This window comes from Amycolatopsis sp. NPDC045836, from assembly GCF_056431745.1.
Genome location: NZ_JBWKKF010000028.1, coordinates 1 through 57,671, shown reverse-complemented (window position 1 = coordinate 57,671; position 57,671 = coordinate 1). Strand labels below are relative to the sequence as shown.

Here is a 57,671-nt window from a genome sequence, read left to right as displayed (position 1 = left end):
GCACGCGCAGCGCGGCCTTGCTCGCCGCGTAGGTCGCGGAGTTCGCGTCCGCGCCGTAGACCACTTCGGAATTCACCACCACGCAGGCGCAGAACCGGTCCGCCGGCTTGTCCGCCAGCAGGCGCTGGGTCAGCAGGTACGGCGCCAGCGCGTTGACCCGGAACACCTGCTCCAGTTCCTCCGGCGTGCGGGAGGCCGGCTCGTGGTGCGGGTAGGTGACGGCGCAGTGCACCACCAGGTCGGGCGTGCCGCCGACCCGGTCCGCCAGCTCCGGGAGCGTGTCCCACCGGGAAAGGTCCGCCCGGACGTAGTCGAAGCCGGGTCCGCCGCCGGGACCGCGGCCGGCACCGGTCACCGTCCAGCCCCGGTCGGCCAGCCGGGTGGCCAGGTACCGGCCCAGCCCGTTGCTCGCCCCGGTCACCAGCGCGCGCCGGTCGCTCATCGGTCCTCCTTGCGGCTGATCAGCAGGCCGTGCGCGGTACCGGCGAACGCGGACAGCAACCGAGGACTGCGACCCACCGCGCCGGCGTAGCCGACGATGCCGCGGACCTCGTCGGCATCCCCGGTGTCCGAAGTGGACTCCGCCTCGCCGGTGAAGTCGCCCGCGGCGAACGCGTCGTCGGCGATCAGCAGGCCGCCGGGCACCAGCAACGGGAAGACGTGCCGGAGGTACGCGGGGTAGGACCTCTTGTCGGCGTCCACGAAAACCAGGCCGAAGCTCTCCGGCGCCAGCTCGGGCAGGAGGTCCAGCGCGTCACCGACCACCACCTCGATCCGGTCCTCGACCCCGGCGGCGGCGAAGTTCTCCTCGGCGAGCACGGCCGCCGCCGGGTCGAGTTCGAGCGTGGTGATCCGGCCGCCCGCCGGCAGCCCCCTGGCCAGGTGGATGGTCGAATAGCCGAACAACGTGCCGATCTCCAGCACCCGGCGCGGCCGGTGCACGGCGGTCAGCAACTGGAGCAACCGCCCGGCGTTGTCGTCGACCTGGATGGTGGGCATGCCCGCGTGCAGCGACCGGCGCAGCACCTCGTCGAGCACCTCATCACGTGGCCCGAGCACCGACCGGGCGTAACCCAGCGGGAAGCTGCTCATGCGAGTCTCGCAGCGTCGAAGAAGGTGAACACCGCCGCGGTGTCCGGCGGCTCGGACGGCGCGCCGAAGTCGAAGCACGCGGTGAACGCCTCGCGCAGTTCCGGGCGCGCGGCGATTTCGGTCAGTTCCAGCTCGCCGAACAGGAGGAACTTCGCGCAGCTGTCCGCCGAACCCCAGATGTAGCTGAAGTTCGCGCCCGGCTTGGCCACGTACATCGGCCAGGTGAAGTAGGCCGGGAAGGCACCGAATTCCACCAGCTCGGACACGCCGTGGCGGTCGTCCAGCCGCTCCCACGCCGCGCGCAGGCCGCCCTCGGCCGCGCGGTTGACCTCGAAGTCGAGCGCGGCCGACAACGCGCGCTCGAGGTAGGTGCGCCGGTATTCGATCCGCTTGACCCGCCCGCACCGCGCCACCGCGTCGGCGTCGTCCGGCGGCAGGGTCAGGTGGCGGGCGAACTCGGGGTGGTACACCCACTTCTCGAACCACATGCTCAGGCATTCGAGGCGTTCCGGCGGCAGGTACTCCAGTCCGGACTGGAAGGACAGGTTTCCCCGCACCAGCACGTGGTTGAGCGCGTGGCCGAACTCGTGGAACAGGCTGTGCACGTTCTGGAAGGTGATCCGGCTGGTGCGGTCGGGTCCGGACTGGAACCGGCAGGCCACGTACGCCACCGGCCGCTGCACCACCCCGTTCCAGTCAGTGCGGTTGCGGATGCCGTTGGTGTGGTTGGCCGCGTACTTGCCGCCCTTGCCCCACAGGTCGAACTTGATCTGCCCGAGCACTGTGCCGTGCTCGCCGTGCACGTCGTAGGACAGGATGCCGGGGTGTGGTTCGGGCACCCGGCGCAGGTCGAGGCCGAACACACCGCGGGTGACCAGCAGGATGAACTCCAGGCACTCGTCCAGCACGAACAGTGGGGTCGGCCGCCCGGCGAACACCCGCTGCACCGCGTGCCCGAAGTGGTCCATCGGATCGCCCGCCGAACTGCCGGTGACCGCGCGGATCTCCGCCGCCAGCTCCTCGTGCCCGGCCCGGGCCCGCCGCAGGTAGCGGTCGAGGAAGTCGCCGACCTCCGCCTCGCTGACCTGGCTGCGGGCCAGCGACCTGGCCAGCACGCTCGGCTGCCCGGTGGCCGCGCAGTCCGCCCGGCGGACCTCGGTCATCGAATCGAGAAGCGACACGAGGTCGCCGGTATGCCGGTCGCGCTGTGCTCGCCAGGCCCGGCCGAGCTTGTCGCGCGTCGCCTCGGCGGGTGCTCCGCTGATCAGCTTGTAGTAGACGGCCTGCGGATTGCCCGCCTCCGCGCCGGCGCCGATGCGCGCCAGCAGCTGCGCCTGGTCCGCGTCGATCCGCTCCAGCACGGTCTTCGCCCGCCCGAGCAGTTCCTCGATCTTCCGGTCGGCCGTGGGGTCGTGGACCGCGCTGCGGCGCAGTTGGTCGGCGTACTCGAGCCGGGCGCGCTCGACCTCGGGATCTTCGCAGCGCAACCCCTCCAGCAGGGTCAGTAGCCGCGCATCCAGCTCGTCGTCCTCGTGGAAGGCGGCGCGGCGCGGGGCGAGCCGCGCGTGATTCACCTCGTCGTCGATCGCTTCCAGGTAGAGGAAGACGTAGGCGACGTTGTTGTAGATCGCCATCACCTCGACCAGCGTCTGCTCGGTCAGCGCCGGCTCGGCGGCGATGACCCGCAACCGGGCCAGCATGGTGTCCAGCGACTCCTCGATCGAGGTGATGCTGTCGCGATCGGGCGCGATGCCCGGGTCCAGCGTTTGTTCCCTGCTCACCGGCGGGCCCCCTTGTCGGGTCGGAAGCGGAATTCGTAGACGTCACCGGCGTAGGAGGCGCAGTACAGCCTGCCGTCGAGGCCGGCCACCGGGGTGATGTCCATGGCGGGTTCGTGCTCGGGCAGGCCGAGCACCTGGCTGGTCTCCCAGCGGAGCCGTCCGCCGGCGGGGTCGAGGCAGACCACGTTGCCCCGGTCGGCGGTGGCGGTGAAGGCACCGCCGGGCAGCACGCTGAACGAGGTGTAGGACCGCGGCCCGGCCTGCCGGGCGGTCCAGGCCACCCGGCGCGCGCGGACGTCCACCCCCAGCGCGTCCCCGCGTTGCGTGCCCACCGCCAGCACCCCGCCGGACACCGCGGGGCTGGCGATCACCTTGTCCCCCAGGTCCACACCGGCGACCGGGGCGCCGGTGCGCTCGTCGAGGAACAGGCACCGGCCATCGACCGGGCAGACGGCGATCTCGCCGAGCTCGTGCAGCGCGACCGGGGAAGCCTTGATGCCCTGGCCGACCTCGGTGCGCCACAGCTCGGCACCGTCGGGCGCGAGGCAGAGCACGTGCTCGGCGCAGCACAGCACCGCGTTCCCGGCACCGGTGGCGACCGGGCTCGCGTACGGGTCCCGGTAGGAAGCCACACCGCCGTGGTCGGCGGCCCACGGGCGTGGGAGCTCGCGTTCGAACAACCGCGCCCCGGTGGCCAGGTCCAGGCCGACGCACCGGCCGTGGAAGGCGGCCACCACCAGCACGTCACCGCCGGGCAGCACCACCGGGGTCGCGCAGACCTGCGAGCCGATCTCGGCCGACCACACCAGCGCGCCGCGCAGGTCGAAGCAGACCACCAGGCCGGCCGTGCCCGCCACCACGATCCGGCCGCGGTCCGCGTCCACCAGCAGCGAGGCGTAGACCCCGCTGTTGAGCCGCCGGGTCCAGTAGACCTTGCCCAGGTCTTGGTCGTAGCACCGGACGAAGCCGTCGTCGGAGGCGACCACCACGCCGATCCCGCCGAGCACGGCCGGGCTGGCGCTCACCGATACCGGGACCGTGCCCAGTTCGGGGTTGTCGTAGGTCAGCTTGGTGTACCCGCACACGATGGGTTCGCTGTCCCAGTGCCAGGCACCCTCCGGTCCGCCGGGCAGGACCGACTTGACCGGATCGTGCCGGAACGCGGCGAGCTCAGCCAATGGGCACCCCGGTGGCCTGATTCCCGGCGGTGGTCCAGTGCGTGTGGTGCAGCGCCCGCCAGAAGAGCCAGACCTGCACCGCGGTGGCGACCACCCCGCCCAGCGCGATCGCCAGCGGCGCCGATTCCAGCACCAGCACACCGAAGACCGCCAGGGGGATCATGATCAGCCAGGTGGTCAGCGTGGACGAGACCGACAGCAGCCCACCGCGCTGGTGCACGGTCAGCATTTCGCCGTAGGCCGCCTCGAAGATGTAGAGCGGCACCGTGGCCATGAACGCGAACAGCATGGCCACGGCCAGCCCCTCGTCCACGGTGCCGTCGCTGAAGAAGCGGACCAGCGGCGAGGCGAAGAGCACCACCAGCACGGTGGAGACCAGCGTCGGCACCGCCGTGTAGAGCAGCATGGTCCGTGCCGTCCGCCGCAGCGCCGGCGGCGGAGTTTCCCGCCCCACCGCGTAGCTGTAGAAGACGAACGCACCGGTCACGCAGGACTGCGGCACCCGGCAGACGATGGTGTAGATCTTCGCCGCCAGCGCGTACGCCGCGAGCGCGTGCACGCCGAGCAACCCGACGAACATCATCGGCACGATGGAGCCCATGTAGTCGTTGAGGTGGCGCACCCCGATACCGGGGCCGACCTTGAGCATGGCGCGGAACTCCACTCCGACGTCGGCGGCGGCCGGACGGGTGAACCGGTCCTCGCGCTTGCGCGCCTGCCACAGGAACACGCCGAGGCTGCTCACCGCCATCAGCGCCTGTGCCCCCACGGTCGCGATGGCCACCGCGGACTCCGGCGAGGAGAAGCGGTCCGCCGGCGGCCCGTAGAGGAACAGCCAGTTCAGCCCGGCGTTCGCGCCGACGCCCAGCACCAGCACGACGAGCGAGACGTTCTTCAGCCCGCTGATCTTCAGCGCCTCGTTGACCGCGACGTAGGCGAGCAGCAAGGCCACGCTGTAGAGCCGCACGCTCGTGTAGTCGGTCACCAGCGGCACGAGCGCGGGGTCCTGCCCCGCCAGTTCGAAGAATGGGCGGGTGCCCAGCGCGAGCAGCACCGCCACCAGCTCGCACACCACCGCGGTGAGCAGCAGGGCGACGGCCAGCACGGGCAGCCGGCGCGCGGACTCGCCCTTGCCTTCGGCCATCGCCAGCTTGCTGCTGAAGACGTCCACGAAACCGCCGAAGAAGGCGAAGAGCCCCACGATGATCAGGTCGCCCTGGCCGACCGCCGCCACGTGCTCGACGCCCAGTGGCGCGATCATCAGCAGGTCCACCGCGCCGAAGCTGACGCTGACCGTGCTGATCAGGAAGATGATCGCGGCGAAGCCGGAGAAGTTGCGGAGGGTGAATTCGGTGTGGCGCATGGGTTTCAGTGACCGGCCTTACTGGGGTCGAGCTGTTCGAGCAGCCGCGCGAAGTGGGTACGCGCGCCGTGACCGGTCCGCTCGGCCAGGTCGTGGCCCGCGGTCAGCACGCCGGCGTTGTCCGGGACCAGGTGCGACAGGCTGGTGTAGTGCGCCAGCGCGGCCTCGGTGTTCCCGCACTTTTCGTGTGTCCGCGCGGCTTGCCGCAGGTGGTGACCGTGGTAGGGCGGCCCGGCCGCGACGGCCTGGTCGTACATCCCCGCCGCCTGCTCCGGCTTCCCGAAGCGCAGGTAGACCTCGGCGACCTCGCCGTAACTCGGTGACCAGGCCGGGTCCAGCTCGATCAGCGCCCGGCCGGACTCCTCGGCGCGGCCGAGGTCGGGGCTGACGTACATGAATTCCTTGAGCGAGGACTCGAAGTAAGTCTTGAGCAGGTGCTGTTCGAACGCGCGCGGCCGGCGGTCCAGTGTTTCCCTTGCGGCGTCACGGGCCTTGACCATGTATTCCCTGGTCCGGCCGGCGTCACCGCCCGCCGCGGGCACCATGGCCAGCGCGCGGTACCAGGAGGAGATCGGGGCGGGGTCCACCCCGCTCAACCGGGCCAGCCGGGTGCCGGTGGCCAGGTACCAGCGGAAGTCGGCTTCGGCGAGGTCCTCGCGCTTGAGGTACCAGACCACCGCCTGCGCGCAGGCGTCCAGCCCGCGTTCGGGCGGTACACCACCGGTCTCCATCGCCCGGCGCATCTCGCCGAAGGATCGGGCGATCCGCTCGCGGTCCTCGCAGCGATTGGCCACCACGAACGCGAGCATCGAGGTCTCGAAGCGCTCGAGCGGCCCAGCCGCCTTGGCGAAGGCCACCGCCAGCACCGCCGACGCGGCGTCGAACCGCGAGACGCTGATCAGCGCGGCAGCCAGGTTCACCGCCTGCACCACGGACAGGTCGGTGGCGTGCCCGGCGAGTTCCGCCAGGTGCGCCATGCTGCCCGTGGGCCGGTGGCTCAGGTCGGCCAGCGCCTGGTAGGGCACGTCCGCGTGCAGCGCCACTTCCACCAGCACGTTGGGCTCGAAGACCTGGGCGAACAGGTAACCGAAGCGGGCCGGGTCCCAGTCGCGGTATTGCTCGACACAGGCGCGGGAGAACAGGTCGGCCCGCCCGTCCGCTGGGGCGGTGAACTCGAGCCCGGTCATCGTCTGCTGGAAGGTGTTGCTGGACAAGGGGAACCTCCTGATCGGAACATCCACGACGGTCATCGGCGCACCGGCCCCGCCTGCCGCCGCGCCCAGCACAGCAGGTGCAGGAAGACCAGCGCGGCGCGTTGCGCGGCGAGGAGGGTGTCGCGGGCGCGGTCCGCGCGGGCGGCGGCGAACTCGACGACGTCGAAGCCGACCAGCCGGTTGCGCTCGAGCGCCAGGTCGATCAGCCGCAGCAGCCGTCCCGTGCTCAGGCCCACCTCGGCGGGGTAGCCGGTGGCGGGCATCTCCGCGCGGTCGAGCACGTCCACGTCCACCGTCAGGTACACGTCGGCGCCGTGGCCGACGGCCGCGCGGAACAGGTCCGCGTCTTCGATTTCGGGGGAACTGAGGCAGATCTGCGTGCCCACCGAGGCCAGGAACCCGGGCACCGCGGCGGCCGCCTCGGCCTCCACGGTGGCGTAGGGCGACACCCCGACCTGGAACAGCCTGCCTTCACCGATGCGGTCGGACACGTGCGACATCACGTTGGTGTGGAACACCGCGTCCCGCGCACCACCGGGGTTCGCCGGCGCGCCGTCCCAGATCTGCAGGTCGAGGTGGTGGTCGAACTGCACCACCGAGAACGGCCGGTCCGACCGGTCCGCCAGGGCGCGCACGGCGGGCAGGGTCACCGTGTGGTCACCGCCGATCAGCCCCGGCACCACGCCCGGTGGCAGCGCCGCGACCGTGCTTTCGACGGTGGCCATCGCCCCGGTCAGCTCCTGCGCGCCGAAGTCCAGGTCACCGAGGTCGACCACGCGGTCCAGCAGCAGGCGGTGCCGCAGGTCGAAGACCGCGGGCACCTCGGCGGCCCAGGTGTAGGCCTTGGACACGGTGCGCAGGAAGAACGGGGCGTTCTCCGCGCCCTCGTGCGGGCTGCCCAGCGAGTAGGCGGCACCGAGCACCGCCGCCGCCGTACCCGGCGGCACGGTGTGCGGCGTCGCCGCGGGCAACCCGCAGAAGGCGGGTGCCGCGTGCGCTTCGTGCGTCGCAGTCATGCGAAGGATTTCCTTGCGGTCCGGAGCGGTTCTGGACGGGGTGGCCGGCGCGGGCCGGCCACCCCTGCCGTCAGGCCTGTCGCGTCAGCGGCCCTGGGCGCCCAGGATCGCGTCCAGTTCGGCGTCGAACTCCAGCGGCGCGCTCAGGTTGCCCACCACCGTTTCGGTCTCCATGGCCTCGGCCTCGAAGAACAGCTCGACCGACCAGACCCGGAAGAACGCGGGCTTCTTGTCCAGAGACAGGTTCGCCATGAAATCACATTCCTTTCGTATTCGGGGAAGATTTCCGACGAACACCGGAAAGGTCCGTCGCGAAAGCGAGAGAAATAACCAGGATACCGCCGGAGATGCCACCCAGTTGACGGAGCTTCTCCAGCCTCGCCGCGCCGAGCGGCCGGTGTCAATTTCTTCAACCAGGCGTGAAACCCCGCTGACGCAGCACTTCCCTGTGCCAAGTTGGGTTTGTCCGCCCCGCGCGGACGAGCACTGTCCCCATTCGCGGAAAGGCATGAATACCATAGCTGGACAGCACAGGTTTTCGGTGAACATCGGCATACTGGCGCACATCGACGCGGGCAAGACCAGCCTCACCGAGCGGTTGCTCTACGACAGCGGCGCCATCGGCAGCTTGGGCAGCGTAGACGCCGGGAACACGCAGACCGATTCCACCGAAATCGAACGGAGGCGCGGCATCACCATTCGCACCGCGGTCGCCGCCTTCACCGCGGGTGAACGGCAGGTCAACCTGGTCGACACCCCGGGCCACTCCGAATTCGTCGCCGAGGTCGAGCGAGCCCTGCTCGTGCTCGACGGCGCGGTGCTGGTGCTTTCGGCGGTGGAAGGGGTCCAGGCGCAGACCCGCGTGCTGATGAAGACGTTGCGCGCGATGCGCCTGCCCACCCTCGTCTTCGTCAACAAGGTCGACCGCGCCGGCGCCCGTGGTGCCGCACTCCTCGACGAGATCCGCGAACGGCTCGCCACGCGGATCGTGCCGATGAACACCGCGAACGGCCTCGGCACCGCGGATGCACGCGTCCGCAGCACCTGGCGGGAGAACGCCGCGGAGGTGGCTGAACTCCTCGCCGACTCCGACGACGCCCTGCTGGCCAGGTTGGTGGCGGGCGAGGAGGTACCGGAAGACGAGGTGCTGCGCTCGCTTGCCGGGCAGGTCGCCACCGGCGCGATCTGCCCGGTGTTCTTCGGCTCGGCCAGAACCGGTGCGGGCGTGCCGGAATTGGTGGAGGGCGTGCGGCGGCTGCTCCCGGCCGCGACCGGGCGCCCCGACGGTGAACCCCGTGGCACGGTCTTCGCCCTCGAACGCGGCCGGGCCGGGGAAAAGCTCGCCTATGTCCGGCTGTTCGACGGTGAACTCCGGGCCAGGGACCGCGTCAGCTGTCACCGGCGCGAGCCAGATGGCTCCACCACCGGTTATTCAGCGCAGCTCAGCGGGGTGGAAGTGGTGGGTGACCGCGATCGGTTCACCGCGGGCGGCATCGCCCGCGTCCGCGGGCTGTCCGCCTGCCGGGTCGGTGACCGCATCGGCGCGCCGGACGAAAAGGGCGCCGAGGCCGCCCGGTTCGCCCGCCCCAGCCTGGAAACGCTGGTCGGTCCCCGCGAACCGGCCGAGGCTCCCCGGCTGCATTCGGCGCTGGTCACCCTCGCCGAGCACGATCCGCTGATCAGCACCAGGCCCGCCGGCGGCGGGCAGACCTCGGTCCTGCTCTACGGCGAAATCCAGAAGGAGATACTGGCCGAGACGCTCCTCCGCGATTTCGGTGTCGACGCGGTCTTCACCCCGACCCGGACGGTGTACCTGGAACGACCGGCCGGCCGCGGCTCGGCCGTGGTGCAGCTCGGCCGCTCGCCGTTCGTGGCCGGTGTCGGCCTGAGGGTCGAACCCGCTCCTCGCGGGGAGGGGGTGCACTTGCGGCGGGAGACCGAGTTCGGCGCGCTACCGCAGGCGTTCCACCGCGCGATCGAGGAAACCGTGCGCGAAGCGCTGGCGCAGGGCCTGTCCGGCTGGGCGGTGACCGACTGCGTGGTCACCGTGGTGCACACCGCCTTCGACAACGCGTGCAGCACCGGCGGGGACTTCCGGCTGCTCACCCCCGTCGTGCTGCTGCGGGCGCTGGACCGAGCGGGCACGCTGGTCTACGAACCCTGCCACAGCTTCGAGGCCGAGGTACCCGCCGACGCGCTCAGCCCGGCCACCTCCCACCTGCTCGCCTGCGAAGCACGCATCCGTGAGACCACGGCGACGAGCACGTCCTGGCACATCGAGGGGGACCTCCCGGCCCGGCAGGTCCACACCGTGACGAAGCTGCTGCCGGAGCTGACCAGGGGGGAAGGCGTGTGGTGGTCCCGCGCCCACGGCGATCGCCGGGTGCACGGCCCGGCTCCGGTCCGCGACCGCACCGACGGCAATCCGCTCAACACCCGCGAGTACCTGTTCCACCTCGCGCAGCGGGCCCGGTGAGCGCCGTGGTCCACGACGTGGTGGGAGCTGGTTTCGGCCCGGCCAACCTGGCGCTGGCCATCGCGCTGGACGAACTGCCCGCCGAAATCCGGCCGCGGGCGGTGTTCCTCGAGCGCAAGGCCGCCTTCGGCTGGCACCCCGGGCTGCTGCTGCCCGAGGCCACCATGCAGGTCAGCTTCCTCAAGGATCTGGTGACCCTGCGGAACCCGGCCAGCCGCTTCAGTTTCCTGTCCTACCTGCACGCACGGGATCGGCTCGCCGACTTCGTCAACCTCGGCGCACACTTCCCCACCCGGGTCGAATTCCACGACTACCTCGGCTGGGTCGAGGCGGAGTTCCGCGACCGCGTCGTCTACGACACCGAACTGGTGGATGTGCGACCGGTGCCCGGCGGCGACGTGGTGCGGTACTGGGACGTGGTGACGCGGACCGGCTCGGGGCGGGAGCTCGTCCGGCGGACGCGGAACCTGGTGCTCGCCACCGGGATCACCCCGTTCCTGCCGGCCTTCGCGCCACGCTCACCGCGGGTCTGGCACAGCGCCGAGTTCCTGCACCGGCTCACCGACTTGCCCGAACGGGCGGGCCTGCGGTTCGCTGTGGTCGGTGCCGGGCAGAGCGCCGCCGAGGTCGCCGCCCACCTGCACCAGCGCTTCCCCGACAGCCAGGTGCACGCCGTCATGTCGCGGTACGGCTACAGCCGCGCCGACGACTCGGCGTTCACCAACCGGGTGTTCGACCCGGCGGCCGTGGACGACTTCTTCCAGGCCCCACCCGAGATCCGGCGCAGGTTCCGCGACTACCACGCCAACACCAACTACTCGGTGGTCGACGACGACCTGATCTCCGAACTGTTCCGGCGCCACTACGACGAGAAGGTGCGCGGGCGGCAACGGCTCCACCTGGTGAACCTGGCCGAGGTGACCGGGATGCGGGCCGAGGGCAGCGGGGTGCGCGTCGGCATCCGGGCGCTGGGCACCGGCGAGCAGTGGGAACTGTCCGTCGACGTGGTGGTCTGCGCAACCGGTTACCGGCCGATGGATCCCGTCCGCCTGCTCGGTTCGGCTGCCGACCACATCGAACTCGACGAACAGGGCCTGCCCGCGGTGGAGCGCGACCACCGCGTGGTCACCGCACCCGGGGTGCACGCGGGGGTGTACCTGCAAGGCGGGACCGAGCACACGCACGGCCTTTCGTCTTCCCTGCTCTCCAACGTCGCCGTGCGGGCGGGGGAGATCGCCGGGGCGCTGGCGGCCCGGCGATCCCGCCCCGTCCCGGTCAGGCCGTCGGAACCCGCAGGTGCTCCTCCTGCAGTGCGATGACCGCCTCGGCGAGGTCGTCCTGGCCGAGGCGGTTCAGCAGCGCGCGGGTCGCCGCGTGCACCTTCTCGGTGGTCCGCTCTCGTTCGTCGGCGGAGAGCCCCGCGTGCAGGGCGGGGATCGGCTGGTAGCCGAGCGCTCCCGCCTTCATCGCCTTGGCCAGGAAGGGGGCGACCGCCGAGTACAGCGAAACCGCCGGGCACACCAGGGAAAGGCTCAGCGACTCGCCGCGGGAGACACCGGAGTGCAGCCAGAACAGCGGGATGTAGAGCAGGTCGTCCGGCGCGACCTCGAAGTGGAGCCTGGTCTCCTCCGGCAACCGGTGGCCGCCGACGCCGGGCAGGTTCATCATGCGCCTGGCGATGTCGGCCTGCTCGATGTTCGCCGGCGGGGCGAGGTACCAGTCCTTGGTTCCGCTCTGCTGGAGCACAAAATTGTCGCTGTGGTCGAAGTGCGCGCCGATACCGCTCGAAGAATGGGTGCGTACCGTGTCGAACCAGGTCTGCGGTGCACCGAACAACCTGCCGAATTCCGCCGCCCGCCGGGAAAGGTCGTCGTGGAAGGAGGAGACGCCCTCGATGAAGGTCACCTCGCCCGCGCGTTCTCTGATGGCGTGCCCGCCGCGCACCGCTGCTTCCTTGGCCGCGTCGAACTCCTCGACCGGCCACCGGCGGCCGAGGAAGCCGGGCGCCCCACCCCGCACCAGGAGCGGCTTCCGCCGCCAGAATTCACTGAAGAAGACGCCGGAATCGAATTCCTCGAGTTCGTACGTGGTGTTCTCGGTGTCCACTGGAGCTCCCCGCGGTCAATGATCGGAAAAATGCCTGATTCGGCAATTGAAACCTAGCCAGCGGCTTCCGCGGCGATCAACCATTTCACCCTGCGGTGAACGCCGCCGCCAACGGCGGCCGGAGGAGATCTCGCCGGAAGGGAATCCGCCACGCCGCGACCACCGCTCGGTGATGCCGTCCTTGCGGCGTTCTCCGATCACCCCCTGGCGCGGCGGAGTCGCCGACGACCTCGGTCGAGCCGGTTCGGCCAGCAGACCTTCACCATTTCAGGTCGACGTCATCCGGAAGATTGTGCACTTCAGGAACTGTTCATGGCCTACGCAGATCAGTAGTATGACGGTTGGCCGACTCGGGCGAGCCCTCCGCAAGATGGGAGTTCCTACAGAAAACTGTCAGGCCACCGGGAAAGCCGACTCCGCCATTGACCGGCGATTTTACATTTTTCTGACAATCCAAACTGGGGTGAATCTTGAGAACGACAACAACCAGAGCGGTACATCGCTCGCTGGCAGTGCTGGTGGCCGGGGTCGCCACGGCCACGCTGGCCGCCGCGCCGGCCTCCGCGGTCAGCAACGGGGTGCCGACCGGTGGCTACGGTGGGCCGTACCCGGGCAGCGTGCGCATCACCGTCGGCGACAACTTCCGCGCGTGCTCGGGGACGCTGGTCGACGACCAGTGGATCATCACCGCCGCGAGCTGTTTCGCGGAGAACCCGGCACAGGGCTTCCGCATCAACCCCGGCCCGCCGTCCCGCACCACCATCGCCCGCATCTACGCCGACGCGGTGGAAACGCGGGGAGGCGGCGGCTCCTACAACCTGACCCAGCGGATCGTCGACCTGCGCCCCCGGGAGGACCGCGACCTGGTCTTCGCCAAGCTGGAGGCCCGCGCCGGGCTCAGCGGCGCCAGGCTTTCGTCACGGCCACCCCAGCCTTCGGAAGCGCTGAAGATCGCCGGCTTCGGCCGTACCGCCACCGAATGGGTACCGCAACACCAGCACATCGCCGACACCGCGGTCTCCTCGATCGCCGGCACCACCTACGTCGTGCAGGGCGCCTCCGACACCTGCCGCGGCGACGCCGGTGGCCCCACCTACCGGGGCGACCAGTGGAATCCCGAATTGGTGGGCGTGCACTCCACGTCCTGGCAGAAAGGCTGCCTCGGCGCCACCGAAACCAGCCGCAGCGGATCCACCGAAGTGCGCGTAGACGACCTGATCGACTGGTTCGGCCAGCACAATCCGGACCAGTTCATCAAGTGCTCGTCCTTCACCCGCTTCTTCACCACGAAGCCCGGCGTGCTGACGCAGACGACGAACACCAGTCCGCCGAACAGCACCGCCAACGCCGCACTGGACGGCATCGACTACTGGGTGCACAACGCCACCGGCAATTCGGTTCCCGGTGTGCTGAAAGCCGGCCCCGGCGACGTGGCGTGGACGGTGCACCAGAAAACCGGCACCACCGATCCGTTCGCCGACGGGGACCTGCGGCTCTGGGACACCACCGTGGCCGGTCAGGTCAAGGGCGGGAACAAGGTCGGCTCCGGCTGGCAGTACTACCTGGCCACGGCCAACCGCGACAAGCTCACCGTGGACTCCCAGGGCCGGATCTACCGCATCGACCCCAACGGCGACCTGCGGGTGTTCACCTGGGACAGCGCGGCCAAACGCTGGCAGCACGACGGCGGCGTGGTGCTCGGCACCGGGTGGGACCGGTTCAAGTCCATCACCGCGGCCGGCGACGGCGTGCTCTACGGCCGCACCCCCGCGGGGGCCTTGATCCGCTTCCACTACGACCACAACAGCCAGGCGTGGCTCCAACGCGACCAGGTCACCCCGGGCAACTGGAACGGCTACGCCCAACTGGTCTCCCCCGGCAGCGATATCATCTACGGCACGCAGCTGCCGGCCACCGCGCAGAAGATCGCGTGGACGCGGTACAACCCGAACACCGGCACTTGGGCCCCCCATCGCGTCGTCGGCACCGCCGCGCACTGGGGCGGCGACCACTCGGTCACCATGCAACCGAACGTCTGCACCACCACCCGTCCGTGACGCCGGGCCGGTGACCCGGGCCGACCCGGGTCACCGGCTCCGGCCGCGACGAGACCGTGTGGCCACCCGGACACAGCGCCGGATCGGCCACCGCCACCACGCCGGCGCCGGACCGGACCCGGGGGTTGCGCGAAGTGAGCCCTCCGGGCCGGGTCAGCCAGACGATTCGTGCGCTCGGGCCGTGGGTGTCCCAGATCGGCGAAGATTCCGGTGAACGGCAGACACGAGGACCTGGTCACCGCCCGGTCGCTGAGCCCGGAGGGGCGACACCTGCCCACCTGGAACGACCGGGCCAAGACCCAGCGGCTGCTCGACGTGAGCGACCTCGACCACCCGCCGCCGCCGGCCACGCTGTCCGGGCACGGTGGCGTTCCGGCCGGACGGGCAGGTACTCGCCGGCGGCGCCACCGACCACGCCGCCCAACTCTGGGAACCGAGCCGGATTACGCCGCCGCGAGCACCTGCGCCACCGCGCGGCCGCCGATCAGCCGGGAGAACTGGGCCAGATGCCTGCCCGGGCACGAATACCGGCCACCGTGCGAGCGGTGAACCCGGCTCGTCCACGGGGCGCTGTTGACGTTGGCACACTGATCGAATGACAGGTTTGACCGCCGAACTCGTGGCCGAGGGCCGCGTCCCGCAGACACCGGCTCTCGCTCCGAACGGGCAGTTGCTCTGCTACGTCCTCGCCCCCACCAGCCGGATCGGTGACCACCTCGACTCCGCGCTCTGGCTCGCCGACATCGAAAACGACGGCGTGTGGCGTCGGGCGACGGCCGGCACCGCGACGGAGTCTCGCCCTCGCTGGTCCGCGGACTCGCGCTCGCTGTACTTCCTGTCCGACCGCGCGGAGCGTGGCACTTCGCAGCTGCACCGGCTCACCCCCGCTGACGGCGTGGTGATCGCGTTGACCGGCTGGCGCGCCGGCATCGTCGATCACCTGCCGCTCACCGAGCCCAACCTGGTTGCGCTGCTCGCCGAAGACGAGCCCACCGAGCAGGACAGGCGCCGCGCCCGGGACCGTGACGACGCCATTGTCGTCGGTGAGCGCGAACCGCGTGCCCGGCTGCGCCTGCTCGACCTGCGCACCGGCCAGGTCACCACCCCGAGCGTGTTCGGCGACCGGCACGTCGTGGAACTGCGGCAACGACCCGACGGTGGCCCGCTCGCCGTGCTCACCCAGGCCAGCCCCGACATGGACCACGGCCCCCGCACCGGCCGGCTGCACCTGTTCGACCCCACCACGGGGACCGCGGAGGACCTCGGACCGGTCGAGGCCGACGCGCAATCCCTGGCCTGGTGGCCGGCTGAAGACGGTTGGCACCTCGGTTACCTCGCCCTCACCCCACCGGTCCTCCACGCCGGCACCGCCGTGTTCGACCTGGCCATGAGCAGCCGCGTCCGCCGCAACCGCACCGCCGGCCTGCCGATGTGCCCCACCGAACTGTGCCAGAGCGACGCCGCTCCTCTGGTGGTGTTCGCCGACGGCCTGAACACGACCCTGGCCAGGCTCGATCCCGACGGTCCCACGCCACTGTCGCAGCACCCCGGCCGCCTCGACGCCCTCACCACCAACTCCGCGGGCACGTCGATCGCGGCACTGACCGGTACCCGTTACCAACCCACGAACGTTCGTGTTGGGCCACCGGCCGGGCCGCTGCGGAAGGTCACGGACACCCGCCCCGAACTGGAGGGCATCGCCTTCGGTACCCAGCGACCGCTGGCCTATCGAGCCGCCGACGGCCTCGAGCTGGACGGTCTGCTCGTGCTGCCGGCCGGGAAATCCGCTTCGGACGGCCCGTTCCCGCTCGTCACGATCGTGCACGGCGGCCCCTACGACCGGTACGCCGATCGACTCCAGCTGTTCTGGTTCCCCAGCGCACAGTGGCTGGCCACCGCCGGCCACGCGGTGTTCCTGCCCAACCCACGCGGCGGCCAAGGACACGGTCACGAGTTCGCCGCCAGCGTCGCGGGCAGGGTCGGCCAGGAGGAGTGGACCGACATCCTGACCGGCATCGACCTGCTCGTCGCCGAGGGCATCGCCGACCCCGACCGGCTGGGCATCGCCGGCGGGAGCCACGGCGGGTTCACGGCCGCCTGGGCGATCGGGCAGACCGACCGGTTTCGCGCCGCGCTGGTCAGCTCCGGCGTCACCGACTGGGGCATGCTGGCCGCGACCGGGGAGAACGGCCAGTTCGAGGCCGCGCTCGGCGGCAGCACCGGGTGGGAGGGGATCGGCCCGCACCCGCATGACGCGGTCAGCCCGGTCTCCTTCGCCGGCCGCGTCCGCACCCCGGTGCTCATCCTGCACGGCGCCGAGGACACCAACGTCCCCCTCGGCCAGGCCGTGTACTTCCACCGGGCACTGCGCCACTTCGGCGCCGAGCACGAGTTCGTGATCTACCCCAGGGAAGGCCACTCGATCCGGGAACGCAACCACCAACTCGACGTCCTGCGCCGCACCCGGGCCTGGTTCGACCGCTGGCTCCGGCCCTGACCGGGGACACCTGGTGCTGGCGTCGTTGTTCCCACCGGTCCGTTCCGCTGGTCACGGCCACACCACACGAGTGAGCCAGCGTCAAGACGTGGTTGCCCGCCAGCATGCCCACCGCCTGCCGAACTCCATGTTCAGCCAGACAGCTCGCCTTCGGGAAGAGGCGGGATCTACCGGATTTTGCCACACAGGTTGAAGTACCGCCCTGGCCAACCTGGACCCTTCCGGCATTGCGCATCCCTTGATACTCGTCCTCCGCCACTTGTCACCCCCCTACCGCTGTCGGCGGAGTGCAGTGCCCCGCCGGGGCGTGTCTGGGAGCCAAGGGATCGCGGGTTCGAATCCGGTCAGCCCGACCGGCGAGGGGGCCGTCTCCACGGGCAGGCCCTGACAGCGGTGGATCAGCGCCTTCGCGAGGCTGACCCGCCCCGTGGCAACGAGGGCGGGTCAGCGGGTGTCACGAGTGCTGCGAAACGACGGCTGGACGCGCGGCCGCCGCGGTCCCCGCCGTGGGCACCGGCAGGGGATGTGGCGCGATGTCGAGGTCGGCGTTCGGGAGCAGGCCGTCGACGAGGTATTCCTTGCCGATCCGCTGGGCCTCCCAGTTGACCATCGCCGGGTGGCTGCCGAACAAGCAGTGGGTGCCCGAGCCACGCTCGGTCACCAGCACTGAACCGGGCAGCCGCTCGTGCATCGCGACGGTGTTCGCGTACGGCGTCGCGGAGTCTCCTTCGACGCCGAAGAGCAGGACCGGCGGCAGGTTCTTCCCCGACGGCACGAGGCGCTGGTCGCGCACCGGCCAGTTGGCGCAGGCGGACGGGATCGACACGTTGTACCAGGCGAAATCGCTGCTCTTGGCCAGCTCGCCGAAATCGCGTTCGATCCTGGTCCGGTCCGTCGGCGCGTCGGAGTCGACGCAGGCGATCGAGATCATTCCCGCGATGGAGCTCTCCCCCTCCGCGCCACCGGATGGAGTCGCCCAGTCCAGCACGGCGCGATCGTCACCGCGCAGCACGTAGTCGGCCATCGCCTTCGCGAGGGGTTCCCAGTAGAGCTCGTGGGACAGGTTGGCGATGTAGACGTCCATCAGTTCCACCGCGCCGACGTTCTTCAACGGCCCGCGCGGCGCCTTCCGGAAGTCGCCGAGCAGCTTCTTCCACGCCGCGTCCACCTCGTCATGGCTCTTGCCGAGGTGGAACACGTTGTCGTACTGGGCGATCCAGCTCAAGTAGGCGTGCTCGCGGGCCACTCCCGCGGCGACCTGACCGGTCGAGTTGTGGTACCACATCTGCGGTTCCACCGGATTCATCGAGCTGTCGAGGACCATCCGGTCCACCCGGTCCGGGTACCGCTCGGCATACGCGCTGCCGAGGTAGGTGCCGTAGGAGTACCCCAGGTAGCTGATCTTCTCCTCGCCGAGCAGCGCGCGCACGCGGTCCATGTCCTGGATCACGTTGCGGCTGCCGGTGTACTTCAGCTTCTCGCCGTTCTTCTCCGCGCACGAGCGGGCGAAGGCCGTCCAGCGCTCCCAGCTCTTGTCCCGCTCTTCTGGCCGGTCCGGATCGGGCTGCAGCTGGCGCCAGTAGTCCTCGCCGACGCAGCTGAGCGGCTGGCTGTGGCCGGTGCCGCGGGAATCGAGGCCGATGATGTCGTAGGCCGCGAGCACTTCCTCCGGCAGCCGGGTGTACCCGGTCGCGTCCGGAGAGGACAGCTTGCCCGCCTGCATCACCGCGGAACCCGCCGGGCCGCCGGGGTTGACGAACAGCACGCCGCGCCGTTTCGCCGGGTCGGTACTGGCGTGCTTCGAGACGAGCACGTCCATCCGCGCGCCGAACGGCCGCGAATAGTCGAGCGGGACGTTGACCGTGGCGCATTCCAGTGCCGGGTACACCTGGGCGACATCCGCCGGGCAGGCCCCGAAGTCGAGCTGCGAAGTGGCGTGCGCCGGTGTGCTGGCGGCTGCCGCGGTGCCCATGGCGAGCAGCGCGGTCAGGCCGGTGGTGAGGAATCTCCTCATTCGAACCCCCAGTTCGATCGGACCCGGGGACTGTAGCGGCAGCGCCGGGCGCCAGCCCACCGGCGTGGACGAGCCGGGGTAGCCACTGGTGTGATGATCGCCATATTCCGGCGTGGCCTAATCGAGGGATGAGCGGGGCGGTTTCGACCAAACTCCTGTGGTCGTCACCGACTGGGGGGACGACGTACGAGAAATGAGTCCGATTTGTTCACCAAGTTACGGAGAACCGCGGCTTTCGGCGCCGCGGTCGCGGTCGTCGCGGGACTGTTCGGTCCGGTGGGTGCGGCGGGTGCCGCGCCGCAGGACGACATCCTCGACCAGCTCAAGCGGATCCCGGGTCTGACGGTGCTTTCCGAGGGCACGCCCCCGGCCCCGGAGCATCGCTATTTCGTGCTCGGCTACACGCAGCCCGTCGATCACCGCAAGCCGGACGGTGCCACCTTCCAGCAGCGGTTCAGCCTGGTGCACAAGTCGGTCGACCGGCCGATGATCCTGCACACCACCGGGTACGGGCTCTACCCGGCCCCGTTCCGCACCGAGACGACCCAGCTCGTCGGCGGCAATCAGATTTCGACCGAGCAGCGCTTCTTCCCGCCGTCCCGGCCGGAGCCGGCGAACTGGGACCACCTCACCACCTGGCAGGCGGCGACCGATCACCACCGGCTGGTGACCGCGCTCAAGCCGCTCTACACCAAGAACTGGCTGTCCAGCGGGGCCAGCAAGGGCGGGATGGCCTCGGTCTACCACAGCCGGTTCTACCCGGGTGATGTCGACGGCGTCGTCGCGTACGTGGCGCCGAACGACCGCGACAACGACGAGGACAGCGCCTACGACCGGTTCTTCGCGTCCGTCGGCCCCGAAGCCTGCCGCACCGCGCTCGCCGACCTCCAGGTGGAGGCGTTCGAGCGGAGGCCGGAATTGGTCGCCCTGCTGACGCAGCACGCGGCCAAGTCCGGCTGGACCTACGACAACATCGTCGGCAGCCTCGACCAGGCGTTCGAGAAGTCGGTGATGATGCTCGGCTGGGCGTTCTGGCAGTTCCTCGGCCAGGCGGAGTGCGCGAAGGTGCCGCCGGCCTCCGCCACCACCGAGCAGATCTTCGAGTACATCAACAACACCGTCGCCTTCGGCTCGTTCAGCGACAACGACCTCGGCCAGATGACGCCGTACTACTTCCACGCGATGACCGAACTCGGCTGGCCCCAGCCGCAGTTCGCGCACTTGCGCCCCTACCTCGAGTACCCGGACTCGTCGTCGGTGTACTCCAACGTTCCGCCGGAGCTGCACCGGGCGCACAACCCGGCTCCGATGCCCGACGTGGACCGGTGGGTGCGCACCTCCGGGCAGCGGATCATGTTCGTCTACGGGGAGAACGACCCCTGGAGCGCCGAGCGGTTCACGCCGAGCCCGCACGACTCGCACCTCTACACCGCACCGGGTGCGCACCACGGGGCGAAGATCTCGCTGCTCGCCGACGGTGACCGCCTCGCGGCGACCGACATCGTGCGCCGCTGGGCCGACGTCGGGTTCCAGACCGCCGGTGCGCCTCCGGTGATCAACCCGGCCGAGCTGGAGGTCGTCCGGACGCCGCTGCCGTTCTGATCCTCCCCTGCCCGCGGGCTCACCGCGCCGGCAGGAACCCGGCCGTGACGCGCTGCGTGGACGTGAAACGAAGTGTTCGGGAGCCACTGGTACCGCGGGGAAGCCGTGCCGCGCAGCGGCTCCGCCGAGGGCGGCTGGCGGGGCAGGGGCGGCCTTCCCGGTGATCACCGGGAAGGCCGCTCTCGAGCCTATTCGGGGAGGTCGTAGGCAGCGCTCACGGTTTCCCAGCCGCCCGGGCAGAAAGCCGTCCCGGGGTTGCCCGGCTGGCGCCAGTCGCTGAAGAAGACCAGCCATTCACCCGTGGTCGACTTGCACCGGACACCCACGCGGAACGCGATGTCGTGGCAGTTGCCCCCGGCCCGGTCGGAGAGCATCCAGATGGGATCGCAGTTCGCCATCGCCTGGTTCGAGGACGCCGCGCTGGTGGCGGGCGTGGTGGTGGCGGAGGCGGTGCCCGCGCCCAGTGCGGCCAGTGCACCGGCAGCGGGCAGCACGGCCAGCGCGAATAGGGACCTCTTCATTGTTCTCCTTTGACTTTCGGATGGGCTTCGAAAGTTAGAAACCGTCTCTGTCACGGCACTGTCACCAAGACGCGGACAGGGCCTCTCGGAGGCGCGAGCCCACTGCTGGAGCGCACCACCCGGGGGTGACTTCACCGTCCGCTGAAAGAGCGTCGATGCCTCTGTTCCTTAGATACAACGGGTTGGCGGCCCGACGAACCACTGCTCCAACGCGACGACTTCAGCGTCGCTGCCCGGTACTGACCAGTTCCTCGCTCGCCGCTCGGGGTTGGCTGCGCGGGTGCCAGGGCGGTGACACCGGCTTTCTCCGACGATGAGGAGTTCGATGCGCGGACGAATGTGGTTGGCGGGACTGCTCGCCACGGCCATCACGACGTCACCGGTGACGGCGGGAACCGCGGCAGCGGCTCCCGAACCGGTCGCCACCGGCGACGAGCACCGCGTCACGCTGATCACCGGCGACGTGGTCCTGGCGGCGCGCGCGGGCGACCGCTGGTCCGCCCAGCTCGAAGCCGGCACCCCGGGGGGAGCTTTCCGCTTCACCAGGCAGAACGGGCGGCACCTCGACCAGTACCTGCTCCCGGAACGAGCGGCCACGATGGTGGCCTCGGGCAAGCTGGACCGTGAACTCTTCAACATCACCGGGCTGATCCGCCAGGGTTACCACGACGCCGGGACCGGCACCATCCCGCTCCTGCTCGAAACCGGCGACGGCACGAGCGCGTCGGCGGCTCCGGCCGGGGCGAGCGTCGAGCGCGTGCTCCCCGGGTACACCGCCGTGAACGGGGACAAGGCCGCGGCGCACCTGACCTGGCAGGCGCTCAGCGGCGGACCGGACGCGCTCTCCGGTGGTGTGCGCAAGGTCTGGCTCAACGCCCGCATCCAGGCCGACCTGGAACAGAGCGTGCCCCAGGTCGGCGCGCCGGCTGCCTGGCAGGGCGGGCACACCGGCAAGGGCGTCACGGTGGCCGTGCTGGACACCGGGATCGACCCGGCCCACCCCGACTTCGCGGGCAAGATCGGCGTGACCGAGAACTTCACCGCCGAGCCCGACGCCAAGGACGGCAACGGGCACGGCACGCACGTCGCCTCGACCATCGCCGGGACCGGTGCGGCCTCCGGCGGCAGGTTCCGGGGGGTCGCCCCGGATGCTGGGCTGGCCGTCGGCAAGGTCCTCGACAGCTCCGGTGACGGGCAGAGCGACGACGTCATCGCCGGCATGCAGTGGGCGGCCGCCGAAGTCGGCGCGAAGGTGGTCAACCTCAGTCTCGGCAGTAGCCCGACCGACGGCACCGACCCGACTTCGATGACGGTCAACCGGCTCAGCCGCGAGCACGGCACGTTGTTCGTGGTCGCCGCCGGCAACGCGGGTGCGGAGGAGACGGTCAGCTCCCCGGCCGCCGCCGACGCCGCGCTGGCGGTCGGCAGCGTGACCAAGGCGGGCGAACTCTCCGGCTTCTCCAGCCGGGGGCCGCGCCGGCTCGACGGCGCGGTGAAGCCCGAGATCGCCGCTCCGGGCAGTTCCATCGTCGCCGCCCGCGCGGCGGGGACCGCGCTGGGCCAGCCGGTCGACGACCACCACACCTCGTTGTCGGGCACGTCGATGGCCACACCGCACACCGCCGGCGCCGCCGCGATCCTGCTCCAGCGACACCCGGACTGGACCGGTGAACAACTCAAGGGCGGGTTGATCGGCTCCGCGAAGCCGCTGCCGTCGCTGGGGGCGTTCGCCGTGGGCTCCGGCCTGCTCGACGCCGGCCAGGCCACCACGCAGGCGATCCAGGTTTCTCCCGCGGTGACCAACGTTCCGCTGCCGGTCGGCGCGACCGAACCGGTGCTGCGTGCGGTCACCTACCGGAATCCCGGTCCCGCTGAGGTGACGCTGAACCTGGCGCTCGATCTGGCCGCCCCCGGCGGCTCGCCGGCACCGGCCGGTCTCGTCGCGCTCTCGGCGGACTCGGTGACGGTCCCCGCGGGTGGCGAGGCGGAGGTGGGCCTGACGGTGCACCCCGGCGACTCCCCGCCCGGCGCCCACGGCGGCAGCCTCGTCGCGTCCACCGCGGACGGGAGCGTGTCGGTCCGCGCGCTCATCGGTGTCAACCAGGAGGAGCCGCGGCACGACGTCACGGTGAACCTGCTCGACCGCACGGGTGCCGTGCCCGGTCAAGCCCTCCTGGCGCTGGTCAACCTGGACGACGGCGAGTTCCACTTCAGCCAGGGCGGGCGGCTGGGCCTGCTGCCGGAGGGACGCTACGGGATCTCCGGCACCTTCATCACGGTCGATCAGGAGCAGCGGTACTCGGCCACCGTCGTCACCCACCCGGAACTGACGATCGACCGCCGGACCGAGCTCACGCTCGACGGGAGGCTGGCGAAGAAGGTGAGCGTCGGCCTCGGCCAGCCCGGCGCCCGGTCCTCCTGGGGCATGATCAACACCGGGCACCGCATCAGGGACCTCGGCCGGTCCGACACCGGGTACAGCCACCAGTGGGACCCGCGTTTCGATGAGATGTTCGTCCACGCGCAGCCCGGGGTTTCGGCGCCCTCGTTCAGCTACAACGTTTCTTCCCTGTTCGAGGAACTGGGTGTGGAGCTGTTCGCCGAATCGCCCGAGCGGTTCGAGGTGGAGACCCGGAAGTTGCCCGGTGCCCCGTTGCCCGAGTTCACCCGGCTCCCCGTCACCCACGGCGGCGACGGCAGCGATCCGTCCGGTGTGGACGGCAAGCTGGTGGTGGTGGAACTGCCACCCGCCCTGGACCCGGACGAGGCGTACCGGCGCGTCGACGCGCTCCACTCGGCGGGGGCGAAGGCCGTCGCGCTCAGCGAACGGGGCTTGTCCTACCTGGAGGCACCGGCGCCGCTGCCGCTGGTCGTCCTCTCCGACCGCACCGGGCAGTCGTTCGAGGCCGCGGCCGCCCGAGGCGGCTTGGAAGCGGGACTGGCGCTGCGCGAGAGCAGCCGCCTGCGCAGTTCGGTGCTGCTCACCCATGCCGGCCGGGTCCCGGATTCCACCACCCACGAGGTGGCGCTCGCCGACCTGGCCGCGGTGAAGACCGCCTACCACGGCACCGGGACCGACTCCGCCACCGCAAGGGGATTCGTGGACGGCGGGCCGATCTACTTCCCCACGCGACCGGCCCCGGAGTCGGCCGAACGGGTGGAGCACTTCACCCCGGGCACCTGGGAGCTCAACCGGCTCAGCGCGGCGCTCGGCGAATCCCGGGAAACGGTGGACCTCACCGCGGGCCACGAGCACGAGGTCCGCTGGAACGCGCCGGTCTTCGGACCCGGCTTCGCCGGCGAGTCCCCGGACACCCACATCAGCACCCGTCCCTGGGCCTGGCGGAACGCCGGTGCGCTGGACCTGCTGGTCCCGCTGTTCACCGACGGCGCCGGGCACCCCAGCCTGCCCGATCCCGAGGGCGGCATCGACCAGGGGTCCACGAGCCTGTACCGGGAGGGCACCCTGATCGGCACCGATCCCCGGGCCGGTCACGGACTCTTCACCGTGCCGGCAGCGGACGCGGCCTACCGGCTGACCGCGGACGTCACCCGCACGCACCCCGACTGGACCACCTCGACGAAGGTGAGCGGGTCCTGGACGTTCCGCTCGTCCTCGGCGGGCGACGGCCGGAAGCTCCCGCTGCTCGCGGTGGGCTTCGCCCCGCGCACCGGCCTGGACAACCTGGTCCCGGCGGGCCGGTTCACGTTCCCGGTGCGGGTCACCCGCCAGGACGGGGTGCCGTCCGTGCGGCACCTCGACGTCGAGGTGTCCTACGACGACGGCACCACGTGGCAGGACACGGAACTGCGCCGTGACCGGACCGGGTGGTCCGCCACCGTGCCGAACCCGGCCACCGGCTTCGCCTCACTGCGGGCGAAAGCCGTCGACGGCGACGGCAACACCGTGGAGCAGACGATCATCCGGGCCATGCGGATCGGCTGACCGGTCCCCCGCGGACTCGCTCCGGTGTCATCGGGCGGTTCTGCGGTAGTGGCCCGGTGCCACGCCGAAAGCGCGGGTGAACGCCCGCGAGAAGGAGAACTCCGAGGCGTACCCGACGAGTTCGGCGACGGTGGCCAGCGAGTCGTCGCTTTCCAGCAGCCGACTCGCGGCCACCTCCATTCGCCGGCGTCGGAGGTGGGTCAGCGGCGGTTCGCCGGTCACGAGGGTGAACCGCCTGGTCAACGTCGCGCGCGATACCCCGCACCGGCGCGCCAGGTCGTCGAGCGTCCACGGCCGGTCGAGTTCGTCGTTCAGTGCGGACATCGCCGCGGCGACGGGGAGGTCTTGCGACGGCAGCACCCGTGGCCAGCCACGCAGAGCTTGCACGACCAGGACATCGACAAGGCGGTCCACCACGAGCTGCGAGCCAGGCCGACCCGCCGCGGTCTCCTCGTCCAGCATCCGCGCCGTCTCGGCCAGGCCGCCGTGCACCGCTGACTTCGCCGGCCGGATGTGCAGCACCGGGGGCAACTGGGCCCGCAGCGAAGCGGGCAGGCCACGTCCGGGCCGGTAACCCGCGCACAGGAGCCGCGTTCGCGGCCCGGCTCCACCGAGGTCGACCTCGGTTCCCGCGATGAGCGCGTCATCGGAAGCCAGCGGACCGCTACCGGCACTGGACACGGCGTGGCCGGCCCCGTCGAGCAGCATGACGAGATCACCGGCTTCCAGCCACAACGGATCCGCTTTCCGCGTGCGGAGCCAGCAGGCGCCTTGCGCCACGAAGTGGAACACCACGGCCGGGGCCCGGCCGCGCTCGACGCCCCACGGAGCCGCGGCGTGCACCCTGGCGGCCCTGGCTCCGCCGACCTTCGACCCCAGCAGCACCTTCGCGATCGTGTCCACACCGGATGCTAACAAGCACCGGTCGAGCAGTTCGGGCATGAACGTGAGCAGCGCGGCCATGGATCGCGCACCTCCCGCGCTCGTAACGTCTTGGCCATGCACGAATCCGCCGGACCGGCCCCCGCGATCAGCCATCGCTTCGTCCAGGTGGGCGGGCTCCGCGTCCACCTCGCCGAAGCGGGTTCAGGACCGCTTGTGGTGCTGCTGCACGGCTTTCCCGAAACCTGGTACTCCTGGCGCCACCAACTCCGGGCGCTGGCCGCGGCCGGTTACCACGCCGTGGCCCCCGACCAGCGCGGCTACGGGCGAACCGACCGCCCGGAGGCCGTCGAGGACTACACGGTCCTGCACACCACGGGCGACGTGATCCAGCTGGTCCACGCCCTCGGTGCGCAGGAAGCGGTCCTGGCCGGACACGACTGGGGCGGCGTGGTCGCCTGGCACGCCGCCCTGCTGCGACCCGACGTGGTGCGCGGCGTCGTGGCCCTGAGCACGCCGTTCCAGCCGCACGCGGACGGCCCGCACCTGGCCGGGCTGCGCGCCGTCGCGGGCCCCGACTACGACCGCTACTACTCCGTCTACGTCCAGCGACCGGGCGTGGCCGACGAGGAACTCGACGCCGATCCCCGCGCGACTGTGCGCCGCGCCCTCCACGGCGCCTCCGCCGACGGCCATCCCTGGAGCCCGATCGTGCCCGAAGGCGGCCGCCTCCTGGACATCTGGCCAGAGCCGGAGCGCCTGCCGGGCTGGCTCACCGACGACGACATCGACACCGTCGCCGCGGACTTCGCGAAGACCGGTTTCACGCCAGCCCTGAACTGGTTCCGCAACTTCGACCGCAACTGGGCGCTCACCACTGCGTGGCACGACAGCACGATCCGGCAACCCGCCCTCTACCTCACCGGTGACCGCGACCTCGCCGCCTCGCTGCCCGGCTCCGAGAACCTGCTCACCGGGCGTTCGACGGCCGTGCCGAACGCACGGAAGGCGATCGTGCTGCGGGACTGTGGCCATTGGGTCCAGCAGGAACGGCCGGACGAGGTCAACCGGGCGCTGATCGGTTTCCTCCGGTCACTGACCTAGCGAATTCTGCTCGCGGAAGCGGTCCGCACCAGGTACCGAGCGACCAAGCGGTTGCCTTCGAACAATGGACTGTGTTCCAGTTCACAACAGGCAACGCCCACGCCCGAGGAGACGTCTCCCTGGCAGAAGTCGAAAAAATGCGGACTTCAATTCACATCCGGGGAATCAGGGGTAAAATCATGGGCTTTGTTTCGCGCGCCGGAATTGCGCTGGGAATGGCGGCCATCGGGATGGCGGTGACGCTGCCCGCCTCCGCCGCGGAGTCGGTGACCGTGCCGGCCGACCTCAACGGGGACGGGGTGGCCGACAAGGTCAGCGTCCGCGTGCACGACAGCCGGCACCAGGTGCTCAACGCCGAGGTCGGCGGGACCACGCTCGGGGTGCTGCTGCCGCTGGACTCGCACATCGGCGTGGTGGCGCCGAAGATCGTCGACCTGAGCGGCGACGGCACGGAGGACATCGTGGTCAGCGAGGTGGAAGGGGCCAACACCACCACGTTCAGCGTGTGGGACCTCGGCCCGGCCGGGCTGCGGCAGCTGACCACACCGGACCTGCAGCCGATGCGGCTCTACGACGGTGGCGGCCTGGCCGCGCGCAACCGGTTGACCTGCACCGAGGACCAGGGCGTCCGCGAACTCGTCGTGATCTCCGCCGAGGGCGACTGGAACTCCGATCCGATCGTCTACAACGGCACGCGCACGTCGTACCGGGTCGCCGACGGAATCGCCTCCCGCGGCCAGGTCGTCCCCCTCGCCGCCCTGCCCGGCGACTCACCACTGCTCCAGGGCGAACTCGACGCCTGCTGACACGAAGAAGTGGTGGGCGGCCGGCATCGCCCTTCGAGGTGCAGGTCCTGCTCGGCCGAACAGGCGATTCCGGGCGCCCGCCACTTCCACCGGACCGCCGGGTGCGGTTTCCGAGCATCGACTCCATTCCGGCGGTCGCCGCTTTCTCGCTCCGCTGGTCACGACGCGGCGCCTTTTCGCCACTGACCACTTCGGCGTCTGCTTGATCTGTTTCCCACGCACCGGTTGAAGTTGTGACCATCGATTGAAATCGCCTATTGCGGTACGAGGGTGAACTCCGGGTACCGCGGTGACGGTGCGTCGAACAGTCGCGTGTGCCGTCCTCGCAGGTGCGTGGCGAAGAACGCGTTGAGGTAGGCGTGCTGGGCCAGCAGGGCGCGGCTGGGGTCAACGGTGCCGATGGCGTTCGCCAGTGCCGCCGGCTGGACCAGCGACCCGAGTTGGGGCAGCACGGCCTGGTGGTCGGTGTAGCTCGCGTGCTGTCCCCGGTGCAGGGTGAGGTCGCGCTTCCAGCCTCGTTGCGCACGCCAGAACCGGACCCACGACTGGTCCCTGGCGGGGTCCAGGTGGTTGTGCCGGTCCGCTCCCAGGAGCAGGAACGGCCGGTCGAGACCGTGCTTGGCGACCTCGCCGAAGTGCTCGGGGGAGTTGGCGGTCTCGTGGCCGAGCCTGCCGTCCAGGTTCGCTCCGGCAAGGATGCGGGGGTCGTGGAACATGGCCTCGCCCGTGGTGTAGCCGCCGTAGGAGTGGCCGAACATCCCGACGGCGGACAGGTCGAGCGCACCGGCCAGTCCCCGCGGCAGGGGCCGCCCGGTCGCGTCCGGGTTGGTACCGGTGTTGAGCAGGCTCAGCTGGTCCAGCACGAATCGGGTGTCGGCGACTCGCGTATCGATGGCCTTCTTCAAGGTCGCGGGATCCGTGCCGGAGAGCAACGAGGGTTCCAGGCGTCCGCCGGGGAACTCGACCACGCTGGAGTCATGGGTGTGGCTCAGCGAAACCACGATGTGCCCCTGGCCGGCCACGTTGTCGGTGAGCACCGCGTACAACTCGCGGGGTATGCCGAGCCCGGGCGAGAACAGCACGACCGGGTACGGCCTCCCGCCTCGTCGCACCGGGGCCCCGGCCCAGGCGTGCCGGGGTGTGGCCGGCCAGTTCACCGAGCCCTTCGGGATGTTCAGGCCGCTGGGCTGGGCCATGCCGTCCTCGACCACCCGCGCCACCGCGGGTGTCAGCCACGCGGCTCGGTGACCGGGCCGGCTGGGGCCGGCGGCGGGGTAGGTGACGGTGACCATCAGCTCCCGTTCCCGGAGCAGCGTCCACGGGTCCTTTCTGGTTTTGTCGACCAGGTGCAGCGATGTCGTGCCGAGCCGGTGCGGCCCGGCCGGGGGTGGCAGCCGGACCGCGATGGCCGCAGCCGCGGCAGCGGGCCGAGCGAGCACGGGGGTGGCTGCCAGCGCCAGCGCGATGCCGAGCGCACCACGACGGGACAAAAGGACGTCTTCCACCGGCAACGTGATCTCCTTGGTGTTCACCGCGGCGAAACGGGCATCACAGGGCGTCGAACCAGGCACGCGCCGCCGCGACGCCGCCGCTTTCGCCGAGCGCGACCATCAGCGCGCAGCGGGCATGGGCGGGGGTGAGGCCACGGGCGCTGATCGCCCCGAACTCGGCCGCGAGGCCGGCCCCCAGGGACGGTTCCTCCGGTTCGGGTGCGCGGACCCGGGACGCGATGACCACCGGGATGTCCCATTCGGTCAGCTCGCTGATCGTGCCGAACAGTTCGACCGGTACGTTGCCCGCGCCGGTGCCTTCGAGCACCACGCCGCGTGCGCCGGCGTCGGTCGCGGTGGTCAGCAGCGCGGTGGGCATGCCGGGATAGGCCGTGATCACAGCGACGTCTGTCTCCGGCTCCCCGGACGGCCGGGGCGGCCGAGGCGGTGGCGTCGCGGTCAGCACGACCCCGCGGTCGTCGACCCGTCCCAGCCTCGGGTGTGGCGCCGAGGAGAACGCCGCTTTCCGCGTAGCGTCAGCGAGGGTGGCCCAGCGGGCTGCGTGCAGCTCGCCGTCGGCGCAGACCACGACACCGGCACCGCGCGTCGCGGGATCGGCCACCGCGGTCAGCGACGCGGCGAGGTTGCGCGGCCCGTCACCGGCCGGTGTGTCCAGGTACTGGGCGGCGCCGGTGAACACGATCCCGCCCAGTGCGGCGGCGGGGCCGAGGAGCAGGTCGGTGAGGAACGCGGTTTGTTCGAGCGTGTCCACACCATGGGTGACCACGACACCGTCGAAGCCGTCCTCGGCCAGCGCCGCGCGGACGCGGCGGGCGAGGCTGAGCATGGTCGCCGGCGAGGTGTCCCAACTCGGCTCGGCCAGCACGTCTTCCACCACCACCTCGTGCACCGGGTCCGCGGAAACGGTGGCCAGCAACTCGGATCCCGAAGCGACCTCGGATCGTCGTGGCCGGTAGGCGATGGTGTCGCCGGTGGCCACCAGCAGCACGCGCGTCATCAGGGAACTCCCACCATGATCAAGGCCAGCACGGCGAACACCAGCGAGGTCGCCGTCAGCACCAGGACTCGTCTCAGCACACCGCACTCCCCCGGTTCGTCCCGGCCGAGCCGGTCAGCGAGTCTCGGGCAGGCCGGCCTGGTCCTCCAGGCGCTGGATCCGGTCGAGCAGTGGCTGCAGTTCCTGGCGGAGGACGGCCGCGACGTCGGCGGCCGGTGACGCACCGCCGCTCGCCGGGGTGGTGGCCCGCAGGTGGACATAACCGGCGAGGGCGGCCACGACCGCGCCGCGGGTCGAGCGGAGTTCCGCCCCCACCGCACGCAGCACCTGGCCGCCAGCACCGTCGGGTTCCGCGATCAGCCCCAGCAGCAGGTGCTCGCAGCCGACGTAGTTGTGCCCCAGCGTGATCGCCTCGGTGATGGTCAACTCCAGAGCGTTGGCCGCCGGGCCGTCGAACCGGTCCGCCAGCGGTGCGCCCGCCCCGTCCGGTGCCTTGGCGGCCTTGGCCAGCTCGCGGGCCACGCGCTCGGGCTCGATCTCCATCGCCCGCAGCACGTGGAGGGCCAGATTGCCCCCCTCGGCCAGCAGCCCGTGCAGCAGGTGCTCCGTGCCCACCCCGGCCGCACCGGCGGCACGCGCGTGCTCGATCGCCAACCTGATCGCCGCACGGGCCCGCTCGGCGAACTGCGACAGCCCCGCGGGGGAAGCCTCAGCTCCCAGCTCGCCCAGTGCCACCGCGCGGATCGCGGCCACCCGCTTCACCGACTGCTCCAGCGCGCGCTGGCAGATCGCCGACACCGGCACACCCACCTCCTTGACCGCGTCGGCCAGCTCCTCGGGCAGGTACACGTTGACCTTCGGCACTCCCACCTCCAACAACCGCTATCTATACCCCCATAGATAACCCCAATACGGTGCACAGATCAAGTGGGCGAGCGCGCGGCACGTCGAGCTCGGGTGTTCAGCAGTCCGTCGCGAGGCTGGCGGGTGTTGCCGGAACGGGCGGTGCGACGCCCGAGTCAGGCGGTGAAATCCGCGGCGAACGCGGCGGACGGCTCGATCTCGGTGATCACGTCGACGAGCACACCGGCCGGATCGGTGACGATGAAGTGCCGCTGGCCGAACTCCTCGCTGCGCAGCGGCAGCACGGGCCGCAGGCCGGCCTCCTCGACCAGCCGCCGGTGCTCGGCGTCCACGTCGCCGACCTCGAAGTTCAGGATCAGCCCGGCGACCGGCCTGCGGCTGCCCTCCGGCACCGACGGGTGCGTGTGGTCGACGATGCCGAGTTCGTAGCCGTCCTCGCGGCGGAGGCTGACGTACCAACCCGAGTCGAAGGTGACCGCGAAGCCGAAGTGGGTGACGTAGAAGTCGCGGGTCGCGGCCACGAGGTCGGTGCAGATGACGGGGTAGAAGCTCGACAGCTTCACGAGGGCCTCCAAGATGCGTACCGGCGGTCGGTATGTATTTGCCACCATAGATACCGACCGCCGGTAGGTCAACTAGACTCCGGGCATGCCGACGAAGGCGCAGCAACGTGAACAGACCACCGGGACGCTGGTCGCGGTGGCCCGGCGGCTCTTCGCGACGAAGGGGTACGGCCAGGTCAGCCTGGCGGAGATCGTCACCGAGGCCGGGGTGTCCAAAGGCGCGCTCTACCACTACTTCACCGGCAAGGACCAGCTCTTCCGCGCGGTGCTGGAGCAGGTCCACGCCGAGGTGGCCGCCCGGGTGGACCAGGCCGCGCCCGACGCCGACCCCTGGACGCAGCTGGTCGCGGGCTGCACCGCGTTCCTGACCGTCACCACCGAGCCGGAGATCCAGCGGATCATGCTGGTCGACGCGCCCGCCGCGCTCGGCTGGGAAACCTGGCGCGAGCTCGACGCGACCGCTTCGATGCGCCACCTCGTCGAGGCGCTGACGCGGTTGATCGACGACGGCACGCTGCTCCGCCAGCCGGTGGCTCCGCTCGCCCACCTGCTCTCCGGCGCGATGAACGAGGCCGCCGCCTGGCTGGCCGGTTCGGCCGACCCGGGCCGCGATCTCGCGGACACCGTGGCCGCGCTGACCCGGATGCTCGAATCGATGCGGTCGTGACAACTGGCCGCGACGGTGCGCGGTCTCAGTTCCGGTAATCGCCCCGGCTCGGGCACAGTGGCGGTCAGACCTCACTGACCGCGGCGGGCACATCCTCGCCCGGGAACGAGTTCCTGGCGAAGTCCGCGATGCGCCAGTAGCCACGGCACCTCGGCCAGCACGCCCCGCCCCCGCACACGTACTGACGCCTGTTCCAGCGCCTGACCGAACCCGAGCTGTTCATGCCCTTCCGGCCACGGCAGGGGTTCTGGATCTCCGCACCCACGACCACCGCGCTACAACACCCACTGCCGGCTGCGGGGCCGGATCGCCGGTGTGCGCCGGACGTGGTCTCCGGCGCGACCGGGCCTGCCCCGTCCCGGGCAGTGGCGCGCCGTGCGGACCGAGCTGGCGCCGACCGATCGTCTCGGCGGTGACGTCGCCGAGGCACCCGTACGCATCGAGGAGCCGGGCTGGGTCAGGGGCGGATGAGCAGCCTGCTCAGCGCGTGGAAGTTCTTCGACGGCCGCCTCGGTGGCTCCGGCTCGGCGAGGGCGAGTTCCGGTAGCCGCACAGCCACCTGCCGGAGCACTTCCTCGGTCTCGACCCTGGCCAGTGCCGCGCCGAGACAGAAGTGGGCTCCGCCGCCGAAAGCGAGGTGACCGGCATCGGCGCGCCCCGGCGCGAAGCGGTCCGGGTCGGTGAACCGGGCCGGGTCGCGGTTGGCCGCCGCCAGGTCGACGAGCACCTTCCCGCCGACCGGAACCACGACCTCGCCGAGCCGCTGCTCGGTGGCCGCCGACCGGCCGGTGGTGCGCAACGGCGGGTCCAGCCGCAGGACTTCCTGCACCACCGCGCCGGCCCGGCCCGGTTCGCCGCGCAGGGCAGCCAGTTCGGCGGGGTGGCGGAGCAGGTCGAGCACGCCGTTGCCGATCAGGCCGGCGGTGGTCTCCTGCCCCGCGATGAGCAGCAGCAGGATGATCGCGAGCACCTCGTCGAGGCCGAGCAGGCCGTCCCCGGCGCGCAGCAGTTCGCTGACGAAGTCGTCCCCCGGTTCCGCCCGGCGTTCGGCCAGCAGCGGCAGCAGGAACATCGCGCAGTCGATCGCCGCGTGCCCCGCGTCGAGCAACTGCTCCTCGGCCGGGTCGCTCTCCAGCACGGCGGTCAGCCGCGGCGCCGTTTCGCTGATCAGTTCGGCGCCTTCCCGGCCCACGTCGAGCAGCCCGGCGATCACCGCCACGGGCACCGGGTGGGCCAGGAGGCCGAGCAGATCGACTGGACCGTCCACTTCAGCCACCCCGGAGATCCCGGCGGCGGCGATCTCCGCGATCCACGGGCGCAGCGCCTCGATCCGCTTCGCCGAGAAGCTCGGCGCCACCAGTTCGCGGAACCGGTCGTGCACCGGCCCGTCCGCGAACAGCTCCAGCATGGTCGCCATCAGCGGCGGCAGGTCCTCGGCCCCGCCCATGCCCGCCAGCAGGCGCAGGTTGGCCGCCAGGTCGCTGACCCACCCCGGCCCGTGGAGCACCTGCCGCGCCAGGGGGAAGGAGGTGACCACGAGCGCGTCGAGCCGTTCGTCGAACCGCACACCGCTCATGCGCGCCCGGCCCGGAATGCGGCCGCCTCGGCGCCGAGCTCGGTGGCGGGCGGGCCCAATCCGTCCAGTTCCGCCAGGATCGCCGCCCAGTCGGCGGTGGCCTCCAGCGCGCCGAGGATGGCGGTGATCCCGGCGTCCATCCGGGAGTGGAACAACGTGTGCGGCGGCATGGTCAGCTTCTTCAGCACGGCGCCGTACGGCCCGAACGGGGAGAACATCCGCCGGTTGACCGCGGCGGCGTGCTCCCGGGTGTAGGTGAACGGCTGCTCCCCGGTCAGCGGCCGGAACTGGGCGGACATCCAGTCGTGCAGTTCCGCCGGGCTCGGGCCGCCGGTCTCCCGCAGCGAACCCAGTGCCAGCGAAGCCCGCCACACCCCGTCGGCGTCTCCCTCGGCCCCGGCGCGTTGCAAGGCGGTGATCTGCGCCAGCCGGTCCGGGGTGAACTCCTTGACGCACCCGAAGTCCAGGAAGGTGACCGAGCCGTCGTCGTGGAACAGGTAGTTGCCGGGGTGCGGGTCGGCGTAGGCGACGCCGAGTTCGCGCAGGCTGCCCCACAGGAAGCGGAAGATCGCCTCCCCCCACCGGTCCCGCAGGTGCTGCGGGCACCCGGCGACCTCGGCCCAGGACCTGCCCTCGGCCAGTTCCGTGGTCAGGACCCGGCCGGTGGACAACTCGCCGAACACCGCGGGCACCCGGAGGAACGGGTGACCGGCGTAGGCCTCGGCGAACCGCCGCTGGTTCGCCGCCTCCGCCCGGTAGTCCACCTCCTCGCCGATCCGGCCGCCGATCTCCTCGAGCAGCGCCCGGGTGTCCACGGTGGGCATACCGCGGCTGAGCACCCCGCGCACGCGCAGGAAGGCGGTGAGCAGTTCCACGTTGGCCAGATCGCCCCGGATCGCCGCGGCGATCCCGGGGTACTGCACCTTGACCGCGACCGGCCTGCCGTCGGCGAGCCGGGCCCGGTGCACCTGCCCGATCGACGCGGCCGCCAGCGGCTCGGTCTCGAACTCGGCGAAGAACCGCTCGGCGGGCCCGCCGAGTTCGCTTTCCAGCACGGCCGCCGCCTCCGCCCACGGCATCGCCGGGGCGCCGGACTGCAGCCGCCGGAAGGCCGCCTGGACGGATTCGTCCGAGCCCTCCGGGTCCAGCGACATGAACGACAGCATCTGCCCGGCCTTCATCAGCACGCCGCGGGACTTCCCGAGCAGGTCGGCGTACCGGCCGGCGGCGCGCTCGCGCGCGGCATCCCGGCGTTGCCTGCCCTGCAGCGCGGCGACCACCGCGCCGCCCGCGGTGCGCCCGGTCAGCGCGGCCAGCGGCAGCGCCCGGCGCAGGCGGCCGGTGGGTACCGGCTCCTCGGTGCCGCTCATCGCGCCGGGCGGGCTCGCAGCACGCTGAACCCGCTCTGCCCGCAGGGTGTCGTGCCGTCCGGCTCGAACCCGTTCGCGGTGAGCAGCGCGTGCAGTTCGGCCGCGGTGCGCTCGCGGCCACCGGTGCCGACCATCAGGTTGAGGTCGCTCATCACCGCCTGCACGTTCGGCACCGGGTCCCCGGCACCGGGCAGCACCAGTTCGACCAGCAGCAGCACGGAGTCCGGCCGCATGGCCGCGCGGCAGTTCGCCAGGATCCGGCCGGCCCGCTCGTCCGGCCAGTCGTGCACGATGCTCTTGAGCAGGTAGGCGTCCAGCCCGGACGGCACCGAGTCGAAGAAGTCGGTGGGGACCACCTCGCAGCGGTCCGCCACACCGGCCTCGGCCAGCACCGACGCGGCGCCGTCGAGCCCGGCGGCGGAATCGGCGAGCACGCCCTTCAGCTCCGGGTGCGCCACGAGCAGCCGGGACAGCAGCAGGCCGTTGCCGCCACCGATGTCGGCGAGCGTGCCGATGCCGGTGAGGTCGCAGTGCCCGGCGATGTCCGGCGCGGCGAGCGCGGTGGCCGAGGCCATCGCCCTGGCGAACCGCGCCGCCTTTTCCGGCTCGGCGTCCAGGTGGTCGAACCAGCCGGTGCCGAAAGCGGCCTCGAACGCGGGTTCGCCGGTGCGCACGCTGTGCGCCAGCTCGCCCCACGACCGCCAGGCCTCGTGGCCCCCGGTCAGCACGGTGAACTCGCGCAGCGAACCCGGCACGTCCGAGCGCAGCAACTCGCCCAGCCCGGTCAGTGCGTACTCGTCCCCTTCGCTGCTGACCACGCCGAACACGGCCGCGGCCCGGAGCACGCGCGTCAGCGAAGGCGCGTGGGTCCCGGTCAGCCCGGCCAGTTCGGCCGCGGTGCGCCCGCCGCCTGCCAGGTGGTCCGGCACCCCGAGTTCGGCGATCGTCTGCAGCACCTTCGCCGGGATGTAGCCGGCCACCATCGGCAGCAGCATCGAAGGATCGGTCATCGTGTCGTGCCCCATTTCCACCCGGGAGTTTCCGCGGCCAACTCTGCCGATCCACCCGCACGACGGTCAATGGAACGGGCGTGAGAACGGCGACAAATGATTGTCAGGCCGCGGTAAACTCCCAGTTCGCTTTCTCGCTCCGGTGCTACGGTCGCCTCACCGACCCTGCCCAGCACGCTCGACCAGCGAGGAGAATTCCCTTGACCACGCAGGTGGATCTGACCGAATCCGATGTGGACGAACCGGTGACGTTGATCAACGCGTTCACCGTTCCCCCGGGCGAATCCGAACTCTTCCTCGAACGCTGGAAGGACAACGCGCGGGTGATGGCGCGGCAGCCGGGTTTTCTGCGCGCGCGGATGTACCACTCGCTGACCGAACGCGCCGAGCTCAGTTTCATCAACGTCGCCGAATGGCGCAGCGGGCGCGAATTCGATGCGGCGCGGGCAAATCCGGAATGGCGGGCTTCCATCAGGCGGATGATCGACGACCCCGGGCTGCACGTGACCCCGCGGCCGGTGGTCTACCGGGTCGATCTCGACGTCCAGCCGGGAGACGCCCTGTGACCGTGGAACAGAAGGTCGCACTGGTCAGCGGCTCCAGCCGGGGCATCGGCGCGGCCACCGCGCGCGTCCTCGGCGCGCGCGGCCACCACGTGGTGGTCAACTACCTGCGCGAGGAGGCCGCGGCCAAGGACGTGGTGGCCGCGATCGAAGCGGCGGGCGGCTCGGCCGAGCCGTTCCAGGCCGACGTCTGCGACGGCGGCGCGGTGGCGCGCATGGTTTCGCACATCCGCGACACCCGCGGCAGATTGGACGCGCTGGTGTGCAACGCGAACACCGCGCACCCGCCGTTCGTCCAGCTCGACGAACTGACCTGGGAAACCTTCTCCGCCAAGGTGAACAGCGAGCTGGCCGGGGTGTTCTTCCTGACCCAGCGCGCGCTCGAGCTGATGCGGCCGCGGGGGTCCGGCCGCATCGTCTACGTCTCCAGCATCGACGCCGACGCGGCGGCGGGCAGCGTGGCGCAGTCGGCGGCGAAGGCCGCGCTCAACACCTTCAGCAGGCACGTCGCCGGGCACGCCGGGCGATCCGGCATCTCGGTGAACACGATCGCGCCGGGGGCGGTGCGCACCGACGCCAGCGCCAAGGTCAACACCCCGGAGCTGCGGCAGTACCTGCGCGAGCGGTCGGTGCTCGATCGGATGCTCGAGCCGGAGGACGTCGGCCGGGTGATCGCCGCGTTCGCCGACGGTTCGCTGGTCGCGGCCACCGGCCAGGTGCTCACCGTGGACGGGGGCATGGACGTGCTGGCGCAGCAGGTCTCCCTGGCCGGGACCCGCAAGGTGATCGAATGAGCGAAGGCCCTCGGGCGTGAGCTCAGGTTGATCAACCGGCTTCGGTGAGAAGCCTGGCGAGGCGCTCGGCTGGGGTTTCCCAGCCGAGCGCCTCGCGTGGACGGGAGTCGGGTTCGGCAGCGACAGCGGCCAGGTGGCCGGGGCCTTTCCCGCTCAAGCCGGCCGGGCGACCTGCGTGGCGAAGCCGGTCAGCGCCGCCTTCGCCCGGTCACCGATGTCCGCGGTGGCCAGCGCGCCGACGGCGTCTTCGGCCAGTGCGGCACACGTGCGCTCCACCTGCTCCCGCGCTCCGGCGTCGATCAGCAGTGCCTGCACCAGTGGCACCTCGGCCTCGGTGAGCCCGCCGTCCCCGGCGCGCCGGAGCAGGTCCCGGGCCGCGGGCTCGCTCACGCGGCGGCGTGCCACGGCGAGCAACAGCGTCCGCTTGCCCTGCCGCAGGTCGTCCCCCACCGGCTTACCGGTCGCCGCCGGGTCCCCGAAGGCGCCGATCAGGTCGTCGCGCAACTGGTAGGCCAGCCCGGCCGGCCTGCCGAAGGCGGTGAACACCGGATCGAGTTCGGCCAGCCGCCCGCACAGCGCCGCGCCGAGCCGGAGCGGGCCCTCCACCGTGTACCGCCCGGTCTTGTACCGCGCGATCACCAGCGGGTCCGGGGCCGTTTCGACAGGCCCCGCGGCGGCGAGCAGGTCGAGGTACTGCCCGATCCCGGCATCCACGGCCATTTCGAAGAACACCTGCTGCGCGTCGGGACCGGCCCCGCGCAGCAGCCCGATGGCGTAGAAGAAGGCCAGATCACCCACGACGGTGGCGACGCCCTCGCCGAACCGCCGCCCCTCCCCCGCGTACGCGGCCAGCGCGTGCCGCCGCTCGAAGGCGGCGTGCGTGGTGGGCAGGCCGCGCCGGACCGGCGAATCGTCCATCACGTCGTCGTGCACCAGGCAACCGGCGTGCAGCAGCTCCAGCGCGGCACCGACGTCGATGATCCTCTCGTCCCCCGGCGCCCCGCCCGCTCCGGTGAAGGCGAGGTGGGCCAAGGCGGGCCGCAGCCGCTTGCCGCCCCCCAGCACGGCGGTCAGCAGCGCTTCCATCACGTCCCTGGCGTGCGGGGTGACCTGGCTGTACCGCTCCCGGTCGCGGGTCAGCACCTCGCGCAGCCGGTCGTCGACCCGCTGGGCGACCTCCCGGCCCGACTCGGTGATCCCGGTGTCCAGCGCTACCGTGCTCATCCTGCTCCCCCCCGTGCGATCGGTGGCCGCTGCGTGCCGAACCAGCGCCGCAGCGCCGCGGTCAGGCCCCCGGCCTCGGTACCCGCCCAGGCCACGTACCCGTCGGGCCGGACCAGCACCCGCTCGCCGGGCCGGTCGAGCAGCAGCCCGCGCCCCGCGGCCAGCAGGTCCACTGTGGACCCCCCGGTCGCCAAGCGGGTTTCCGGCAGCCGGGGGCCGGTGCCCGGGTACCGCACGTCCAGCCCGCCGATCGCGCCGGCCAGGTGCGCGCCGACCGCGGGCAGGCCGAGCAGTTCGGCGAGCACCGAGCGCATCGGCACCACTTCGGGACCGCCGAACAGCAGCGTCTCCTGGGCGGTGACCAGGTCCTGGGTGCGCACCGCCACCGGATGCCGTTCGCCGTGGTAGGTGTCGAGCAGTCCGGGCGGTGCGGTACCGAGCACGGTGGCGGCGAGCTTCCAGCCGAGGTTCAGCGCGTCCTGCAGACCGGTGTTCAGCGACTGCCCCCCGACCGGCAGGTGCCGGTGCGCGGCGTCCCCGGCCAGCAGGACCCGGCCCCGCCGGAAGTGCGTGGCCAGCACGCGGGTGTTGTCGAAGGCGTCCACCCACACCGGCTCGCCCGCCGAGACGTCCTCCCCGGTCACCCGCTGCCAGCTCGCCGCCAGTTCCCGGTACCCCGGTGGCGTGCCCCGGACCCGGCCACCGTATTCGTGGACCATCAGCCGGGTCCGCCCGTCACGCGTGGCCGCCACCACCACCCCGCGCGGGTGCCGCTCGAACCGGCGGTCGGGTACCCGCAGGCCGAGCACGTCCGCGCGCAGGATCTCCCTGGTCGGCGGCACCTCGATGGCCTCGATCCCGGCCAGCCGCCGGACGGCGCCGTCCTGGCCGTCGCAGCCGACCAGGTACCCGGCCCGCAGTTCGGTCTCGCCGAACCAGGCGGTCACGCCGTGCTCGTCCGGCTCCAGGCCGGTCAGTTCGTGGCCGCGCAGGAACTGCGCACCCAGCTCCCGCGCCCGCGCGGTCAGCGCCGCCTCGGTCCGGAACTGCGGCACCTTCCGATACCCCCGGCCACCGTCCACTGCGTTCGCCAGGGACAGGCCGGCGAAGTGACTGCCGGACTCCGGCACGGCCTCGGCCAGCAGCCCGGAGAACCCGCGTTCGCGCAGCGACTCGACGGTGCGCGGGTTCAGCAGGACCGCGCGGGACTCCGCCATGGGCTCGGCCAGCCGGTCCGCCACCACCACCGGCACCCCGGCCAGCCGCAGCTCGGTGGCGAGCAGCAGGCCGACCGGGCCGGCGCCGGCCACCAGCACCCGGGCGGACACGGTCAGCGCCCCTCGGCGAAGGTTTTCGCGTGCCCGAGGGTGGCCAGGCTGTTCGTGCTCAACGCGGTCCGGATGAACTCCTCCGCCTGCGCCGGCCCCGTGCCCGCGCCCAGCACCGGTTCGATGTTGGCCTCGTTGAGGCGCACGCTGTGCCGCGAGGTGACCCGCACCCCCCCGGCTTCCGGCTCGATCGTCCACTGCCCGGTGTGCAGGCTCAGCAGGGCGGGCAGCCCGGTCTGCTTGTAGGCGATCAGCCGGTGCGGCAGGCACACCCGGACCGATTTCGTGGTGTGCCGCGAACCGCCTCGGGCCTCGGTGTCCATTTCCAGCGTCTGCAGCCCTGCCACCGGTTCCTCCAGCTCGACGCGCGTGACGTGGGGCAGCCGCTCCGGCCAGTGCTGCGCCTCGTTCAGGAAGTCGTAGACGTCTTCCGCGCGGCCGTCGATCGACACGGTGTCGGCGAAGGTGACCACCGGGTCGCCGTGCTCGGCGTGCCGCCGCAGCGCCGCCAGCTCGGCGTCGCTGTTGCGGTCCACCGCCCGGTCGATCCAGGCGAGGTCGGCCGGATCCCCGCTCGCGGCGCGGTAGCTGTGCAGCAGCCGGACGCGGCACTCCCGCTCGGCCCGCGGCTCGATCACCCAGGCACCGCTCATCGCGCCCACCGGCGGTTGCGAGACCTCCTGCCGGAAGTCGATCCGGAAGCCGTCCGGGTCCAGCTCGCGGCGCGAGGTCCAGCCCTTGGCCGTGCCGTTCGCGGTGGCCCAGATCCGCAGGCGTTCGGTACCGCGGCCGTCCGGCGCGCGGTCCAGGTGCTCGACGTGGACGGTGGGACCGAACACCTGCGGCCAGTCGCCGACGTCGGCCACCAGCGCGTAGACCGCTGCGGCCGGGGCGGCGACGGTGATCTCGTGCTCCACCTCACGGGTGGCGGTCATGGTCCTCCTTCGGGTGGGGGTACGCATCAGAAGTTGCCGAGCCCGCCGCAGACGTTGAGCGCCTGCGCGGTGATCGAGGCGGCGGTGTCGGAGGCCAGGTAACCGGTCAGCCCGGCCACCTCCGCCGGGGTGGAGTAGCGCCCGAGCGGGATCTTCGCCTCGAACTTCGCCAGCACGGCCTCCTCGGAGGTGTCCCAGAACGCCGCGTAGCGCGCCCGGACCCCTTGGGCCATCGGGGTTTCCACGTAACCGGGGCACACCGCGTTGACGGTGATCCCGGTCGGGGCCAGTTCGTTGCCCAGCGCCTTGGTGAAGCCGACCACGCCGTGCTTGGAGGCCGAGTACGGGGCGCCGAGCACGACGCCCTGCTTGCCTGCGGTGGAGGCGATGTTGATGATCCGGCCCCACGCCCGCTCGCGCATGCCCCCGGCCGAGAGCACCTCCCTGGTCATCAGGAAGACGCTGTGCAGGTTGGTGCTGATGACGTCGAACCACAGGTCGTCGGCGATCTCGGCGGTCACCCCGCCACCGCCGCGCCCGGCGTTGTTCACCAGGATGTCGATCGGGCCGTAACGGCGCACGGACGAGTCCACGAAGGACCGGATCTGCTCCGGGGAGCGCACGTCGCAGGCGACGCCGTCGGCTTCGCCCCCTCGGTCCCGCAGCTGCTTCACCGTGGCGCCGACCGCTTCGCCGTCACGGGCGCACAGGAACACCCGCGCCCCGCGTTCGGCGAGCAGTTCGGCGATGGCGTACCCGATTCCGCTGGTGGCGCCGGTGACGATCGCCGTCCGGCCGCTGTGCTCGCCCATCCGCTCTTCCCCGCCCACCGGTTCAGCCCGCCCGCACGGAGTTGACCAGGTCCAGCAGTTCCCGCGGGGTCCGCACGGTCGTCACCGCCTCGTCGTCGAGGCGGATCCCGTGCTCGCGGCCGATCCGCGCCACGGTTTCGATCAGCGCGATCGAGTCGTAGCCGAGCGACTCGAACTCGACGTCGAGGATGTCGCCGTCGAGCAGGTCGCTCTCCCCCGCGCTCTCGCGCAGGGTGTTCCTCAGTTCGTCCAGGGTCAGCATGGTTCTCCGGTTTCCTCGTTCCGTCGCCGGTTGCGCAGGACCACCGCCGAGTTGAACCCGCCCGCACCGCGGGCGAGCACCACCACCGTGCGCAGATCGGCGGTTCTCGGACTGCCGGTCACCAGGTCGATCCGGTGACCGGGATCGGGGAGCACGCCGGCGGTGGCCGGCAGCACGCCGTCCCGCAGCGACAGCAACGCGGTCGCCACGTCGAGCGAGCCACCACCGGCGGCGAGCCGGCCGGTGAGCGCCTTGGGCGCGGTCACCGGCACCGCGTGCGCGCCGAAGACCGCGGTGATCGCGTCGGCCTCGGCGCGGTCTTCGGCCGGGATCGCGGCCGCGTCGGCGAACACCGCGTCCACGTGGCCCGGCTGGATCCCGGCGTCGTGCAACGCCTTCTCGATCGCCCGGCGCAGGGCGGGCGGCCTGCCGCGCTCCGGCGGCGGATCGAAGGTCGCCGCGTAACCGGCCAGTTCGCCGTAGATCCTCGGCGCGCCGCGGTCGCGCGCCGAGCTTTCGTCCTCCAGCACCAGGATCGCGCCGCCCTCGCCCGGTACGTACCCGGCGGCCCGGTGGTCGAAGGGCAGGTAGGCGGTGCCCGGATCGGAGCCGGTGCTCACCCGCCCGTCCGCGGACAGGGCCACCCAGCCCCACGGGCACAGCGCGCCGTCGACCGCGCCCGAGACGATCACGCGGCTGCCGCGGCGCACCCGGCGCCGGGCCTCCCCGAGCGCGTCGAGCCCGCCGGCCTGCCCGGTGACCACCACACCTCCCGGTCCCTTCAGGCCGTGGCGGATGGAGATCTGCCCGGTGTTGACCGCGTAGAACCAGGCGAACGACTGGTAGGCGCTGACGTGGTCGCTGCCGTGGCGCCACAGCTTCTGCAGTTCCCGCTGGCCGAACTCGAACCCGCCCGCCGAACTGGCGGTGACCACGCCCACTTCCCCGGCGGGCAGTTCACCGGGCCGGAGCCCGGAATCGGCCAGCGCCCAGTCCGCGGCGACCAGGGCGAGCCGGGTCATGTGGTCGGTCTGCGGCAGCAGCCGCCCCGGCAGGTGGTCGGCGGCTTCGAACCCCGGTACCTCCCCGGCCAGGCTCGCCGGGTAACCCGAGGCGTCGAACCGGCGCACCGGCCCGATCCCGCCGCGGCCGGCCAGGGTGGCGGCCCAGTACTCCTCGGTGCCGAGCCCGTTCGGCGCGGTCACGCCGATCCCGGTGAACACCGCGGCGCTCACGCCGCCACCTGCCGGAGCACCACGGCGCTCTGGAAGCCGCCGAAACCGCTGCCCACGCTGAGCACCGTGTCGGTGCGCCACGGGCGGGCGGTCAGCGGCACGTAATCGAGATCGCACTCCGGGTCCGGCCGGTGCAGGTTCGCCGTCGGCGGCACCACGTCGTGCCGGATGGCCAGCACCGAGGCGGCGATCTCCAGCGCGCCGATGGCGCCAAGGGAGTGCCCGATCATCGACTTGATCGAGCTGACCGGCGTCCGGTGGGCGTGCGCGCCCAGCGCGCGTTTGAACGCCGCGGTCTCGTGCCGGTCGTTCTGCCGGGTGCCCGAACCGTGGGCGTTGACGTAGTCGACCTCCTCGGGAGCGATCCGCGCGTCGTCCAGTGCCGCGGTGATGGCTTCGGCCATCTCGGCGCCGTCCTGGCGCAGGCCGGTCATGTGGTGGGCGTTGCACCGCGTGCCGTACCCGGCGAACTCGGCGTGCACCACCGCCCCGCGCTTCCTGGCGTGGTCGAGGCTCTCCAGCACGAACACCGCCGCGCCCTCCCCGAGCACGAACCCGTTGCGGGTGGCGTCGAACGGGCGGGAGGCGTGCTCCGGGTCGTCGTTGCGCGGGGTGGTCGCCTTGAGCGCGTCGAAGCAGGCCACCGTGATCGGCGAAATCGGTGCGTCGGTGGCGCCCGCGAGCACCACCTCGGCCGAGCCCTCCCGGATCAGCCCGGCGGCGTGCGCGACCGCGTCGAGGCCGGAGGTGCAGCCGGTGGACACCACCGACACCGGCCCCTCCGCGCCGAACTCGACCGCCAGCTCCGCGGCGAACGAACTCGGCACCAGGAAGTTGTGCAGGTGCCGGACGGCGTACCGGTGGTCGACCTCGAACAGCCTGCCCTCGTCGCTGACCACCCGGTACTCCGCTTCGAGCCCGGTGGTGGCGCCGACCGCGGTGCCCAGCGTGACGCCGAGCTCCTCCGGCTCGAGCGCGCCGAGGTCGATCCCGCTGTCGTGCACGGCTTCGCGCGCCGCGACCAGCGCGAGCTGCGCGGCGCGGTCCATCCGGCGGACCTGCCGCGGGGTGAGCCCGGCCGCGGCCGGGTCGAAGTCGATCTCGGCGGCCGTCCGGGACCGGTACGGCGCCGGGTCGAACGCGCTGATCAGCCGGGTCGCCGTGCGGCCGGCGCTGAGCAGGTCCCAGAACGGCCCGGTCCCCGAGCCACCCGGTGCGAGCACCCCGATGCCGGTGATCACCACCCGTGCGCTCATCCGGACCGCTCCGCCGACCAGTGGTAGAAGCGCTCGGCCATGGCGTCCTTCGGCGACCGCCAGGTCTGCGGGTCGTAGGCGGTGATGAACGGTTTGAGCTCGGTGCTGATCCGGGCGAACTCGGGCCGGGTCTTGGCCGCTTCGATCCGCTCGGCCCCTTCGTCGCCGTCGAAGTCCTGCAGGTGGAAGTACAGGCCGCGGTAGTGGAACAACTGCCGTCGCCGGGTGCCCATCAGCCCGGGGGTCTCCCCCCGGTCGAACTCGGTGAAGAGCGCGGCGACCTCGGCGCTGGAGGCCGCGTCCATCCGCGCCACGATCAGCGTGCTGTGCCCGTTCATCCCGTCACCCCCGCCGGGACCCGCCGGGGCGCGCCGAACCAGCGCCCGAGCTCGGTTTCCAGGTCCGAGGTGCCGGTCCAGGCCACGTAGCCGTCGGGGCGCAGCAGTACCGCGTCCAGCCCGGCGGGCCAGCCCGACGGCGTGTGCGCGAGCGGCCGGGCGACCACGACGCCGACCCGATCGGCCCAGCGCGCGGCGGCCGCGGCGTACTCCGCCGACCCGGTGCTGTCGATCAGCACCCCGCGCCCGCCGTGCAGCAGTTCCGCCACCGTCGTCCGGTGGTCGAGCGGCACGTCCGGCATCCGCATCCCCAGCGGCGGCGGGCCGTCCCCGACGTCGTAGCGGATGTCCAGGCCGCTCACCATGCCGGCCAGGTGCCGGGCGGCGTCCGGGATCGCCATCAGCTCGGCCGTGATCGCGCGCAGCGGGTCGATCTCCTCGCCGCTGAGGTAGAGCAGTCCCTGGGCGAGGGTGTTCCGCAGCACCCGGGCGCCGACCGGGTGGCGTTCGGCGTGGTAGGTGTCGAGCAGGCCGGGGGGCGCGGTGCCGCGCACGGTCGCGGCGAGCTTCCAGCCGAGGTTCACCGCGTCCTGGACGCCGAGGCTGAGCCCCTGCCCGCCGGCGGGCAGGTGGATGTGCGCCGCGTCGCCCGCGAGCAGCACCCGGCCCTTCCGGTAGGTGGTGACCTGGCGGGTGGCGTCGGTGAACCGGCTGTGCCACCGGACCTCGGCGTCGTGCAGGCGCTGCCCGGTGAGCTCCTGCCAGCGGTCGGCGATCTCGGCGAAGCCGGGTTCGCCCTCGCGCGGGGACAGGCCCAGCGGGCAGACGATGATCCGGTCCACCCCGTCGCCCAGCGGCGCGGCCATCACCATGCCACCGGCCACCCGTTCCCCGATGAAGCGCGGCCGGATGTCGCAGCCCGCCACGTCGGCCAGGTACATCTCCCTGGTCGCGTCCGTGCCGGGGAAGTCGAACCCGGCCAGCCGGCGGACCGTGCTCCGGCCACCGTCGCAGCCGACGAGGTAGGTGGCGGAGAATTCGGCCCGGCCGCCCGGCCCCTCGGCCACCACCGCCACGCCGTCCCCGGTGTCGGACAGCTCGACGAGGGTGTGCCCGCGCAGGATTCGCGCACCCAGTTCCCCGGCCCACTGTTCGAGCACCGCCTCGACCCGGTGCTGGGGGATGCCCCTGGCGCCGAAGTGCGCGCCCTCGAGCACGCTGAAGTCCAGCGGGATGCCGCCGAAGTGGCCCTGCGCGGCGGTTTCCACCGCGCCGAAGCGGTCCAGCAGCCCGCGCTGGCCGAACACCTCCGTGGCGCGGGCGGTGAACCCGAGGCCGCGGGACTGTCCACTCGGGGCGGACAGCGACTCGAGCACCACCACGTCCGCGCCGCCGAGGCGGAGTTCACCGGCCAGCATCAGGCCCACCGGGCCGCCGCCGACCACCAGCACATCGTGCTTCACCACTGGTACCCCTTCCGCTGGAGCGACGCCTTGGCGATGTCGCGATAGGTCCGGGCGAGCGCACTCGCCTTGAAAGAAGCCGGCGCGCGGTAGCCGGGCTCCAGGTGCGCCACCGGGTCCCGTTCCAGCGCGACCAGCCGCAGTTCGTTGAGCGCGAACTCCCACTCGATGAAGGTGCGGGAGGTGACCGGCAGCAGCGCCGGCCATGGCCGGGCCCGGTCGAAGCCCTCCCGGACGCGCCGCACCTCGGCGGCCAGCAGGTTCCGCAGCGCCGGACCGGGACGGCCGCCGCGCAGCCGGGCTTCGACCTCAGCGCGGCTCAGCCCCGCCGCCGCCAGGCTCTCCACCGGCAGGTAGAGGCAGCCGAGTTCGAGGTCTTCGCGCAGGTCCCACAGGAAGTCGATCATCTGGAACGAGGTGGTCGCCCGGCGGCAGAGCTCGGCCGCCTCCTCGCTCTCGTTGCCCAGCAGCCGGTTCGCCCACACCGCGGGCATCAGCGTCACCGTGTCGATGAACCGCTGGAGCTCGTCGCGGGTGCGGTATTCGGTCACGGTCAGCGTGTCGCGCTGGCCCTGCACCCACCGCGGCACCTCGTCGAGCGGCAGGTCCCACGTCCGCATCAGGTGCACGAAGGCGCGGGCGATCGCGTTGTCGGACTCCTCGTCCCGTGAAGAGGCCGTGGTGGGCAGTTCGTCCTTCACCGCCGCCGAGAAGGCCGCTTCCCATTCCGCCAGGCGCCGTGCCCGGATTTCGACGCTGTGCTCGCGGACGTCGACGATGTCGTCGACGTAGGTGATGAACGCGAACAGCACTTCGAAGTACGGGCGGTTCGCCGGCGGGAACATGAAGCGGATCGCCGTGCCGGAACCGCGGGTCCTGGCCTGCCGCCGGAGCAGTTCGCTCGCTTTGCGGTAGGCGTCGCGGTCCAGCGGGTGGCGGATGCCCGCGGCGTCGAGTTCGGCGTCCTTCACCGCGCACCCCCGTTCACGGCCGGCTGCGAAAGGCGGAGCGCGCTGGCCGCGAACAAGGTGGACAGCGCGCGGGAGCCGAAGTAGACCGGGAACCGCCCGAGCCGGTAGTACGGCGAAGCCGGCCAGGCACCGTCCTGGTCCTGCTGCCCGGCGAGCAGCTGCCGCCGGGCGGACTGGCCGTCGTGCACCCCGGTGTTCACCGCGGTGATGGTGCGCAGCGCCACGTTGATCGACCGGTCCCGGTCGGCGCCCCCGTCGGCCTCCAGTTCGCGCAGGGCGGCGGCGAGCGGGACGGCCAGCAGCTCCCGGCAGTCGGCGAACCGGCCGGCCAGCCGGGAAACCGAGTGCAGGAACGCTTCGGGGTACGGGTAGTACCGGCTGCCGTCGCGGTAGGCACCGGAGAGCAGGTGTTCCACCACGTAGCGCTGGGTCGCGTCGATCACCTCGTCCGCCCGCACCAGTTCCTGCCGCGCCGCCTCCTTGAGTACACAGAGGACGTTCGCGCAGACGACCGGGTCGTGCTTGCGTCCCCGGACCAGCTTCCCGTCGTCCCAGTACACGGTGACCACCCCCGGCAGCACCGGCGCCGCGTCGCGCCCGTCGTCGTCGGGCGGTGCGGCGGCGCGCAGCAGTTCGTTCGCGAAGGCCGAGAGTCCGGCACCGGTCAGCAGTTCCTGGTCGAGCAGGCCCTGGGCGGCGACCGCGGTGCAGTCGGTGTCCGCCGGGAAGCTGCCCGCCTCGGTGAACAACCGGATGCGGTGACCCGCCCGGCCGCGCTCGAGCAGCCGGGCGAAGCTGCGCGCCAGCACGTCCTCCTCCGGCGGCAGCAGCGACAGGCCGAGGATCACCGTCGACAGGTCGTCACCGAAGTCGAACCCGACGTCGACCCCAAGTTCCCGGCTGATCGCCGCGCGGGCTTCGGTGATCCGGTGGGAGCGGGCGAAGGAGGGGTCGAACGCCACCCGCGACAGCATCCGGTCTTCACTGTCCACACAGGACCGGATGAACGAGATCGCCCGGTCGAGCGCCAGCGCGGCGGTCGCCGCCGGTGCGCCCGCCCGCATGGGCATGACTTTTTCGCGCAGGTTCATGCTGTGACTTCCCGGACTCGGTTTCACGGTTCCGCCGGACGGCGGTGACGGTGCACTCAATTCTCACCGGTTCGTGAATGCCGGGTCAATGCGCACCGATTCAGGGAAATGACAATTCGGGGTCAGGATCGCGGCAGGGAATCGCCGGTGAACACCTCCGGCAATTCTGCGTCACCGCCCACCCACACCGGGTGGAACTCCAGCACGCGGAAGCGCCAGCCGTCCGGCCCGCGCACCGCTTCGGCGTCGTAGTAGCCGCCGAGCGTGAAGTGCACCGACGGGCGAGCGGCCTCGGGCACGTGCACGGCGACCAGGTGGGCGCGCACCCGCGCCACGTCCCCGGCCAGCTCGACCAGCACGGTGGACCCGGTGTGCAGCGTCTTCTCGAAACGGCTGCGGCCCTGGGCGTGGAACTCGGCCAGTCCGGCGAGCCCGTGGAACTCGCCCAGCGGGAACCGCGCGCGCACGTCCTCGGTGAACACCCGGGCGCACCAGTCGTCGCTGGTGTACCGGTCCAGCGACACCAGGTAGCGGTCGGCCAGCTCGCGCAACTCCATGCGGTCCGCCAGCTCACGGTCCGGGGTGCGGGCACCGGGTACGGGCAGCGTCATTTCAGCCTCCTGTGAAAAGGGATAGGGATTTCACCCAGGCTGGCACGATGGCGCCGAAGTGGTCAACGACCTTGCCGGAAACTTGCCGCAACCTTGTGTCAGGTCTTTGCAAAGCGCCCGGTGGCCGCCCACCTTCTCCGGCCGCCGTGATCTGCGGTTCTGCTATTGTTCGAAACGTTAATCCAACTGCGATCCACTGGGGGATCTGTGGCGCGGATATTGTGCACCGACGGCGATCCGGACCGGATGGCCGTGATCGCCGCCACCCTGCGGCAACAGGGTCACGAAGTATCCAAAGTAGACGACGAGTCGGCGGTGGTGGCCTGGGCGCCGTTCGCCGACGTGGTGGTGCTCGACCTGGACGTACCGGCGTTGAACGGCTACGAAGCGTGCCGGCGGATCCGGGCGGGGTCCGCCGTCCCGATCATCGGGACGGCCGGCCACGACTCCGACCTCGACCGGGTGCTCGGGCTGTGCTGCGGGCTGAGCGCCTTCCTGGCCAAACCGTTCGACGCCAGGCAACTGCTGCAGCGGATCCACGCCGCGGTGGGCCGCGGGGGTCCGCGGCCGGACGAGATCGTCCACGGGCCGCTGCGGATCACCCCGCAGAGCCGCGAGGTGCGGGTCGGCGAGCAGCAGGTCGAGCTGACGAGAAAGGAGTTCGACCTGCTGCACCTGCTCGCGGCGGAACCGGGCCGGGTGTTCACCCGGCGGGAGATCATGTACGTGGTGTGGAACGACGAGTGGGCCCGTTCCAGCCGCACCATCGACACGCACGTGAGCAGCCTGCGCGGCAAGCTGGGCCTGACCTCGGTGATCCACACCGTGCGCGGCGTGGGCTTCCGGATCGGGCTCGACGAGCGGCTGCGCTCCTGGTCCGCCTCGGCCTGACCCGGTGGCACCGGAGCCCGTTCACCGCACGGGCTCCGGTGCCACCGGTGCGCTGATGTCCAGCGCCTTCATCCGCTGCGCCTTCGCCGCGGTGGTGTCCAGCACCCAGCGGAAGAAACCACCGGCACGCGGTGACTTCAGCCCGCAGAGCACCGTGGACCGGGCGGCCCGCTGGAACCGGCTCGCCGGGGTGAAGAACTGCCGCTGCTTGAGCGCCTCGCGCTGGTGGTAGGTGACGAACGGGCGCAGGCGGCGCTCCCAGTCCCGCAGGGCGAGGTCGACGCGGCCGGGGTGGTGCGCCAGCAGGGTGCCGAGCAGTTGCGCGGCCGCCATGCCCGCCGACGCCCCCATGCCCGAGTAGAGGGTCATGCACCACGCCGAGTCGCCCAGCAACACCACGCGACCGTGGTGCCAGCGGTCCAGTCGGATCTGCTCCGCCGAGTCGAACAACGGCCGCTCGGCGCGCTCGAACTCGGCCAGCACCGCGGCCAGCAGCCCGCCGGGCGGTTCCGGGCCGAAGGCGGCGCGCAGGCGGTCGATCGGCGGGGCGGTGAACTCCGCGGCCACATCGGTGGTGCGGTAGGAGAACAACGCCGCCGGGGTGGTACCGGCGAAGGGGAACAACCACATCGACCGGCCGACCTCGGCGAGCACCGCGCCGTCACCCGGCTCGAAGCCGGGCACCGGCCGCACCAGCTTCACCGCGCCCACCATGTAGTTCAGCCGCCGCACGTGGGCGTCCACCGGCCCGAAGACCAGCTCGCGCACGGCCGAGCGCACCCCGTCGGCGCCGACCACCAGGTCGAACCGCTCGGTGCCCAGCCGGCCGGTCGCGGTGTCGCGCAGGGTCACCTCGACCCCGCCGGGGTCCTGCTCGAGCGCGACCGGCTCGGTGGCGAACCGGATCTCCACGTCGGGCGGCAGCGCCCGGAACGCCGCCGCCTCCACGTCGCCGCGCAGCAGCACCCGCGGGGTGCCGGGCAGTTCGTGGAAGCCCACGCACCGGCGGCCCCGGCCGGCCCGGTCCACCTCGTAGATGGTGCCGCCGCGGCTGGCGCGATCGGCCAGGTCCCCCAGGAAGCCCAGCCGCTCCGCCGCGGCCAGGCCCGCGCCGAACAGGCCCAGGAAGTACCCCTCGGTGCGACGGGCGGGGGCCCGTTCCACGAGCACCGGCTCCCAGCCGACGCGCCGCAGCCGGATCGCCGTGGAAAGACCGCTGATGCCCAGGCCGACGACAAGTGCGCGGCGGCCGTTCCCGTTGGTGGTGATCACGACTCCCGATGCTTCTCGGAAAATTGTTTTCCTGCTGCCCACCGCCTTTCTAGCGACTCGGGAGAACGGCCGTCAAGCAGATCTTTATCACTACAAATCTTCGTCAAATTTCCGACCGTTTCAACGACGGCGGAAACTTCAGACAATGCGCAACTCCATCAGCGCGGCCTCGACCCCGGTGTCGCTTTCCCCGACCGGCTTCCAGAGCCCGGCCGCGACGTCGTAGGTCTTGGACTGGCCGTTGGCCGCGGTGAGCTTGGCGCTGAGGTTCTTGTCGCCGCCGTAGATCAGGTAGACGCTGGGGACCTGCATGCTCAGGTAGCCGACCTTGCCCACCGCCCGGAAGCAGACGTCCCCCGCCGCCCGGCTTCTGAGCTGGATCAGGGTGTTCTCACCGCAGTCGGCCAGGGTGATGTGCCCGTCGCCCCGGCCCAGCACGATGCCGCGTTCGGCCAGGATCTCCTCGGCGTTGGGGTGGGTGAAGTCCTCGACCAGGTGGCCGGGCGCGTCGGCCGCGGGCGCCGCCGCGGCCTGCAGGGCGGGCCCGGCCGGCGCCGCTCCGCCACCGCCCGCGGCCCCGGCGAGGCCGGTGGCCCCGGCCACCGCGGCCCCGGCCAGCAGTGCGGTCAGCGCGATTTTGACGCCCGAGGGCAGCTTCGGTGATGGCATGGTTGTTTCCTTCGGCATAGCTGGGGAAGAGATTCGTACAACGGCCAGAATGCCATCACCTCAGCCGAACTGGCGATAAGCCATTCGGCCGATTGCCGGTACCGGGTCCGGTGCTACTTTCGATTTTGCTCGGCGGCTGATCCCGCCCCGCACGGGGGCTGGACCGCCGAGCCGTTTTCTTTTCAATTCTCTGACATTTCTTGCACATCGTGCTGCCAGGAGCGAGAGGATCGAGATGGCCGGACCGAGACGATTACCGAGACGGGTGCTGGCGCTGCCGCTGGCGGCGATGACCGCGCTGTCCCTGCTGGTGGCCCCCGCGCAGGCCACCGCGGGCCAGCCACCGGCGGCGCAGAGCGCGCTGACCGATCGCGCGGTGGCGTTTTCGATCATGAAGGCCGGTGGTCCCGGCGTGGCGAGGGCGGCGGAGACCGCGCTCGCGGGCACCGACGAGGACGTGCGCGTGTTCCTGGCCACCGGGTTCGGCGTGGCCGAGGAACACGACCTGCGGGCGCGCGTCGGGCAGATGCTCGCCGAAGGCGGGCCCGGCGTGCGCCGGGCCGCGCAGACCGCGCTCGGCGGTTCGGCGGAGACCCTGCGCACCTTCCTCGCCTCCGGGTGGCAACGCCCGTGGGAGGACGACATGCGCGTGCAGATCGCGCAGCTGGTCAACACCGGCGGCCCCGGGGTGAAGGCGGCGGCGCAGCGCGCGCTCAGCGGCACGGTCCAGCAGCTGATGACCTTTCTCGGCACCGGCCGCCAGACCGCCAAGGACGACGACGACCGGGTGCGGGTCGGGCAGATCATGAACGCCGGTGGCCCGGCGGTGAACCGGGCGGCGCAGGCCGCGCTCAACGGCTCGATCGAGGACGTGCGGGCCTTCCTGCTCGACGGCTACCTCGTCGCGGCGGCACGCGATCACGAGACGCTCTCCGTGGCGCAGCTGGCGGATCTGGCCAAGGAAGCCGGAACCCAGGCCGCGCAGCAGACCGAGGTGGCCAGGGACGCCTCCGGCAAGGCCGTCGAGGCGGCGAGGCTGGCCAAGGAGGCCAGCGAGACCGCGGCCCGCGAAGCGCAGGCGGCGCAGGATTCGGCGATCCGCGCGGGCAACGCCGCCGGGCGGGCGGCCGACGCCGCCGGGCGGGCCGCCCAGGCCGCGCAGGTGGCCGGGGAAGCTTCCCGGGCCGCGAACGACGCGGCCAGGGTGGCGGCCAACGCGGCCGGACAGGCGTCGCAAGCGGCGTCACTGGCCAGCCAGACCGCGGCCAAGGCCCGGAAGGCGGCACAGGCCGCGGCCGGTGACCGGCAGCACGCCGAGGCCGCGCGGCAGGCGTCGGTGGAGGCGCACCGGGTCGCGCAGGACGCGCGGGTGGCGGCGCAAGCGGCGGATGCGGCGGTGACCGCGGCGAACGCGGCGGCCACCGCGGCGCAGGCGGCCGGGTCGGCGGCGGCCAACGCCACCGCGGCGGCGGATGCGGCGCTGCAGGCCGGGAACTACGCCCAGCAGGCCGGCGCCAGCGCCGAGGAAGCCAGGCGCGCCGGGGAACGGGCCAGGCAGGCGGCTGCGGAGGCGACCCGGGCGGCGAACGTGGCCAAGGCCATCGCGCAGGAAGCGGCGGCCGCGGCGGCGGAGTCGCGCGACGCGGCGAACCAGGCGGCCCAGCACGCCACCGCCGCCGGTGACGCGGCGTATCAGGCCTACCTGCACGCCGGCGAGTCCGCCGGGCAGGCGGACAAGGCGCAGGCCGCGGCGGACGCGGCCGACCTCGCCGCCGACCAGGCCGAAGGTGCGGTCACCACGGCGAACAAGGTCAGCGCCGTGGCTCGCAAGGCCGACTCCGAGCGACTGCTCGTCCAGCAGAACAAGCAGGTGCGCGAGGCGCAGACGGCGAAGCAGGCGGAAGCCGATCGCGCCGCGGCCGCGGCCTGGGAAGCGGGGCAGCAGGCCAAACTGGACGCCGAGGCCCAGCGCCTGCTGGACCAGGCGAGGGACCCGGCGGCCGCCCCGGCGCTGGTGGTCTCGAACGGCCGGAAGGTGGCCGCGCGGCTGGTCAAGACCGGCGGTCCCTGGGTACGGGACGCCGCGGAGTTCGCCCTGACCGGCACCGAAACCGACGTCACCGAGTTCGTGCGCTCCGCGCTGGCCACGGCCACCGAGCGGGACGACCGGGCCAGCGTGGGTGCCATCGCCGACTCCGCGACCAAACCGGCGCAGCGCACCGCCGCGCTGGGCGCACTGGCCGCGAGCCACGACCAGGTCAAGCAGTTCCTGCGCACCCGGTACTACCCCGGCAAGGACGACGACGACCGCATCGAGCTGGCCCGGATCATGAACGAAGGCGGGCCGGGGGTGCGCGCGGGTGCCCAGCGGGCGCTGAGCGGCACGATCGAGCAGGTGCGCGAGTTCCTCGCGGTCGGGCAGCACACCGCCCGGCGTGCCGACGACGCCGTGCTGGTCGGGCAGGCGCTCAACACCGGCGGTCCCGAGGTGAAGGCCTCGGCGCAGGCGGCGTTGTCCGGTCCGGACAGCTACGTGCGCACCTTCGTCACCGTCGGACTGCACCAGGCCCAGCAGCGGGACGCGGACACCGCGGCCCACGTGGCCGAGATCGGTGGTTACCTGGCCGCCGCGTCGAGGTCGGCGGCCGGGGCACGGCAGAACGCCTTCCTCGCGCTCAGCTACGCCGCGACCGCCCGCCACGCGGCGGACCAAGCCTCGCAGTACGCGAACCAGGCCGAGCAATCCCGGATCCGAGCGGGCGAGTACGCCGCACAGGCGGCGGCTTCCGCGGACCAGGCGGAGCGCTCGGCGGCCGACGCCGCCCGGTCCGCCCAGCTGGCCCGCGAAGCCGAAGCGGCCGCGCACCGCAGCGCCGGCCAGGCCCAGCAGTCGGTGATCAGCGCCCAGGACTCGGCGAACAAGGCCACCGGTTCGGCGAACGCGGCCAAGGAAGCCGCCGACCGTGCCCGGGCGGACGCGCTGGCGGCGGGCCGGTCCGCCGCCGACGCGGCCAGGCTCGCCCGTGAAGCCGCTGACCGGGCGGCCGAACTCAAGCGACAGGAGGAAGAAGCCCGCAGGCGGGCCGAGGACGCGGCCCGCCAGCCCGAACCGCCGCCGGGGCAGCCCCCGCGGCCCAACGACCCCAACTACGACGCGGCGATGCGGAACTTCTTCGGCGGTGCCCCGGCCGACGGTGTGCACCAGGTGTGGGACACCAACGCCAAGATGCCCGGCCGCGGGATCATCGTGATGCGGTTCTTCATCCACACCCACGACGCGGCCTTCGGGTTGCTCGACGGCGACGACCGCGGCTTCTCGATGGACCCGAACGCCTCGGCGCGCATCATCGCGGCCTGGGACACCGACACGGGCAAGGTCAGCTACACCGTCACCAAGTCCACCAAGGAAGGCGGCTACATCTGGTCGCCGGGTGGCACGATGCGCGTACCCGACCGGGTCTACCCCGCCCACCCGATCAGCCCCGGCGGGGACAACGACCTGCGGGTGCGCATCCAGCAGAACGGCTACCTGGCCGCGGACTACACCGGGCTCAACGGGCTGCTGCCGCTGTTCCAGGTCAACGGCCGGGTCGAGGTCAAGATCGACGAGCAGGTCGGCACCAGGAGCTACATCGGCGGTGACGACTACCCCGACTTCGAGGTGATCCAGTACTGGAAGAACGAAGCCCCGCGCAGCCTCGGCACGGACAGCATGGCCGCGTTGCAGGGCGTGGCCAGCGCGCCCCTGATGGGCCACCGCTCGGTCTCCTGGGTCAACGGTCAGCCCGCATAGGTCCCGACAACCGAACGACTGGGGAATGGAAACCATGAGAACCAAGAGATACGCGAGGCGCTCGGTGGCGGCACTGGCCGCCTCGACCGCGATCGCGGCGCTGCTGGCCGCACCGGCCGCCGCGGTCACCAACGGCACGCCCACCGGCGACTACGGCGAGGCGTACTGGCACACCGCACGCATCACCATCGGCGACAACTTCCGCTCCTGTTCCGGCACGCTCATCTCCGACCAGTGGCTCGTCACCGCCGCCAGCTGCTTCGCCGAGAACCCCGCCCAGGGCTTCCGGATCAACCCGGGACCGCCGAGCAGGCCCACCACCGCCCAGTTCTGGTACGGCGCGGTGCAGGCGAAAGGGGGTGGCGGGACGTACAAGCTGACCCAGCGGATCATCGACCTGAAGCCCCGCGAGGACCGCGACCTGGTTTTCGCCAGGCTCGAAACGCGTGTCGGGCTCGGCGGCGCGCGGCTGCCGTCCCGGCCGCCGCAGCAGGCGGAGACGCTGCAGCTCGCCGGGTTCGGCCGGACCGCCACCGACTGGGTGCCGCTGAAGCAGCACGTCGCCGACACCGCGGTCGCCTCGGTCTCCGGCACCACGTTCACCGTCTCGGGCGCCTCGGACACCTGCCGCGGTGACGCCGGTGGTCCCGCCTACCGGGGCGACCAGTGGGCGCCCGAACTGGCCGGCGTGCACAGCACGTCCTGGCAGAAGGGCTGCTTCGGCTCGTCGGAGACCCGCGGCGGTTCCGTGGAGACCCGGGTGGACGACCTGCTCGACTGGTTCGGCCAGCACAACCCCGACCAGTTCCTCCAGTGCTCGATCTTCACCAGGTTCTACGCCACCAAAGCGGGCGCGGTGAAGTACACCGAAAACGTCAGCACGCCCAACAGCACCTTGATCCCGGCACTCGACGGCGTCGACTACTGGCCCTCGCTGGGGACGTACGGGTTCTCGGTGCCCGGCACGCTCAAGGCCGGACCGGGCGTCGTCTGGTCGGTGCACCAGAAGAACCGCGTCGGCGACCCGTTCAACGACGGCGACCTGCGCTTGTGGAACGTGCCGAGCTGGGAGTTCACCGGCGGTGAGCGGGTCGGGACCGGCTGGCAGCACTACCTGTCCGCGGCCAACCGCGACAAGCTCACCGTGGACGAGAAGGGCCGGATCTACCGCATCGACCCCAACGGTGACCTGCGCCTGTTCGTCTGGGACACCACGGCCAAGCGCTGGCAGAACGACGCCGGCGTGGTGCTCGACACCGGCTGGGGCCGGTTCAACTCCATCACCGCCGCCGGCGACGGCGTGCTCTACGGCCGCACCACCGCCGGGGCGCTCATCCGCTTCCACTACGACCACGCCACCCAGGCGTGGGTGCAGCGCGAGCAGGTGACCCCGGGCAACTGGAGCGGCTACGCCCAGCTCGTCTCGCCGGGCGGGGACATCATCTACGGCACGCTGCTGCCGTCCACTTCGCAGAAGATCGCGTGGACGCGGTACAACCCGAACACCGGCACCTGGGCCACGCACCGCGTGGTCGGCACCGGCGCCCACTGGGGCGGTGACCACTCGATCACGCTGAAGCCCAACGTCTGCGTCGGCACGCGCTGACCGAACGACCACGAACGCCACCGCGCGGGCCGGGCTCCGGTTCGCGCGGTGGCGTTCGCGGCGTCAGCCGCCCGAACCCGTGCGGCAGCGGCTCGGGGTTCAGCCTGGTGCCGCTGAACTGGGCGCCGGATGCGGCGGTCCGCCCAGATCGCAGCCACCGCGTTGCGCACCCGGGGTCGGCCCCCTTCTCCACATCGGACCCGCTCGATCCGCGCGATCCACTCCGGACGGACCCCGTGCCCGGCTAGTTGTTGCGGGTCATGACGTTGGTGTCAGCTGAGGGGGCCTGAGCGCAGGGGACGGGTCTTTCGGCGGCAGGATGAGAAGTACCACCAACTCGTCCG

48 protein-coding genes (1 of these 48 running past the window's edge) are annotated in these 57,671 nt (G+C 71.7%); 15 read left to right on the top strand and 33 right to left on the bottom strand.

The window, feature by feature from the left end; genetic code table 11:
• The 8 genes from AC07EG_RS35420 to AC07EG_RS35385 all read right to left on the bottom strand — a co-directional run.
• Positions 1–442 carry the 5' portion of an SDR family NAD(P)-dependent oxidoreductase gene (locus tag AC07EG_RS35420; RefSeq protein WP_478257626.1) on the bottom strand. It extends 299 nt beyond the left edge of the window, so only the first 442 of its 741 coding nucleotides appear in the window; it begins with the start codon at positions 440–442; the stop codon falls past the left edge of the window.
• A complete protein-coding gene (locus AC07EG_RS35415) occupies positions 439–1,092 on the bottom strand; it encodes an O-methyltransferase (RefSeq protein WP_478257625.1) in 654 nt (217 codons plus the stop codon). Before AC07EG_RS35415 ends, AC07EG_RS35420 begins: the two co-directional genes overlap by 4 nt.
• Positions 1,089–2,873 carry a M3 family metallopeptidase gene (locus AC07EG_RS35410; RefSeq protein WP_478257624.1) on the bottom strand — a complete coding sequence of 595 codons (1,785 nt, stop codon included), beginning with the start codon at positions 2,871–2,873 and terminating at the stop codon, positions 1,089–1,091. The genes AC07EG_RS35415 and AC07EG_RS35410 overlap by 4 nt, the downstream gene beginning before the upstream one ends.
• Positions 2,870–4,051 (bottom strand): outer membrane protein assembly factor BamB family protein, encoded by a 1,182-nt coding sequence (locus tag AC07EG_RS35405; protein WP_478257623.1) that lies wholly within the window; start codon positions 4,049–4,051, stop codon positions 2,870–2,872. Before AC07EG_RS35405 ends, AC07EG_RS35410 begins: the two co-directional genes overlap by 4 nt.
• Positions 4,044–5,414: an MATE family efflux transporter gene (locus tag AC07EG_RS35400; RefSeq protein WP_478257622.1), complete on the bottom strand. Its 1,371-nt coding sequence runs from the start codon at positions 5,412–5,414 to the stop codon at positions 4,044–4,046. Before AC07EG_RS35400 ends, AC07EG_RS35405 begins: the two co-directional genes overlap by 8 nt.
• A 5-nt stretch (positions 5,415–5,419) precedes the next feature.
• Positions 5,420–6,628: a tetratricopeptide repeat protein gene (locus AC07EG_RS35395; protein ID WP_478257621.1), complete on the bottom strand. Its 1,209-nt coding sequence runs from the start codon at positions 6,626–6,628 to the stop codon at positions 5,420–5,422.
• 32 nt (positions 6,629–6,660) lie between these two features.
• The gene (locus AC07EG_RS35390) at positions 6,661–7,644 is read right to left on the bottom strand and encodes an arginase family protein (RefSeq protein ID WP_478257620.1); all 984 of its coding nucleotides are present in this window, start codon (positions 7,642–7,644) and stop codon (positions 6,661–6,663) included.
• Positions 7,645–7,728: 84 nt separating this feature from the next.
• Positions 7,729–7,896, bottom strand: coding sequence for a hypothetical protein (locus AC07EG_RS35385; protein WP_478257619.1), 168 nt, complete (start codon positions 7,894–7,896; stop codon positions 7,729–7,731).
• Positions 7,897–8,185: 289 nt separating this feature from the next.
• Between AC07EG_RS35385 and AC07EG_RS35380 the strand changes: the two genes are divergently transcribed.
• Both AC07EG_RS35380 and AC07EG_RS35375 read left to right on the top strand, forming a co-directional pair.
• The gene (locus tag AC07EG_RS35380) at positions 8,186–10,120 is read left to right on the top strand and encodes a GTP-binding protein (protein ID WP_478257618.1); all 1,935 of its coding nucleotides are present in this window, start codon (positions 8,186–8,188) and stop codon (positions 10,118–10,120) included.
• On the top strand, positions 10,117–11,439 hold the full coding sequence (locus AC07EG_RS35375; RefSeq protein WP_478257617.1) for a lysine N(6)-hydroxylase/L-ornithine N(5)-oxygenase family protein: 1,323 nt from the start codon (positions 10,117–10,119) through the stop codon (positions 11,437–11,439). The genes AC07EG_RS35380 and AC07EG_RS35375 overlap by 4 nt, the downstream gene beginning before the upstream one ends.
• Here the strand turns inward: AC07EG_RS35375 and AC07EG_RS35370 are convergent.
• Complete coding sequence (locus tag AC07EG_RS35370; protein WP_478257616.1) at positions 11,396–12,226, bottom strand: JmjC domain-containing protein; 831 nt, start codon at positions 12,224–12,226, stop codon at positions 11,396–11,398. The two genes, AC07EG_RS35375 and AC07EG_RS35370, sit on opposite strands and share 44 nt — an antisense overlap.
• Before the next feature lie 518 nt (positions 12,227–12,744).
• Between AC07EG_RS35370 and AC07EG_RS35365 the strand changes: the two genes are divergently transcribed.
• From AC07EG_RS35365 to AC07EG_RS35355, 3 genes are all read left to right on the top strand, one after another.
• Positions 12,745–14,283 carry a tachylectin-related carbohydrate-binding protein gene (locus AC07EG_RS35365; RefSeq protein WP_478257615.1) on the top strand — a complete coding sequence of 513 codons (1,539 nt, stop codon included), beginning with the start codon at positions 12,745–12,747 and terminating at the stop codon, positions 14,281–14,283.
• A gap of 210 nt (positions 14,284–14,493) precedes the next feature.
• The gene (locus AC07EG_RS35360; protein ID WP_478257614.1) at positions 14,494–14,832 is read left to right on the top strand and encodes a hypothetical protein; all 339 of its coding nucleotides are present in this window, start codon (positions 14,494–14,496) and stop codon (positions 14,830–14,832) included.
• A 46-nt stretch (positions 14,833–14,878) separates the two neighbouring features.
• Positions 14,879–16,780 carry a S9 family peptidase gene (locus tag AC07EG_RS35355; RefSeq protein WP_478257613.1) on the top strand — a complete coding sequence of 634 codons (1,902 nt, stop codon included), beginning with the start codon at positions 14,879–14,881 and terminating at the stop codon, positions 16,778–16,780.
• Positions 16,781–17,234: 454 nt separating this feature from the next.
• On the opposite strand, the gene AC07EG_RS35350 is transcribed toward AC07EG_RS35355, so the two are convergent.
• Positions 17,235–18,794 carry an alpha/beta hydrolase gene (locus tag AC07EG_RS35350; protein WP_478257612.1) on the bottom strand — a complete coding sequence of 520 codons (1,560 nt, stop codon included), beginning with the start codon at positions 18,792–18,794 and terminating at the stop codon, positions 17,235–17,237.
• Positions 18,795–18,998: 204 nt separating this feature from the next.
• Between AC07EG_RS35350 and AC07EG_RS35345 the strand changes: the two genes are divergently transcribed.
• A complete protein-coding gene (locus tag AC07EG_RS35345; RefSeq protein ID WP_478257611.1) occupies positions 18,999–20,396 on the top strand; it encodes a S28 family serine protease in 1,398 nt (465 codons plus the stop codon).
• Between the two features lie 188 nt (positions 20,397–20,584).
• On the opposite strand, the gene AC07EG_RS35340 is transcribed toward AC07EG_RS35345, so the two are convergent.
• Positions 20,585–20,917 carry a hypothetical protein gene (locus tag AC07EG_RS35340; RefSeq protein ID WP_478257610.1) on the bottom strand — a complete coding sequence of 111 codons (333 nt, stop codon included), beginning with the start codon at positions 20,915–20,917 and terminating at the stop codon, positions 20,585–20,587.
• A 325-nt stretch (positions 20,918–21,242) separates the two neighbouring features.
• Between AC07EG_RS35340 and AC07EG_RS35335 the strand changes: the two genes are divergently transcribed.
• Complete coding sequence (locus AC07EG_RS35335) at positions 21,243–24,863, top strand: S8 family serine peptidase (RefSeq protein ID WP_478257609.1); 3,621 nt, start codon at positions 21,243–21,245, stop codon at positions 24,861–24,863.
• 27 nt (positions 24,864–24,890) lie between these two features.
• Here AC07EG_RS35335 and AC07EG_RS35330 read toward each other — a convergent pair whose 3' ends face one another.
• Positions 24,891–25,826, bottom strand: coding sequence for an AraC family transcriptional regulator (locus AC07EG_RS35330; RefSeq protein WP_478257608.1), 936 nt, complete (start codon positions 25,824–25,826; stop codon positions 24,891–24,893).
• A 36-nt stretch (positions 25,827–25,862) separates the two neighbouring features.
• On the opposite strand from AC07EG_RS35330, the gene AC07EG_RS35325 reads away from it, so the two are divergent.
• Together AC07EG_RS35325 and AC07EG_RS35320 are read left to right on the top strand one after the other, a co-directional pair.
• Positions 25,863–26,849, top strand: a complete 987-nt coding sequence (locus AC07EG_RS35325) for an alpha/beta fold hydrolase (RefSeq protein ID WP_478257607.1) — start codon at positions 25,863–25,865, stop codon at positions 26,847–26,849.
• Between the two features lie 179 nt (positions 26,850–27,028).
• The gene (locus AC07EG_RS35320; RefSeq protein WP_478257606.1) at positions 27,029–27,655 is read left to right on the top strand and encodes a hypothetical protein; all 627 of its coding nucleotides are present in this window, start codon (positions 27,029–27,031) and stop codon (positions 27,653–27,655) included.
• A gap of 254 nt (positions 27,656–27,909) precedes the next feature.
• Here the strand turns inward: AC07EG_RS35320 and AC07EG_RS35315 are convergent, their stop codons facing one another.
• The 4 genes from AC07EG_RS35315 to AC07EG_RS35300 form a co-directional block, all read right to left on the bottom strand.
• The gene (locus AC07EG_RS35315; RefSeq protein ID WP_478257663.1) at positions 27,910–29,160 is read right to left on the bottom strand and encodes an alpha/beta hydrolase family protein; all 1,251 of its coding nucleotides are present in this window, start codon (positions 29,158–29,160) and stop codon (positions 27,910–27,912) included.
• 43 nt (positions 29,161–29,203) lie between these two features.
• Entirely contained in the window at positions 29,204–30,163 is a 960-nt protein-coding gene (locus AC07EG_RS35310) for an asparaginase (RefSeq protein WP_478257605.1), read from the bottom strand.
• Between the two features lie 114 nt (positions 30,164–30,277).
• Entirely contained in the window at positions 30,278–31,033 is a 756-nt protein-coding gene (locus AC07EG_RS35305) for a Clp protease N-terminal domain-containing protein (RefSeq protein WP_478257662.1), read from the bottom strand.
• 149 nt (positions 31,034–31,182) lie between these two features.
• Entirely contained in the window at positions 31,183–31,590 is a 408-nt protein-coding gene (locus AC07EG_RS35300; RefSeq protein ID WP_478257604.1) for a VOC family protein, read from the bottom strand.
• Positions 31,591–31,675: 85 nt separating this feature from the next.
• Between AC07EG_RS35300 and AC07EG_RS35295 the strand changes: the two genes are divergently transcribed.
• Entirely contained in the window at positions 31,676–32,257 is a 582-nt protein-coding gene (locus AC07EG_RS35295; RefSeq protein WP_478257603.1) for a TetR/AcrR family transcriptional regulator, read from the top strand.
• Between the two features lie 457 nt (positions 32,258–32,714).
• Here the strand turns inward: AC07EG_RS35295 and AC07EG_RS35290 are convergent, their stop codons facing one another.
• From AC07EG_RS35290 to AC07EG_RS35280, 3 genes are read right to left on the bottom strand one after another with little or no spacing between them, the layout of a single operon-like run.
• Positions 32,715–33,833 (bottom strand): cytochrome P450, encoded by a 1,119-nt coding sequence (locus AC07EG_RS35290; RefSeq protein WP_478257602.1) that lies wholly within the window; start codon positions 33,831–33,833, stop codon positions 32,715–32,717.
• Entirely contained in the window at positions 33,830–35,203 is a 1,374-nt protein-coding gene (locus tag AC07EG_RS35285) for an ABC1 kinase family protein (protein WP_478257601.1), read from the bottom strand. Before AC07EG_RS35285 ends, AC07EG_RS35290 begins: the two co-directional genes overlap by 4 nt.
• Complete coding sequence (locus AC07EG_RS35280; RefSeq protein ID WP_478257600.1) at positions 35,200–36,213, bottom strand: methyltransferase; 1,014 nt, start codon at positions 36,211–36,213, stop codon at positions 35,200–35,202. The genes AC07EG_RS35285 and AC07EG_RS35280 overlap by 4 nt, the downstream gene beginning before the upstream one ends.
• A gap of 200 nt (positions 36,214–36,413) precedes the next feature.
• On the opposite strand from AC07EG_RS35280, the gene AC07EG_RS35275 reads away from it, so the two are divergent.
• Together AC07EG_RS35275 and AC07EG_RS35270 are read left to right on the top strand one after the other, a co-directional pair.
• Positions 36,414–36,779, top strand: a complete 366-nt coding sequence (locus AC07EG_RS35275; protein ID WP_478257599.1) for an antibiotic biosynthesis monooxygenase family protein — start codon at positions 36,414–36,416, stop codon at positions 36,777–36,779.
• Positions 36,776–37,570 (top strand): SDR family oxidoreductase, encoded by a 795-nt coding sequence (locus AC07EG_RS35270; protein WP_478257598.1) that lies wholly within the window; start codon positions 36,776–36,778, stop codon positions 37,568–37,570. The genes AC07EG_RS35275 and AC07EG_RS35270 overlap by 4 nt, the downstream gene beginning before the upstream one ends.
• A 153-nt stretch (positions 37,571–37,723) precedes the next feature.
• On the opposite strand, the gene AC07EG_RS35265 is transcribed toward AC07EG_RS35270, so the two are convergent.
• From AC07EG_RS35265 to AC07EG_RS35210, 12 genes are all read right to left on the bottom strand, one after another.
• A complete protein-coding gene (locus tag AC07EG_RS35265) occupies positions 37,724–38,794 on the bottom strand; it encodes a polyprenyl synthetase family protein (protein WP_478257597.1) in 1,071 nt (356 codons plus the stop codon).
• Complete coding sequence (locus AC07EG_RS35260) at positions 38,791–40,122, bottom strand: FAD-dependent monooxygenase (protein ID WP_478257596.1); 1,332 nt, start codon at positions 40,120–40,122, stop codon at positions 38,791–38,793. The genes AC07EG_RS35265 and AC07EG_RS35260 overlap by 4 nt, the downstream gene beginning before the upstream one ends.
• Positions 40,123–40,124: 2 nt before the next feature.
• Positions 40,125–41,057: an aromatase/cyclase gene (locus AC07EG_RS35255; protein ID WP_478257595.1), complete on the bottom strand. Its 933-nt coding sequence runs from the start codon at positions 41,055–41,057 to the stop codon at positions 40,125–40,127.
• Positions 41,058–41,083: 26 nt separating this feature from the next.
• Entirely contained in the window at positions 41,084–41,869 is a 786-nt protein-coding gene (fabG, locus tag AC07EG_RS35250) for a 3-oxoacyl-ACP reductase FabG (protein WP_478257594.1), read from the bottom strand.
• A gap of 22 nt (positions 41,870–41,891) precedes the next feature.
• Positions 41,892–42,131, bottom strand: coding sequence for an acyl carrier protein (locus AC07EG_RS35245; protein ID WP_478257593.1), 240 nt, complete (start codon positions 42,129–42,131; stop codon positions 41,892–41,894).
• Positions 42,125–43,366: a ketosynthase chain-length factor gene (locus AC07EG_RS35240; RefSeq protein WP_478257592.1), complete on the bottom strand. Its 1,242-nt coding sequence runs from the start codon at positions 43,364–43,366 to the stop codon at positions 42,125–42,127. Before AC07EG_RS35240 ends, AC07EG_RS35245 begins: the two co-directional genes overlap by 7 nt.
• Complete coding sequence (locus AC07EG_RS35235) at positions 43,363–44,622, bottom strand: beta-ketoacyl-[acyl-carrier-protein] synthase family protein (RefSeq protein WP_478257591.1); 1,260 nt, start codon at positions 44,620–44,622, stop codon at positions 43,363–43,365. Before AC07EG_RS35235 ends, AC07EG_RS35240 begins: the two co-directional genes overlap by 4 nt.
• Positions 44,619–44,960, bottom strand: a complete 342-nt coding sequence (locus AC07EG_RS35230) for a TcmI family type II polyketide cyclase (RefSeq protein WP_478257590.1) — start codon at positions 44,958–44,960, stop codon at positions 44,619–44,621. Before AC07EG_RS35230 ends, AC07EG_RS35235 begins: the two co-directional genes overlap by 4 nt.
• Complete coding sequence (locus tag AC07EG_RS35225) at positions 44,957–46,426, bottom strand: FAD-dependent monooxygenase (protein ID WP_478257589.1); 1,470 nt, start codon at positions 46,424–46,426, stop codon at positions 44,957–44,959. The genes AC07EG_RS35230 and AC07EG_RS35225 overlap by 4 nt, the downstream gene beginning before the upstream one ends.
• Positions 46,420–47,394 carry a phytoene/squalene synthase family protein gene (locus AC07EG_RS35220; RefSeq protein ID WP_478257588.1) on the bottom strand — a complete coding sequence of 325 codons (975 nt, stop codon included), beginning with the start codon at positions 47,392–47,394 and terminating at the stop codon, positions 46,420–46,422. Before AC07EG_RS35220 ends, AC07EG_RS35225 begins: the two co-directional genes overlap by 7 nt.
• Entirely contained in the window at positions 47,391–48,485 is a 1,095-nt protein-coding gene (locus AC07EG_RS35215) for a hypothetical protein (RefSeq protein WP_478257587.1), read from the bottom strand. The genes AC07EG_RS35220 and AC07EG_RS35215 overlap by 4 nt, the downstream gene beginning before the upstream one ends.
• Positions 48,486–48,607: 122 nt before the next feature.
• On the bottom strand, positions 48,608–49,096 hold the full coding sequence (locus AC07EG_RS35210) for a nuclear transport factor 2 family protein (RefSeq protein WP_478257586.1): 489 nt from the start codon (positions 49,094–49,096) through the stop codon (positions 48,608–48,610).
• A gap of 207 nt (positions 49,097–49,303) precedes the next feature.
• On the opposite strand from AC07EG_RS35210, the gene AC07EG_RS35205 reads away from it, so the two are divergent.
• Entirely contained in the window at positions 49,304–49,987 is a 684-nt protein-coding gene (locus AC07EG_RS35205; RefSeq protein ID WP_478257585.1) for a response regulator transcription factor, read from the top strand.
• A 21-nt stretch (positions 49,988–50,008) separates the two neighbouring features.
• Here AC07EG_RS35205 and AC07EG_RS35200 read toward each other — a convergent pair whose 3' ends face one another.
• Together AC07EG_RS35200 and AC07EG_RS35195 are read right to left on the bottom strand one after the other, a co-directional pair.
• Positions 50,009–51,259, bottom strand: coding sequence for an FAD-dependent monooxygenase (locus AC07EG_RS35200; protein WP_478257584.1), 1,251 nt, complete (start codon positions 51,257–51,259; stop codon positions 50,009–50,011).
• A gap of 138 nt (positions 51,260–51,397) precedes the next feature.
• Positions 51,398–51,928, bottom strand: coding sequence for a hypothetical protein (locus tag AC07EG_RS35195; protein WP_478257583.1), 531 nt, complete (start codon positions 51,926–51,928; stop codon positions 51,398–51,400).
• Between the two features lie 235 nt (positions 51,929–52,163).
• Between AC07EG_RS35195 and AC07EG_RS35190 the strand changes: the two genes are divergently transcribed.
• Complete coding sequence (locus AC07EG_RS35190; protein ID WP_478257582.1) at positions 52,164–55,721, top strand: ALF repeat-containing protein; 3,558 nt, start codon at positions 52,164–52,166, stop codon at positions 55,719–55,721.
• A gap of 34 nt (positions 55,722–55,755) precedes the next feature.
• Positions 55,756–57,327, top strand: coding sequence for a tachylectin-related carbohydrate-binding protein (locus AC07EG_RS35185; RefSeq protein ID WP_478257581.1), 1,572 nt, complete (start codon positions 55,756–55,758; stop codon positions 57,325–57,327).
• Positions 57,328–57,671 lie beyond the last annotated feature (344 nt).

What these genes read in the sequence shown, in the direction of transcription:
- AC07EG_RS35415 (WP_478257625.1), bottom strand. Translation starts at nt 1,092, where the DNA reads ATGAGCAGCTTCCCGCTGGGTTACGCCCGGTCGGTGCTCGGGCCACGT.
- AC07EG_RS35400 (WP_478257622.1), bottom strand. Translation starts at nt 5,414, where the DNA reads ATGCGCCACACCGAATTCACCCTCCGCAACTTCTCCGGCTTCGCCGCG.
- AC07EG_RS35390 (WP_478257620.1), bottom strand. Translation starts at nt 7,644, where the DNA reads ATGACTGCGACGCACGAAGCGCACGCGGCACCCGCCTTCTGCGGGTTG.
- AC07EG_RS35385 (WP_478257619.1), bottom strand. Translation starts at nt 7,896, where the DNA reads ATGGCGAACCTGTCTCTGGACAAGAAGCCCGCGTTCTTCCGGGTCTGG.
- AC07EG_RS35355 (WP_478257613.1), top strand. Translation starts at nt 14,879, where the DNA reads ATGACAGGTTTGACCGCCGAACTCGTGGCCGAGGGCCGCGTCCCGCAG.
- AC07EG_RS35350 (WP_478257612.1), bottom strand. Translation starts at nt 18,794, where the DNA reads ATGAGGAGATTCCTCACCACCGGCCTGACCGCGCTGCTCGCCATGGGC.
- AC07EG_RS35340 (WP_478257610.1), bottom strand. Translation starts at nt 20,917, where the DNA reads ATGAAGAGGTCCCTATTCGCGCTGGCCGTGCTGCCCGCTGCCGGTGCA.
- AC07EG_RS35335 (WP_478257609.1), top strand. Translation starts at nt 21,243, where the DNA reads ATGCGCGGACGAATGTGGTTGGCGGGACTGCTCGCCACGGCCATCACG.
- AC07EG_RS35330 (WP_478257608.1), bottom strand. Translation starts at nt 25,826, where the DNA reads ATGGCCGCGCTGCTCACGTTCATGCCCGAACTGCTCGACCGGTGCTTG.
- AC07EG_RS35325 (WP_478257607.1), top strand. Translation starts at nt 25,863, where the DNA reads ATGCACGAATCCGCCGGACCGGCCCCCGCGATCAGCCATCGCTTCGTC.
- AC07EG_RS35320 (WP_478257606.1), top strand. Translation starts at nt 27,029, where the DNA reads ATGGGCTTTGTTTCGCGCGCCGGAATTGCGCTGGGAATGGCGGCCATC.
- AC07EG_RS35310 (WP_478257605.1), bottom strand. Translation starts at nt 30,163, where the DNA reads ATGACGCGCGTGCTGCTGGTGGCCACCGGCGACACCATCGCCTACCGG.
- AC07EG_RS35295 (WP_478257603.1), top strand. Translation starts at nt 31,676, where the DNA reads ATGCCGACGAAGGCGCAGCAACGTGAACAGACCACCGGGACGCTGGTC.
- AC07EG_RS35290 (WP_478257602.1), bottom strand. Translation starts at nt 33,833, where the DNA reads ATGAGCGGTGTGCGGTTCGACGAACGGCTCGACGCGCTCGTGGTCACC.
- AC07EG_RS35285 (WP_478257601.1), bottom strand. Translation starts at nt 35,203, where the DNA reads ATGAGCGGCACCGAGGAGCCGGTACCCACCGGCCGCCTGCGCCGGGCG.
- AC07EG_RS35280 (WP_478257600.1), bottom strand. Translation starts at nt 36,213, where the DNA reads ATGACCGATCCTTCGATGCTGCTGCCGATGGTGGCCGGCTACATCCCG.
- AC07EG_RS35265 (WP_478257597.1), bottom strand. Translation starts at nt 38,794, where the DNA reads ATGAGCACGGTAGCGCTGGACACCGGGATCACCGAGTCGGGCCGGGAG.
- AC07EG_RS35255 (WP_478257595.1), bottom strand. Translation starts at nt 41,057, where the DNA reads ATGACCGCCACCCGTGAGGTGGAGCACGAGATCACCGTCGCCGCCCCG.
- fabG (WP_478257594.1), bottom strand. Translation starts at nt 41,869, where the DNA reads ATGGGCGAGCACAGCGGCCGGACGGCGATCGTCACCGGCGCCACCAGC.
- AC07EG_RS35245 (WP_478257593.1), bottom strand. Translation starts at nt 42,131, where the DNA reads ATGCTGACCCTGGACGAACTGAGGAACACCCTGCGCGAGAGCGCGGGG.
- AC07EG_RS35235 (WP_478257591.1), bottom strand. Translation starts at nt 44,622, where the DNA reads ATGAGCGCACGGGTGGTGATCACCGGCATCGGGGTGCTCGCACCGGGT.
- AC07EG_RS35230 (WP_478257590.1), bottom strand. Translation starts at nt 44,960, where the DNA reads ATGAACGGGCACAGCACGCTGATCGTGGCGCGGATGGACGCGGCCTCC.
- AC07EG_RS35215 (WP_478257587.1), bottom strand. Translation starts at nt 48,485, where the DNA reads ATGAACCTGCGCGAAAAAGTCATGCCCATGCGGGCGGGCGCACCGGCG.
- AC07EG_RS35210 (WP_478257586.1), bottom strand. Translation starts at nt 49,096, where the DNA reads ATGACGCTGCCCGTACCCGGTGCCCGCACCCCGGACCGTGAGCTGGCG.
- AC07EG_RS35195 (WP_478257583.1), bottom strand. Translation starts at nt 51,928, where the DNA reads ATGCCATCACCGAAGCTGCCCTCGGGCGTCAAAATCGCGCTGACCGCA.
- AC07EG_RS35190 (WP_478257582.1), top strand. Translation starts at nt 52,164, where the DNA reads ATGGCCGGACCGAGACGATTACCGAGACGGGTGCTGGCGCTGCCGCTG.
- AC07EG_RS35185 (WP_478257581.1), top strand. Translation starts at nt 55,756, where the DNA reads ATGAGAACCAAGAGATACGCGAGGCGCTCGGTGGCGGCACTGGCCGCC.